We start from the raw sequence: 56,188 nt of genomic DNA, 5'->3' as shown, positions 1-56,188 counted from the left end.
CGGCAGCGCCGCCGCGCTGATCTTCCCGAAGGTGTTCTTCGACGAGTCCGACCCGGCCACCGCGACCCTGCTGTCGCTGGCGACCTTCGGAGTCGCCTACGCGGCCCGTCCCGTCGGCGCGCTCTTCCTCGGGCACTTCGGCGACCGCGTGGGCCGCAAGAAGATCATGGTGTTCACGCTGATCCTGATGGGTGTCTCGACGTTCCTCATCGGCTGTCTGCCCACCCGCGCCCAGGTCGGCGGCCTCGCGCCGGTCCTGCTGGTCGCCTGCCGCGTCCTGCAGGGCATCTCCGCCGCCGGTGAGCAGGCCAGCGCCAACTCCATGACCCTCGAACACGCGCCGCCGCACCGGCGCGGCTTCTTCACCAGCTTCACCCTGAGCGGCACACAGGGCGGGCAGCTCCTGGCCACCCTGGTCTTCATCCCGGTCGCCGCGCTGCCGGAGGACCAGTTGCTGTCGTGGGGCTGGCGGGTGCCGTTCTGGATGAGCATCGCGGTCGCCGTCGTCGGCTACGTCATCCGGCGCAAGCTCACCGAGACCCCGGCCTTCGCCGCCCAGCAGGCCACCGGCGAGGTCGTCCGGCTGCCGCTGGCGGTGCTGCTGCGCGAGCACTGGGCCGACGTGCTGCGGGTGATCGCGGCCGCGCTCGTCGCGTCGGTCAGCACCATCTTCACGGTGTGGGCGCTGGCGTACGCGACCAGCGACTCGGTGGGCATGAGCCGCTCCTCGATGCTGTGGGTGAGCGCGCTGGCCAACGCCGTCGCGCTGGCCGCCATCCCCCTGTGGGCGACGCTCTCCGACCGCGTCGGCCGCCGGCCGGTGTTCCTGATCGGCGCGGCCGGCAGCGCGGTGACGATGTTCCTGTACCTGTGGGCGATCTCCACCGGCTCCTACCCGCTGGTCCTCGTCCTGGGGATCGTCACCTTCGGTGTGGTCTACAGCGCCGCGAACGGCGTGTGGCCCTCCTTCTACGGCGAGATGTTCACCACCCGGGTCCGGCTGTCCGGCATGGCGATCGGCACCCAGATCGGCTTCGCCGTGGCCGGTTTCGCGGTCACCTTCGCCGCGCAGATCGCGGGTCCGGACGGCGACGACTGGTTCTCGGTGGCGCTGTTCACGGCGGCCCTGTGCGTCCCGCCGGTGATCGCGGCCTTCACGGCCCGGGAGACGGCGAAGGTCCCGACCGAGCGACTGGGCGAACGGGACGCGCCCGAGGCCCCGCAGCGCGAGACCGTCACGGCCTGACACCGTCCTCTCGAAGCCCTCTCGAAGTCCTCCGGAGCCCCCGGCGCCCATGCGGCGCCGTGGGCTGCGGCACGTCCCGCCCCGGGACTCACGTGTCGACGGTCCGCGGAATCCCGTATGCACGCTCCACCCTGAGCCGGGCGACCAGGCGGCGGTCGCGGACCATGACGGTGCGGAAGTCCTCCCAGTCGGGGTGTTCGCCCAGGACGTCGCGGTAGAGGCGGACGAGTTCCTCGACGGTCTCGTCGTAGGGGTCCGCGGCGACCGGGGTGAGGTCGGCGGTGGCCTCCACGACCGTGTAGGCACGGTGGTCCGGGGTGGTCACGTGGTACGACGCCCGGGGGTCGCGGCGGAGGTTGCGGGTCTTGGCGCGGTCGTCCGTGACGGAGATCCGGACGACGCCCTCGTCGGGGTAGTAGTGGTGGCTGACGTTCGACAGCTGGGGCCGCCCGTCGCGCTTGAGGGTGACCAGTACTCCGCTGCGGCCCTCGGAGAGGAGCGCGAGCAGTGCGTTCCGTGTCGTGTCCTGAGTCATGTCCGGAGCAACCCGCGGCCCACCCGGCGCCATTCCCGGCGCGCCGGGGTCGACCCGTCCGGCGGCGTTCTCCGTTCTCCGGCAGCCACCCGAACGAGTGAGTAGACACCGTCTGCCGCCGCCTGGTAGACAGTGTCTATGAGTGAACCCGAGAAGCCCGACCCCGGTCTGCGGACGCGTCTCGTCGATGTCGGCGTGGACCTCGTGGCCCTGGAGGGTGCGGGCGCGCTGACCCTGCGGGAGATCGCCCGCCGGGCCGGTGTCTCGCACGGGGCGCCCCGGCGCTACTTCCCCACGCACGTGGAGCTGCTGTCGGCCATCGCCCGCCGCGGCTTCACGGAGCTGGGGGTCCGGGTGACGTCGGCACTCGACGGCGGCCCCCGCGGCCCACGCGCCCAGCTCACCGAACTGGCGCGGTCCTACCTGGAGTTCGCCCTGGACAACCGCGGTATGTACGAGCTGATGTTCCGCCACGATCTGCTGGAGAGCGGCCACTTGCGGCTCCGGGACACCAGTCTGCCGTTGTTCCGCGTGCTGGTGGACCTGGTCGGCCGGGCCCGCCCCGGCGCCGACGCCCGCGCGGTCGCCGGCGCGCTGTGGGCGAACCTGCACGGCATCGCCCAGCTGTGGCGCTGGGGCAGCCTCCAACTCGCCACGGGCGCCGAGGACTTCGTACCCCTGCTGCGGACGGCCCTGGACGCGCACCTCGGGCCGGAGGAGAACGCCCGGTGAAGCGCCCCCTGACGCTGGCGAGCAGTGTGGCGGGGGCGGTGGTCGTCGCCCTGGACGGGACCGCGCTCACCGTCGCGCAGCCCACGCTCCGGCGTGATCTGCATGCCTCCCTCGCCGAGGTGCAGTGGGCTAGCACCGGCTATCTCGTCGCCGTGGCGGGCCTGTTGGTGTTCGCCGGGCGGCTCGGCGACCGGTTCGGACACCGGCGGACCTTCGCCGTCGGCATGCTCGGCTTCGGCGCCGCGTCGGCGGGCATCGCGGTGGCGCCCGGCGTCGGCTGGGTGATCGGGCTGCGGGTCGTGCAGGGGGCTTTCGGGGCGCTGTTGCAGCCGGCCACGCTGGGGATGCTGCGGACGTCCTTCCCGCCGGACCGGCTGCGCACGCCGATCGCCGTGCGGACGGCGGCCATCGGGGTGGCGGCGGCCACCGGTCCCCTGGTGGGCGGGGCACTGGCGACGGAGTTCGGCTGGCGGTCCGTGTTCCTCCTCAACATCGCCCCCACACTGGTGTTCGGCCTGCTCGCCCTCGCCTCCCCCGATCGGACGCCCGTCGGCACCCGCGCCGCCGCGCTCGGCGCCAAGCCCACCACCGCACCCGCCGACACGCGCGGCGCGCTGGACATCCCCGGCGCACTGCTGCTCGCGGCGGCGCTCGCCTGCCTGGTGCACGCCCTGGTCACCCTGCCGGAGGTGGGCTGGTCGGCCGTGGCGGCCCTGCTCGCCGGTGCCGTCTTCGTGCGGCACGAGCTCCGCGCGCCGGACCCGCTGCTGCCCCGGGAGGTGATCGGCTCCCCGTCCGTCGGCGCGGCGCTCGGCCTGCTGGTCACCGTGTCGGCGGCCCTCAACGGCGCGCTGTTCACCTGCGTGTATCTCCTCCAGGACGGCCTGGGACTCACCCCGCTGCACAGCGCGCTGCTCGCGCTGCCGCTCGCGGTGTGCCTGGTCGCCGCGGCGCCCGTGTCCGCGGTTCTGCTGCGCCGGGCGGGCGCCCGGGCCACGGTCGCGGGCGCGACGGCGGTCCTGGCCGCCGGGCTGCTCGTCCTCGCCGCCGCGTCCGGGGAGGCGGCCTTCGGCGCCGGGTTCGCGCTGGTCGGAGCCGGGTTCGGGACCGTCATGGTGGCGGCCACCCATGTCGTCGTACGGCAGGCTCCCGCCGAGTCGGCCGGGGTCGCCGGCGGTCTGCAGCAGACGGCGATGAACGTCGGCCCGGTGCTGGGCGTTGCCGCGGCGACCGTGCTGACCGTGCTGGGCCCGGCCCGCTCGCCGCTGGTCGTGCTGGGCCTGGCGGCCGTGGCCGCGCTGCCCGTCTGCCGGGCCCTGCCGGGGCGTTGGGGGCCCGTCCCGGCGGGTCGCGCCGTCACGGAAAGCGACACACCCCACACCGGTCACGGCGGCGAATGGGGCCCGTACGCCCGTTCCCTACGCGACCATGAACACTGAGGTCGTCCGGGAGGGGACGAACGGACCGTACCTCGGACGAGCGCACCGGAGGAGAGCCATGGCACTGCTGCGACAAGAGGTCGACCCGAGCGAGGTCGGACTGGACGCGAAGGCGCTGGACCGCATCGACCAGCATGTCGCCCACTACGTCGACGAGGGACGGCTGCCCGGTTTCCTCATGGCGGTCTCCCGCGGCGGCCGGGTCGCGCATCTCACCACGATGGGCCGTCGCGACGTCGCCGCCGGACTGCCCGTCGAGGCCGACACCCTGTACCGGATCTACTCGATGACCAAGCCGGTCACCTCGGTCGCCGCGCTGATACTGGTGGAGGAGGGCCGGCTGCGGCTCGACGACCCGGTCGCCGACCATCTCCCGGCCTTCGCCGACCAGCGGGTGTATACCGGCGGCTCCGGCGAAGGCATCAGGACCCGACCGGTCGAGCAGCCGCTCCTGGTGCGGCACCTGATGACCCACACCTCCGGTCTGACCTTCGCCTTCTACCACTGTCACCCGGTGGACGCGCTGTACCGGGAGGCCGGTCTGGAGTCGGCGGTGCTGCCGGGATCGGACCTGGCGCGGACCGTGGAGGCGTACGCGCGGCTGCCGCTGCAGTTCGAGCCGGGCACGCAGTGGAACTACTCGGTGTCCACCAATGTGCTCGGCCGGATCATCGAGGTCGTCTCCGGACAGCCCCTGGACGAGTTCGTCGCGGAGCGGATCTTCCGTCCGCTGGGTATGCCGGACGCCGGTTTCCAGGTCGACGGGGAGCAGACCGGCCGGCTGGCCGAACTGTACGGCGGCACGGACGCCGGCGGGATCGAGCCGATCCCCGGGCTGCCGCTGCACGGCCGCCCGCGTTTCCTGTCGGGCAGCGGCGGAATGGTGGCTACTGCATACGACATCCACCGCTTCTCCGAGCTGCTGCGCCGCCGCGGCGAGCTCGACGGGGTCCGGCTGCTCGCCCCCGAGACGGTGGACCTCATGACCCGTAACCACCTACCCGGCGGCGCCGACCTGCGCGCCTTCGGCGCCCGCCCCGCCCACGACGAGCCCGGCAACGACGGCGTCGGCTTCGGCCTGGGCGTCTCCGTGGTCATCGACCCGGAGCGCACCCAGGCCCCGTCCGGCCTCGGCACCTACGGCTGGAGCGGGGTCGCCACGACGACGTTCTGGGTCGACCCCAGCCGCGACCTGAGCGTCCAGTTCCTGACCCAGCTCAGGCCGCGGAAGTCGCTCAAGCTCTACCCCGACCTCAAGCGACTGGTGCACGAGGCGGTGCTCGACTGAGCCGTCGGCCCTCATCGGTCGACCCTCAGCCGTCGGCCCTCCGTTTCCTCAGCCGTCGACCTTCAGGGTGAACTCCAGCCCCTCGGCCGCGAGTTCACCCAGCCACCCGGCGGAGCGTGCGGCTGTCTCCGCCGCCCGGTTCAGGCCCGGCGGCAGATCGCCCGCCAGGACGTGCCGGACACCGAGGGCCAGGGTGCGGGAGACACAGCGGGCCATCGCGCTCTCCCGCTCGTCTCCCACCAGATCGAGCAGGTAACTCCCGGACCAGGCAGCGCTGTTGTCGCCTTCCCCATCGTCGACCGTCAACGACACGGCGAGGACGACGCGGTCACGGTCGGCGTCCGTCGTCGGGTAGGTGGCCGCCAACTCCCGCGCCAGCGCGGCGATCCGGGTGTCGTCGCCCGCCTTCAGCTCCTCGAACACCGGGGCCCAGGCCGTCAACCAGCCGTCCAGGCGCAGGGTGCCGCGCACGAAGGTCCGCGGCCGCCAGGCCGCCGGCAGCCCGTACTGCTCGACGAAGGGGACGCTGTCGCGGTTGGGGTAGACCTCGAAGGTCTCGCCGTCGACGACGTGTCCGCGGGTCGCCTCCCAGGGACGGTCGGCGACGGTCTCCGTGCCGTCCTCGATGTAACGGGCTGGCGAGCGCAGGGCGTTGAGTACTCCGAGGGGCGCCCAGCTGAACCGGTACCGGAAGTCGTTGGGGACGGCCGGGACACCTCCGCAGTAGGAGGTGAGGCGATAGGAGGCCGCCTTGTCGGCGCCGACCGCGTCGCGGGCGCGGGCGACGAGGTCGTGGGCGAAGAGGTGGTCGATGCCCGGGTCGAGCCCGGCCTCGGTGAGGACGACGACGCCCGCCTCCTCGGCGGCCGGCACCCGTTCCAGGACGGCGTCCGAGACATAGCTGGAGCAGGCGAAGTGGGCACGCCGGGCGACGCACGCGGCCAGCAGCGGGGCGTGCTCCGGGGCGGGCAGCATCGACACCACGACGTCACCGGGGGCGAGTTCGGCGGTGAGGGCGTCGAGGGTGTAGGTGCGTGGTTCGGCCCGCCCGGCCAGGCCCAGCCGGTCGAGCGCCTCGGCGGCGCGGTCCGCCGTGCGGTGCCAGACGCGGACCCGGGCGGCGCGCTCGCACAGGTCGGTCAGGCCGCTGCCGGTGGACAGGCCGGCGCCGATCCAGTGGACGGTGCCGGTCGCGGGAACGAGGTCAGCGCAGCTCACGGTCGAACCCGCCTTCCTTGATGCCGAGTTCGTCGCACATCTCACGGAACCGGCTCAGGCACCGCCACCAGGCCGCGTTCACCCCGTACTCCAGCAGCAGGGGCGTCAGCGCCGCCGAGAAGTCGGTGCTGGACTCGCGGGGCAGCAGCGAGGGCAGGTTGTCGATGGCGATCAGGTCGAGCGGGGGTTCCTTGCGCAGCCGCAGTACCGGATCGGCCCACTCGGTCGCGCGGTCGTACACCGGCAGGACGTTGAGGGGCGAGCCCACGTCGCAGGTGACGTCGGAGAGGGTGCGCAGCCGGCGGGCCGGGTCGTCGAGGTCCTCCTGGCGGACGAACGGCGGCACCGGGGTGGTGGCCAGGACGCAGTTGACCATCAGGTCGTGGTCCAGCAGGGCGCGCCGGTCCAGGTCCAGGGTCTCCGCCAGGTCCCAGCAGGTGGGTTCGGCACCGGCCGCGCCGAGCGCGGCCCGCGCACCCCGGCCGCTGCGGCCGAGTGCGCCCACCACCAGCGAGGTGAAGTCCTCGTCGCCGGGGCCCGGGCGCAGGGTCTCGTCCAGTTCGTCCTTGCCGGTGGGGACCAGGGGCGCGGTGAGCCGGCCCCGGTGGTGGAGGACGGCGAGGGCGGCGCCCAGGTAGCCCGCCCAGAAGCCGAACGCGGCGAGCCTGCGGCCCTGTTCATCGACGAGGTACTCCAGGTCGAGGAGCGCCCCTCCCCCGGCGGCGAACCGGCCGAGCAGGGCGGCGGCGCCGGGCTGCCCCTTGTAGGCGTGCCCGAAGAAGATATGACGATGGATCAGTTCGTCGGGCCGGTCCGGGAGTTCCTTCAGGCCGACGACGACCGTGCCGGGCGGCGCCGACGTCCAGGAGCCCGGCTCGGCGACTCGGGCGCCGACCGCCTCGTACGCCTCTACGGGGAAGATCCGCTGGGGGGAGTCCTCGACCGTCAGCTCCACCCCGGCCTCGACGAGCCGGCGGGCGTCGTCGGGCACGATCGGGGTGCGGCGTTCGGTGGAGCGGACCTCGTGGCGCAGCCACAGCGAGCGATCCGTCATACGCGGTTGACCTCCGGACGCGGGGCGTCGGCCGCGAACCGGCCGGCGCTCAGGGGGGTGACGTCCACGAAGGGTACGCGGCCGAGATACAGGTCACGGACGACTTCGCCGACGGCCGGACCCTGCAGGAAGCCATGCCCGGAGAAACCGGTCGCATACAGAAAACGGGATACCGAAGGCGCCTCGCCGATCAGGGCGTTGTGGTCCGGGGTGAGCTCGTACAGCCCCGCCCAGCCGCCGGTGCGGCGCAGGTCGAGCAGGGCGGGCGCGCGGCGTTCCATGACGGAGGCGAGACGGGGGATCCAGCGGTCGTGGGTGTCCGTGGCGAAGCCGGGACGCTCGTCCGGGTCGGACATCCCGACGAGGAGACCGGGGCCCTCGCCGTGGAAGTAGAAGGTGCTGGTGAAGTCGATCGTCATCGGCAGGTCCGGCGGGAGGCCGGGCATCGGCTCGGTGACGGCGATCTGCCGGCGCAGCGGCTGCACGGGCAGGTCCACACCCACCATCGCGCCGACCGCCCTGGACCAGGGTCCGGCCGCGCAGATCACCGTGTCGGTGATGACCCGGCCGAGGGTGGTGTCCACCGCGGTGATCGTGTCGCCGTAGGTCTCGATGCCGGTGACGGCGGTGTGGCGCAGGATGCGCGCACCGCACCGGCGGGCTGCGGCCGCGTACCCCTGGACGACGGCTTCCGGTGTGCAGTGGCCGTCGTCGGGCGAGAACGCGGCCGCGAGTAAGCCGTCCGTGGTGATCAGCGGGGAGAGTCGCTGTGCCTCGGCCGGGTCGATCAGCCGGCTGCGCACGCCGAGCGCGTTCTGCAGCCGGACGCCCGCCTCGAAGGAGGCGACCTCCTCCGGAGTGGAGAGCAGGAAGAGGTAGCCGACCCGGTGGAGACCGATGTCGTGGCCGGTCTCCTCCCCGAACCGCGCGAACGCCTCCAGGCTGCGCGCCCCGAGCTGGATGTTCAGTTCGTCGGAGAACTGGGCGCGCACTCCGCCCGCGGCCTTCGAGGTGGAGCCGGCGGCGAGTTCGTCCCGCTCGAGCAGCAGGACGTCCCGTACGCCCGCGGCGGCCAGATGGTAGGCGATGCTGGTGCCCATCACTCCGCCGCCGATGACGACGACCGAGGCATGCGTGTTCACGCGGGCGGCTCCTTTCGGCGGCGGCCCCGGCCCTGTCGCCGAGGCCGGGGCTGACGTACGCCGTGGGTGGCGATCACCCTCGGGACCAGTGCCCCTCGGGATCAGTGACCCCCGGGATCAGTGGCCCCTGGGCTGATGCCCCTCAGGACCAGTGTGCCACCGCGTCCAGGTGGGGCAGCCGGTGATCCATGCGCTCCCGCTTGGTACGCAGGTAGGTGATGTTGTTCTCGCAGGGCTCTATCAGCAGCGGCACCTCCTCGGCGACGTGGATGCCGTTGTCGACGAGCGCCTCCCGCTTGCGCGGGTTGTTCGACATCAGTCGGACGGACCGTACGCCCAGGTCGCGCAGGATGTCGGCGGCAACCTTGTAGTCGCGGGCGTCCACCGGGAAGCCGAGCGCGACGTTCGCCTCGACGGTGTCCAGGCCCTCCGCCTGCAGCGCCATCGCGCGCAGCTTGCCGAGCAGGCCGATGCCCCGGCCCTCGTGCCCGCGCAGGTAGACGACGATGCCGCTGCCCGCGGCGACGACGGCGCGCAGCGCGGACTCCAGCTGGTCGCCGCACTCGCAGTGCTGGGAACCGAACGCGTCGCCGGTGAGGCACTCCGAGTGCAGCCGGGTCAGTACGTCCTCGGTGCCGATCTCGCCGTAGACCAGGGCGACCTGCTCGTCACCGCGGTCGTGGTCGAGGTAACCGACCGCCTGGAATTTCCCGTACACCGTGGGCAGGGGCGCATTTACCACGCGTTCCACACCGGTGCGCTGCGGGGTCTTCTTGCCGAGTACGCCGACTTTATCTGTCATGATCTGGTTCCTAAGCAGAGACGAAAGGCCGTGGAAAGATGAGTGATTCGCGCATACCGCCGACGGCGTACGGTCCGGTGCCGGCGGACACCACCGAGGACGTGCGCGAGCGGGGGGCCGGCGTCGCGACGCAGGTGGCGGTCCTGCCGGTAGGGAGCTTCGAACAGCACGGCCCGTACCTGCCCTTGGCCACCGACACACTGGTCGCCTGTGCCATCGCCCGGGAGATCGCCGAGGCATACCCGGTGCACCTCCTTCCGCCCGTGACCATCGCCTGCTCGCACGAGCACGCGGCCTGGCCGGGAACCGTCAGCATCTCCTCCGTGACCCTTCACGCGGTGGTACGGGACATCGCGGCGTCGTTGCGCCGCTCGGGCGTCGAGGCCCTGGTGCTGGTCAACGGACACGGCGGGAACTACGTCCTGGGCAACGCGGTCCAGGAGTCCTCCGCCCGCGGTGAGGCGATGGCGCTGTTCCCGGCCCCGGAGGACTGGGAGACGGCCCGGGAGCGGTCCGGGGTGGTGACCTCGCTCCTCACCGACATGCACGCCGGGGAGATCGAGACCTCTATCCTGCTGCACGCCCATCCCGAACTCGTCCGGCCCGGTTACGAGTCCGCGGATTTCACCGCGGACGACCGACGCCATCTGCTCACTCTGGGAATGTCCGCCTATACCGATTCGGGCGTCATCGGCCGTCCTTCCCTGGGGTCCGCGGAAAAGGGGAAGGAACTCCTGGCGAGCCTCGCGGATTCCTTCGGCACGTATTTCACGCTGCTGACTTCGGGGAACGCGACCGGCTCCGTGTAGGGTTCTTCGGCCCCGGCGGCGCCGGACACCTGGGGTGCCCCGGCGCGTACGGCGCCGTACCAGCGCACCACCATGACGCCCGCCCCCGGCAGCGCGGCGACGAAGCTGAGCACCCCGTACACCACGGCGACCGACAGGCCGGTGCTCGCGCCGAGCCCGGCAGCGCCGAACGCCCACGCCATGACGCCCTCGCGGGGCCCGAAGCCGCCGACGTTCAGCGGCAGGCCCATGGCGATCAGCGCCAGGACGGCCAGCGGCAGCAGCGTCAGCACGGAGGCGGCGGAGCCGGCCACCCGGGCGGCCACCACGAACATCGCGACGTGCCCGGTCAGCACGACCACCGACGACAGCGCGACGCCGGGGGCGTTGCGCCGCGACAGCAGACCCTCGCGCGCCTCGGCCAGCGTGGCCCGCAGCCTGCCGCCCCGACGCGACGCCGAGGAGTTCATGCGCAGCGCGGCGACCACCGCGAGCGCGCCCGCCGCGGCCAGCAGCACCAGCGGGGTGAAGTGCCGTACGTCCGCCATGACCGGGGACGGCAGCACCAGCAGGATCGTCACACCGGCCACGGTGAGCGCCAGCTGGCCCGCCGTGCGCTCCAGGACCACGGCTCGCACACCGCGCCCGACGTCACCGGCGCTCTGCCCGTGCCGCACGGCGCGGTGCACGTCGCCGAGGATCCCGCCGGGCAGGGCCGCGTTGAGGAAGAGGGAGCGGTAGTAGTCGGCGACGGCCGCGCCGAGCGGCAGCCGGATCCGCAGCCCGCGCGCGACCAGCGCCCACCGCCAGGCGCTGAAGACGGTGGTGACCAGGCCGATCCCGAGCCCGGCGAGCAGGGTCGGGGTGTCGATGCGGCGCAGCCCGTCGAGGAGGACGCCGGTGCCCATCCGCCACAGCAGGACGCCGAGGATGACGACTCCGGCGACGGTCCCGAAGTGCGTGCGCAGCGCCTTCGAGGTGAGCAGCCTGCGCAGCGCCGAGGGCTCGGCGGCATGCGGCTCGGTCACGATGACACCGATCCGGGCCTTCGACACGGCCGGTCCGCTACGGGCCACCGACGGGGGGCGCGGGGGACGTCGTACGGAGAGCGCGCCGTCACCCCACACCACCGGCGCGACCGACTCGGCCCTCGCCCCGACCGTCTCCGCGCTCATCACGCGCCGCCCGTCGGCCGGGCCAGCGCCAGCAGGTCGCTGTGGTGGACGGTGACCCGCAGCTCACCGGCCTCGCAGGCGGCGAGCCGGGCCTCGAGGTACGACGCGGCGCGCCCGGCGAGTTCGGGGCGCTGCTCGACGGCCGCACCGACCCAGCCGCGCAGCCACTGGGCGGTGAGGGCGGCGTGTTCGGGGCCGAGCCGCCAGGGGCTCGGATGGACCTTCACGGTGGCGCCGTGGTCGGCGAACGCCTCGCAGGCGGCGTTCACCGCGTCGGGGCCGAGGAGGCCGCCGCGCCGCTGGTGGTCGTTGAAGGCGGCGGCGATCTCCTCGTCCAGCGGGTCCGGGGTGGAGAGTTCGACGCGGCCGGCCACGGAGAGCGTCAGCAGCGCCGGGCAGCCGGCGCCGGCGCAGGCCGCGGCGAGGGTCTCGACCTCCTCGCGGGTGAGGACGTCGAGCAGCGCGGAGGCGGTGACCAGCGAGGCGCCGAGCAGGGCGTCCGGGGTGAGCCGGGCGACGTCGCCGCGCCGGGTCTCGACGGTGACCCGGCTGCCGTCGGCGGCGGCGCGCGGGGAGGCGACGGCCGCGAAGTGCAGCAGGTAGGGGTCGCGGTCGTGCAGGATCCAGTGCTGGGCGCCGTCCAGGCGGGGGGCGAGCCATCGGCCCATGGAACCGGTTCCGCAGCCCAGGTCGTGCACGTTGAGACCGCTGCCGCGGCCGCCCGGCAGGTTGGCGAGCCGGATCCGCAGCGGGTCCAGCAGGTCCACGGCCCGCGCGGACGCGTCGGCGGGCTCCCGCAGTTGCAGCCACTCGGGGGCGTAGCGCGGCTGGTCCTCGGGCCCGGCGTCCCGCAGTCGTACGGTGGGACGCTCGCCGGGGCGGGGCACCGGGCCCGCGCCCGCTATCACGGCGTCGGGACCGGTCTCGCGCGGGGTGCCGGCGTCGCCCAGGGCGTCGGGACCGCCATGGCCCGGGGTGCCGGGCACGGCCTCGGCCAGGCTGCTGTCGTTCATGGCCTCACTCACGGCTTCGTTCACGGCGTGGTTCACAGCCTCACCAACGGCTCCGGTCCCGCCGCGGTTCACCGTCGCGGTCACGGAGTCGGTCACGGTCTCGTTCTCCTTGGGGCCCGGCTGGGTCGGGATGGCGCCCACACGCCGCGCCACGTCCGCCGGGGTCACCGTCGACTTCTTCATGCCGCCCTCCGGGGCTCGCCGGGCAACCGGCCGAGGACGCCGGCCAGGCTCTGGGCGGTGGACGCCCAGCCGTTCAGGGCCGCGCGGCGGCCACGGGCGGCGGCCTTGAGCCGGCGCCGGACGTCCGCCTCGCCGAACCAGCCGCGCAGCTCGGCGGCGAGCGCGGCCGGGTTCTCCGGCGGGACGAGGATGCCGGGGACACCGCCGTCGGGGGCGCGGCCGACCGCCTCGGGCAGCCCGCCGACGTCGGTGGCGAGGACCGGGATACCGCGGGCGAGCGCCTCGGTGACCGCCATGCCGTAGGTCTCGGCGTAGGAGGTGAGAACCATCAGGTCGGCGGAGGCGTAGGCGGCGTCGAGTTCGGCGCCCGCCTTCGGCCCGGCGAGTTCGAGACGGTCCTGGAGGCCGTACCGGCGGATGAGGCCGCGCAGATGGGCGACGTACTCGGGGTCCTGGCCGAGGCCGCCCACACAGACGCAGCTCCACGGCAGGTCGGTCACCGCCGCGAGCGCTTCGACCAGCCGGTGCTGGCCCTTGCGCGGGGTGACCGCGGCGACGCACAGCAGCCGGGAGACCCCGTCGGTGCCGGAGGCGAGCGGCGCGATGTCGGCGCCGGGGGCGGCGCAGTGCACCTTCTCCGGGGCGAGCCCGTGGTGCGACACCAGCCGGCGCACCGCCCAGTCGCTGGTGGCGATCACCGAGGGGACGGCCCGCAGCACGTCCCGTTCCTTCGCGTCGAGTTCGGCCGCGAGCCGGGGGTCGAGGCCGGTCTCGTCGCCGAGCGGCAGGTGTACGAGCACCGCGAGCCGCAGCCGCTCCGCCTCCGGGACGACGATCTCCGGGACGCCGCAGGCCACGAGCCCGTCGAGCAGCACGACCGTGCCGTCGGGGAACTCGGCGAGCGTGCGGGCCAGTTCCGTGCGGGCGGACTGCTCCGGGCGGGGCCAGGCGCCGTCGACCAGGTGCTTGTGCACCTGCCAGCCGAAGCCGGGCAGGTCCAGGCAGAGCCGCCGGTCGTAGGCGTTGCCGCCGCTGGGGTTGGCCGTGTCGTAGACACCGCCCGGCATGACGAAGTGCACGGAGCGCAGGGACATGGGGATGATGTGTCCCGTCCTGGGAACGGCCGACTGCGCCGGCACATACGTGAGCGGGGTCTTCTCCAGGGTCACGTCGGTCACAGCGCACGCTCGAAACTCGCCCAGGCGATGTGCGACTCGTGCAGGGAGACGGCGATCGAGGCGATGCCCCGGGCGCCCTCGCCGAGCGCGCCCTTGTGGATCCGCTCGGCCAGCCGGTCGGCGACGACCTTGGCCAGGAACTCCGTCGAGGTGTTGATCCCGGCGAACTCGGGCTCGTTGTCGAGATTGCGGTAATTCAGTTCGCTCACGACGGCACCGAGCTCCTGGGTGGCCAGTCCGATGTCGACGACGATGTTGTCGTCGTCCAGCTGCTCGCGGCGGAAAGTCGCGTCCACCAGGAACGTGGCTCCGTGCAGGCGCTGCGCGGGTCCGAAGACCTCACCGCGGAAGCTGTGGGCGATCATGATGTGATCGCGGACGGTGACACTGAACAACGGACGACCCTCCAGGTGCGGCGCCTCTGGTCCCCCGGCCGATGACCGCCGGGGGATGCCGTGTAGTACGGCTCCTCGGTTCCCCATGTTCAGCCCGATCTCACTCTTTTCTCAGGTCAGGCGCTCTTGCTGCTCACCGACGGGTACCCGTCACGAACCTGACGGGTACCTGACGCGGTGACAGAGCGCGGGAAGCTCGCCCGAGGCGAGCCTCGGCATCACCTCCGGCAACTCCTCGAACGCGCTTTCCCCGGTGACGAGGGCGTCCAGCGCCGGGTCGGCGAGCAGGTCGAGGGCGAGGGCCAGCCGGTCGGCGTACGTCCGTCCGGGCCGGGCCGGGGAGACGGTGCCGACCTGACTGCTGCGGATGACCAGGCGGCGGGAGTGGAAGTCCTCGCCGAGCGGCAGCGAGACCTTCCGGTCGCCGTACCAGCTCAGTTCGAGAACGGTTCCCTCGGCGGCCAGCAGTTCCAGGGAGCGGGTGAGTCCCTGTTCGGTGGCGCTGGCGTGCACGACGAGGTCGCAGCCGCCGAGGGCGTCCCGCGGCAGCGCGAAGCCGACACCGAGCGCCTCGGCGGTCTTCGCCCGCGCCGGGTCGGCGTCCACCAGCTGGACGCGGACACCCGGGAAACGCGCCAGCAGCGCGGCGACCGAGCAGCCGACCATGCCGCCGCCGACCACCGCGATCCGGTCGCCGACCAGCGGCTTCGCGTCCCACAGCGCGTTGACGGCGGTTTCGACGGTGCCGGCGAGGACGGCCCGTTCGGCGGGCACGGAATCGGGGACGGGGGTGACGGCCGACGCCGGGACGACGTAGCGCGTCTGGTGCGGGAAGAGTGAAAAAACGGTTCGCCCGAGGAGTTCCGCGGGACCCTCCTCCACCAGACCCACGTTGAGGTAGCCGTACTTCACGGGCGCCGGGAAGTCGCCCTCCTGGAACGGCGCCCGCATCACCGCGTGCTGACTCTCCGGCACCCCGCCGCGGAACACGAGCGTCTCCGTGCCACGGCTGACACCGGAGAAGAGCGAGCGGACGAGTACCTCCCCCTCGGCGGGGGCGGGCAGGACGAGATCCCGGATCTCGCCCACGCCCGGGGAACCGAGCCAAAAGGCACGGGCGGTGCGGGTCATCGGCGGCCTCCGGGATTCGGTCGGCGGTATTCGGGATGCAGTCGACGGTGTCCGGGATACGGTCGGCCGTCCTCGGGATTCGGTCGACGGTCTCCAGGATTCAGTCGGCCGCCCTCGGGATTCGGTCGACGGTCTCCAGGATTCAGTCGGCCGCCCTCGGGATTCGGTCGGCGGTCTCCGGGTTGCGATCGGCAGCCTCCGGGATTCACGGAATTCATCGGTCCTTCCGGGTTCATCGGCGTCCTCCTGAAAGTCGGGCTGAACGATCGGGAAGCTGTTCACGTACCGAGGTGTGCACAGTCCGCGCACAGTACGCGGCACTGATCATCTCTGTCATCCGGCCGGAGGAACGTGCGGTGGCCCTGAACAACACTTACGACGCGAGGCTGGTCCAGCAGGAAACCGCTGTGGGAGCGGGCGTGCAGGTCCTGTTGCTGGCTCTGCTCGGATCGGCGATCGGCATGGGGCCGGCGGGCTGGGTCACCGGCCTCGTCTTCGCCATCGCCACTTGGGCGGTCCTCTCCCGCGCCCTGCATCGCTCCCGGCTGCGCTCCTTCGGCCCGGCCAACCGCGTCACGCTCGGCCGCGCCACGCTGGTCGGCGGCGTGACCGCCCTCGTCGCCGATTCCTTCGAGAGCGCCCCGCCGGTGACCCTCCTGGTCGGACTGACGGCCGTGGCCCTGATCCTCGACGGCGTGGACGGCAAGGTCGCCCGCCGCACCGGCACCTCGACGGCCCTGGGCGCGCGGTTCGACATGGAGGTCGACGCGTTCCTCATCCTGGTCCTCAGCGTGTACGTCTCGACGCAGCTCGGCCCGTGGGTGCTGCTGATCGGCGGCATGCGCTACGCGTTCGTCGCCGCGGCCCGCTTCGCCCCCTGGCTCAACGCCCCGCTCCCGCCGAGCATGGCCCGCAAGACCGTCGCCGCGCTCCAGGGCGTCTGCCTCCTCGTCGCCGGCGCCGACCTGCTGCCGTACGCGGGCAACTTCGCCGTCGCCCTGCTGGCCCTGGGCTCCCTGGTCTGGTCGTTCGGCCGGGACGTGCTGTGGCTGTACCGGACCTCGCGGGTGGTCGAGGAGGCTCCGGCCGAGCAGCGAGTGCTGGAGCTGGTGTAACACCCTGAGATTCCTCGGACCCTGAGGTTCCCCGAGCTCCCCCCACGGGAAAGGGCCCGCACCGTCGGTGGACGGTACGGGCCCTTCCGTATGCGGTACGCGGTGCGGGACATCCGGCATACGGTATGCGATGTTTCGCATGCCGGATACCGCATACCGTCTCTACGATCCCGTAGACCGCGTTCGTACGACGGCGAAGGCGCCCGCCGCGAGCCCCAGCACGCCCACGACGAGCCCGGCGATGCCGAGACCGCGGGCGGTGGAGTCACTGGAGTCGGCCGTCTGCGCGGTGCTCTCGGCGCCCTTGTCGGCGGTGCTCTTCGTGGACGCCGCCGAAGTTTTCGCGGTGTCGTCGCCCGCCGCCGTCAGTTTCAGCATCGGTGCCGGGTTCTCCGGCTCGTCCGCGCCCGCCTCGGGCTCCTCGATCCAGCGGACGGTCTTGCCGTCGGAGTAGGTCTGCAGGGTCTTGAAGGCGAGTTGGCCGGCGTCCTCGGGGAGTTGCCCGAAGGCGACGTCGAAGTCCTCGAACTGGCCGGCGCCGATCTTCCCGCCGGTCCAGGTGATCTCGGAGGCGGCCTCGGTGATGGTGCCGTCGTCGGTCTTGACCGGGGTCTTCAGCTTGGTGGTGGTCACCTTCGCGGTCCAGCCGTCGTGCGGGGTGACCAGGACGCCGAGGACCGGGTGGTCGGTGGGCAGGAACACCTGGACCTTGGTGGTGGCGGCGGTGTCCTCCTCATTGGGCACACGGAAGGTGAGCAGGCCGTCGGTGGCGCCCTTGGCGTAGCTCTCGGGGTGGACGGTGACGTGCGCGGAGGCGGCACCGGCGGCGGTGAGGACGGCTGCGGCGGCGAGCGCGGTGCCGAGTCCGGCGCGGCGCAGGGTGAGACGTGCGGTGGACATGGGTGGCTGATCTCCGTACAGGAAGGTTTCGTCGGAAAGCTTCGGGAGGGCTTCGGAAAGGCTGCGGAAGGGTTCGAGAACGCTGCGGAGCCTTCGGAAACGCTGGGGAAGCGGTGTCAGATCGCGTACGGGACCGGGGCGGGCGGGCCACGCCGGCTCACGGCGTGCCTCAGCAGCGGTTGCCGGGACGGGGCCGGGGCCGGGGCGGCGGGGTGGAGCGAGGGGACCGGGAGCGGCGCGGGAGTGCCCCGCCACCAGGCGGCGAGGCCGGGCAGAAACGCGATGGCCCGGCGGAGCAAGGACCACAGGGCGGCCTCACCCCGCCGAAGCCACCAGGAGGCGGCGAGGGCGGCGAGGAGGTGCGCGGCCGTGGCGTGGGAGGCCATGGCGGCGGTGAGGCCATGGGCCTGCACGTGGTAGTTCGCATGCTGGTGAACGTGCTGGTTCAGATGAGCGTGCGGGTGGGTGGCCATACGCATGCCGGGCATGGCCATGGACCGTGCGGCCCCACCGGGGCGCGCCGCGCCGAAGGCGGTGTGCAGGCAGGCCTGTGCGGCCAGCATGGCCGCGCCGATGCCGGGCATGGTGCGTTCCCTGGCGCCGAGCAGCCAGCCCGCGGCGAAGACGGCCAGGAAGCCGAGGCCGTCCGCCCGGAGCGGCGGCGCCTCACCCGTGGCGAGACCGTGCGCGGCGGCGGCCAGCGTCACGCACATCGCGGCGAACACCGCGGCACGCAGGCTCCGGACCGCCGGGGACGCACTCATGGTGACGGATCCTCCCACGGACGACTGATACGTGCGGTACCACGCCCCCGGTTCACGCCCCCCAGCCGCTCTTTCCCTACTCTCACCTACCGCCTTTCACCTACCGCGCGGCAGCACGGCGATCGCGGCGGCGGGTACGGCGGCCAGCACCAGCCACGGCACGGCCGCGGGCAGCCCGGTGTCGAGGAGGGTGCCGGCGGCGGCGCTGCCGATCAGCACGATCAGCCCGGAGACCGAGGACAGCGCCCCGGTGTACAGGCCGAGCCGCCCCTCTTCGGCAAGGTCGGGCACCCAGGCGCGGGCGGCCGGCGCGACGAGCATCTGGCCGAGGGTCAGCAGCACGACGAACCCGGCGGCGGGCAGCAGCCCCGCCGTCCCGGTCCGTCCGGCGGGCAGCGCGGCGGCGACGACCAGGAAACCGGCCGCGATCATGCCCAGCCCGGCCGCCGTCGAACGGCGCGGGCTGAGCCGCTCCCCCACCCACCGGGTGACGGGCAGCTGCGCTGTCACCACCAGCAGCGAGGACAGCGCGAACAGCCAGGCCAGCGGGGCCTGCGAACCGGCCGCGCGCTCCACCTCGGCGGGCAGGGCGAGGTAGAGCTGGTTGTAGGCGAGGAGGTAGGCGCCGTACCCGCAGCACAGTGCGAGGAAGCGGCGGTTGCGGAGCAACGGCCTTATCCCGCCCCGCACTTGGATGCGTTCACGGCCCGGGATGTGCTGGGGCAGCAGCCGGGCGTTCCCGGCGAGGACGAGGACGAAGACCCCGGCGCCGGCGAGGCACACGGCCCGGAAGTCGACCGACAGCAGCAGCGCGCCGAGCAGCGGTCCGACGAACGCCCCGGCCTGCCCGGCGACCGTGAACAGCGCCAGCACCCGGGTCCGCGAGCCGGCGCCCGCCTCCTCGCGCACGACGGCCTGCCGGGCCACCTCGGACTCGACGGCCGGCGAGAACAGCGCGGCGGCGAACCCGATGAGCAGTACGGCCCCGATCACCGCCCAGGCCTCGTCGGCGTACCCGAGCCAGCCGAACCCGGCGATCCGCAGCGCACACCCGGTCAGGACGACGGGCCGCACGCCGTACCGGTCGGCCAGCGCCCCGCCGACCACGAACAGCCCCTGCTGGCTGAAGGTCCGCAGCCCCAGCACGAACCCGACGAGCCACCCCGCCATGCCGACCGCACTGCCCAGATGCTCGGCGAGGAACGGCAGTACGGCGAAGAAGCCGACGTTGAAGGCGAGCTGAGTGAGGATCAGCAGTCGGAGAAGCGGGGAGAGGGGCACTTCGCTCCGCGAACTCCGGTACAGGGAGAGGGAGGTCACCGGGCGCCCGCCAACTCCACTGTGAGTGCACCCTGTTGGGACGAAGTGCTGCGGGACCGCCTGAGCAGGCCGGCCCCGGCCGCGGTGACCGCGAGGGCGCCCAGCAGGGCGAGGACGGCGGCGGGGGCGAGTACGGCCCAGGGGGCGCGCTCGGCGTAGGGCTGGTTCTCGGCGAGCAGCAGGCCCCACTCGGGCGACGGCGGCTGCGCGCCCAGGCCCAGGAAGCCGAGGGAGGCGAGTGCGAGGGCGACGCCGGGGAGGCGGAGGAGGGCGTGGCGGGCGACGGGCGGCAGCACGGCGGGCAGGAGTTCGTTCCTCAGCAGGTACCAGCGGCCGGCGCCGAGGGCACGGGTGGCGGCCAGGTGCAGGGTGGCCCGCTCCTCGCGCAGCAGCGCGGAGGTGTGCGCGGCGAGCGGCGCCCAGGCCACGGCGGACACCGCGAGGACGGGCGTCGCGGTCCCGCTGCCCCACAGCGCGGTGACGAGCAGGGCGGCGAGGACGGGCGGTACGGCGTTGACGGTGTCGACGAGCGGCCCCGACAGCCGGGGCAGCAGCCCGAGCAGGACGCCGGCCGTCAGCGTGATCGCGGTGATGGCGAGGGCCAGGAGGAGGGTGTCGATCGCGCCGTGGGCGACGCGGGCGAGCACGTCGCGGCCGAGGGCGTCGGTGCCGAAGGGGTGGGCGGCGGAGGGGGGTTGGAGTCGGGCGGTGGTGTCGAGGGCGAGGGGGTCGCGGGGGAGGCCGAGGGAGATGACGGCGGAGAGCAGAAGGCCGTATGCAATGGCCGGGATCCTGCGGACGGTCGACGGCGGACCGTGGAGTGTATGCGATGGGCCGTGGAGTGTATGCAGTGCACCGTCGCGCAGCGCGGGCCCGACCAGGCGGCGGGCCACGAGGCCGGCAGCGGCCGTGGCGACGGCGGCGAGGGCCACGAGGACGAGCGTGCCGGCCTGGAGGACGGGCAGGTCCTGGGCGATGGCGGCCTGGAGGGTGGTCCGGCCGAGGCCCGGGATGTCGAAGATCTGCTCCACGGCGACGGACCCTCCGGTCAGCCCGACGGCGAAGAGTCCGAGGTTGGGCAGTAGCCCGGGCACGCAGCGGCGCAGCGCCTGACGGGCGAGGCTGCGGCCGGGTATGCCGCGCGCGGCGGCGGCCGTCGCCCAGGGTTCGGCGAAGGCGGCGGGCAGTTGGTCGTCGAGGAGGCGTCCGAGCACCGCGCCGGCCGGCAGGCCGAGGGCGAGAGCGGGCAGCGGGGTGTACTGCGGCCCGTACCAGCCGAGGGCGGGCAGCCAGCCCAGCTGCACCCCGACGACGGTGGCGAGGACCGACGCGAGGAGGAACTCGGGCAGCGCGGCGAGCATGGCGGAGCCCGAGCCGCCGGGCGGCCGTCCGGCGAGGCGGCGGTGTGCGCCGAGGTACAGAGTGCGGGCGCACACGGCGGCGGCCGTGCAGAGTGCGACGCCGAGAGCGACCGCCATCAGCAGCAGCGACACCCCGAGGGCCTGCAGCACTCCCGGGGTGACCTCGGCGCCGGAGGTCCACGACCGTCCGGCGTCCCCCCGCGGCAGCCCGCCCAGCCACTCCCCGAGGAGTCGCAACGGACCACGCTCCAGGCCGAGTTGGGCACGGATTTCGGCAAGCACCGCGGGGGTGGCGTCCCGTTCGGCTGACCGTGCCTTGAGGACGGTGAGTGCCGGGTCGGTGTGCGAGAGCCAGGGCAGCAGCCCTATCCCGCACACCAGCAACGCGGCCAGTCCGGCACGCCACAGCGGCGCGCCCACCCTGCTCCCCATGGTTCAGCGCCGGGTCCCGGTGCCGGCCAGGGTGCGCTCGTAGGGGTCGAGGAGCACACCGCTGACCTTGGCGCCGACGCCGGTGATGACCCGCTGGTGGACCAGCGGTACGACGGCGTCGGTCCCGAGGACCGCGGCCTCGGCGGCCATGGCCGCATCCTGCCGCTCGTCGGTGTCGGCGACGGCCTGTGCCTTCGCGACGGCCCGGTCGACTCCCTTGTCGCACAGCAGGGCGAGGTTGTAGCCGCCGTCGCAGGTGAAGTCGCCGGCCAGGAGCGAGACGGGGTCTCCGGTGTCCAGGAGGCTGTTTCGGGCGCCGACGAACGCGTCGAACTTCCCGGCCAGCGCGTCGCTCTCCAACCGCGAGTACTCGCGCACCTCCAGCTTCACCGCAAAGCCGGCGTTCTCCAGTTGCTGCTTCAACACCTGGGCGGCTTCCGGGAGTTCGGGCCGGTTGTCGTAGGTGGCGAGGGTGACGGAGGCGCCGTCGGGGTCACCGGCGTCGGCCTGCCCGGTGGGCTTGACGCGCTTGCCCTCGGCCCAGGTGACGGCGGGGCCGTAGATACCGGCGCCGGCATCGGCGTGCCCCTCGTAGACGCCCTTGGCGAGTGCGGAGGTGTCTACGGCGGCGCGGGCGGCGGCCCGCAGCGAGGCGTCCTTGAAAACCCCCGACTTCGTGTTGAGGAGGAGGCTCGTGGTGCGGGTGGTGGCGGTCTCCCGGCGGGTGTCCTTGTCGAGGGAAGCGGCCTGGGCGACGGGTATCGCCTCCGCGATGTCGACCTGCCCGGTGCGCAGGGCGTTGGCGCGGGCGGTGCCGTCGGCGATGAAGCGGACATCGAGGCCGGATGCCTGGGCCCGGCCGCCCCAGTAGTCGTCGTAGCGGTCGAGGTCGGCGGCGGCGGTGCCGGTCACCTTGGTGAGTTCGAAAGGACCGGTGGCGGTGCCGACCGGGTCGACGGTGTCCTGCTTTTCGTATGCGTTCGGGGAGAGGACCGCGAGGCCGGGGCTGGACAGCCGCAGTGGCAGCACGGGGTCGGTCTCGCCGGTGGTGATCCGTACGGCACCCTCGCCCTCCGCCTTCGCGGCGAGGGTGACGCCGGAGAGGGCGGCGGGGGCGGGCTCGGCCCGCGTGGCGCGGGTGAGGGAGGCGGCGACGGCGGCCGGTGTGACGGCGGTGCCGTCCTGGAAGGTGGCGTCGCGCAGGGTGAACAGCCAGGTCCGGTCGTTCTCGCGCCGCCAGGACGCGGCGAGCGCGGGCGCGGCGGCGCCGTTGGCGTCGAGGGCGGTCAGCCCCTCGGTGACCCCGAGGCGGCTGAGGATCGTGGCGTCGGCGCCGTACGGGGAGAGGTTCTCGGCGGGCGGGAAGGCGAGCGCGATCCGCAGCCGGGATCCGTCCTTGCCGTCGGACGCCTCGCCCGCGCCCCCGCCGGAGGCGAAGCAGCCGGTGAGCAGCGGGGCGAGGAGGAGCACGGAGAGGAGCCGGGGGTGGCGGGAGTACCGGGGGAAGGGCATGAGTGGTGACCGAACCTAAGAGGTGGGGGGCGGGGCCGTGGCGGCGAAGGTGTGGAAGGGGACCTCGAAGTGGACGGTCCCCTGACCGCCGTCGGGGTCCTCACGCTCGTCGCGCACCACCTGGCCGAGGGAGCGCCAGAAGCCCTCGGCGCCTTCCACGGCCGGGTCGGTGTGCAGATAGACGGAGCGGTAGCCGCCGTCCGCGACCGCGAAGGCGAGCAGTCCGGTGACGAGGCGCCGGGCGAGCCCGCGCCTGCGGTGCCCGGGGCTGACGTAGACCCGGCGCAGTTGCGCGGTGGCCCCGGAAGGGAAGCGCTCGGCGACCTCGCGCGGGTTCGGCGGGTGTGCGGGTCCGCGGGAGTCGAGAGCGGCCGTGGCGACGACCTTGCCGTCGGCACCGTCCAGGGCGACCAGCAGGGTGTGCCGGGCCGGGGTGAGATACGCGGCGGCCGGGTCGATGATGTCGGCGTGCCAGCGCGGCACGTATCCGGTGCCGAAGTCCCGGTAGACGGTGTCGAGCATGACGGCGCGGGCACCGTCGAGATCCTCTGGGCCAGCGGGCCTTATGCAGTATTCACGCACCTGCACATCATATGCATTAGCGCTCGACCATTCGATCATCACCCACCTCACCCGACCCACCCCGGCCCCCGTTCGACTTGACAGCGATCATGACCTCGCCCTAAACCTTGCCACATGACATTCATTTTCAACAAGGTGGGTCGATAGGTGCGGGTCGCGTTCGTCGGCAAGGGCGGCAGTGGCAAGACCACCCTGTCCGCGCTGTTCTCCCGCTCGCTGGCACGCTCCGGCGCACCCGTGCTCGCCGTGGACGGCGACATCAACCAGCACCTGGCCGAGGCCCTGGACCCCGAGGCCGGCCCGTTCACGGCCCCGCCCCTGGCCGCCCACCTGGGTGAGATCAAGGACCTCCTGCGCGGCACCAACCCCCGGATCACCTCCCGCGAGGCCATGGTCAAGACGACCCCGCCCGGCCGCGGCTCGCAACTGCTGCGCGTCCTCGGCGACGACGAACTGCACGCCCGCCACGTCCAACGCGTGGGCGGTGTACCGCTGATGGTCACCGGCGAGTTCGACGAGAGCGACCTGGGGGTGGCCTGCTACCACTCCAAGCTGGGCGCCGTCGAGCTGTACCTGGGGCACCTCGCCGACGGTCCCGGCGAGTACGTCGTCGTCGACATGACCGCCGGCGCCGACGCGTTCGCCTCCGGGCTGTTCACCCGCTTCGACATGACGTTCCTGGTGGCCGAACCCACCCGCAAGGGCGTCTCCGTCTACCGCCAGTACCGCGACCACGCCCGCGAGTTCGGCATCCCGCTCGCCGTGGTCGGCAACAAGGTGACCGGCGAGGACGATCTGCTGTTCCTCAAGGAGCAGGTGGGTGACGACCTCCTCACCCACCTGGTCCACTCCCCCTGGGTACGCGCGGCCGAACAGGGCCGTTCCCAGGGGGAGTTGGAGTCAGCCAACCGCCATGCCCTGACGGTCCTGCGCGAGACGGTCGACTCCCGTACGAAGGACTGGCCGACCCTGCACCGCCATGCCGTCGAGTTCCACCTGCGCAACGCCCGCTCCTGGGCGAACGCGGCGACCGGCCAGGACCTGGCCGAACAGGTGGACCCGGACTTCGTGCCGGGACCCGGCGCTCTCGCCTGACTGAAACCTCGTCAACTCTTCTCACAGAACAGGACATCCATGTCTCTCGACGTCTCCCCGAAGCTCCTCGCCGAGGCCGAAGCCGGTGACATCCGCGAGGCGGACTTCGTGGACACCGTCCGCACATCCCTCCCGTACGCCTACGACCTCGTCGAGTCCCTCGCGAGCCGACTCCACGCCGGTATCGCCGAGTTCGCCGACAACCTGACGCCTCCCCCGTCCGAGCAGGAACGCGGCCAGCTCTTGCGCGCCCTCGCCAGCGACGCGATCCGCGGCAGCCTGGAACGCCACTTCGGCGTGGCCCTGGCCTTCCAGAACTGCCACCGGGTGGCGGCGTTCCGGCCGACGTCACGGGAAGGGGAGACGTATGCGCGGTTCACCTCGGTGCGGGCACAGGTGCTGAACCAGTCGGCGGAGCTGAGGGACTGCTGACGCAAGACGCGGTGGGGGTGACGTGAAACCGCTGTCGTCCAGGCGAATCACAGACACCCCGCTCCATTCGCACCGCCAACCGCATGGGCTGGCGGTGCGAACGGAGCGACCAGGAACTACGGCGTCGCCACCGCCGCCGGCGCGTACCCCGTCGGCCGGGCCGTGAACGTGCCGCGGCCCTGGGTGCGGCTGCGCAGACGGGTCGCGTAGCCGAACAGCTCAGCCAGCGGCACGGTGGCGGTGACCACCGCCGAACCGCCGTGCGCGGCAGAGTCGGTGCCGCCGCCGCGCACGGCCGAGTCGGTGACCCTGCCGCGGCGTGCCGCGAGGTCGCCGAGGACTCCGCCGACCGCGTCCTCGGGCACGGCGACGGTTACCTCGACCACCGGCTCGAGGAGCACCATCGCGCAGGCGCGCAGTGCCTCCCGGAGCGCGTACCGGCCCGCCGTGCGGAAGGCCATCTCGGAGGAGTCCTTCACATGGGTCGCCCCATCGGTGAGGGTGACCCGCAGCCCCGTCACCGGGTGCCCGCCCAGGGGGCCTTCGGCAAGGGCGTCCCGGCAGCCGGCCTCGACGGCACGGACGTACTCCTGCGGTACGCGCCCGCCGACCACGGTGGACCGGAAGCCGAACCCCTCCTCCAGCGGCTCCACATCGAGCACGACATGGGCGAACTGCCCTGCCCCGCCGTCCTGTTTGACGTGCCGGAAGACCACACCGGACACGCCACGGGCGACCGTTTCGCGGTAAGTCACCCTCGGACGACCGACGTTGACGTCCAGGCCGAGGGTGCGGCGGATCTTCTCCACCGCCACCTCCAGGTGCAGCTCACCCATGCCGGACAGCACCGTCTGACCGGTCTCGGGATCGGTCCGCACAACCAGCGAAGGGTCTTCCTCCGCCAGCCGCCCGAGCGTCGAGGCCAATCGGTCGGTGTCAGCACTGCGGCCCGCCTCGACCGCCACCGAGACGACCGGCTCGGCGACACCGGGCGGTTCGAGGACCAGCGGGGCGTCCGGCGCGCACAGGGTCGAACCCGCGCGCGCCGACTTCAGCCCGATCACCGCCACGATGTCCCCGGCGACCGCCCGGTCCAGCTGGGCATGCCGATCGGCCTGGACGCGCAGGATCCGCCCGATCCGCTCGGTGCGCCGCGTACCGGACTCCCACACCGCGTCTCCCTTCTCGATCGTTCCGGAGTACACCCGCAGGTACGTGAGCCGGCCCGTGGGGGTGGCGGCGACCTTGAAGGCGAGGGCGGCGAACGGGGCGGCCGGGTCGGCGGGACGTCGCTCGTCCCGACCACCGTCGACACCATCCCGACGACCGGCCACACCATCCCGACCACCGCCGGCACCATCCCGACCACCGTCGACACCATCCCGACGACCGCCGGCACCATCTCGACCACCGTCGACACCATCCCGACGAGCGCCGGCACCATCCCGACGACCGTCGACCGCATCTCGCATACCGTCGGCACCATCTCGCATACCGCGTACCGCCGGCACGTCCAGCGGCGACGGCAGATAGTCGACGACCGCGTCGAGCAGCGGTTCGATGCCCCGGTTGCGGTACGCCGACCCGCACAGCACGACCACACCGTCACCGGTGCGGGTCAGGTCGCGCAGCGCGACGGTCAGCGTTGCCGCGGAGAGCGTCTCCCGGTCGCAGAACTCCTCCAGCGCGGCAGGATGCCGTTCCGCCACCGCCTCCTCCAGGAGTCTGCGCCGACGCAGCGCTTCCTCCCGCAGTGCCTCCGGTACGTCCCCTTCGACGGCTGTGTCGCTGTCGCTGCTGCCGTCGGCCCAGGTCAGGGCACGCATGCGGAGCAGGTCGACGACGCCGGTGAAGCGGTCCTCCGTGCCGATGGGGAGCTGGACGACCAGCGGCACCGGATGGAGGCGTTCGCGGATCGACGCCACGGCCGTGTCGAGGTCGGCGCCCGCCCGGTCCAGCTTGTTGACGAAGGCGATCCTCGGCACGCCGTGCCGGTCGGCCTGGCGCCACACCGACTCGCTCTGCGGCTCGACGCCCGCGACCGCGTCGAACACCGCCACCGCCCCGTCGAGCACCCGCAGCGCACGCTCCACCTCGTCGGCGAAGTCGACATGCCCCGGTGTGTCGATCAGGTTGACGCGGTGACCGTGCCAGTCGCAGCTGACGGCCGCAGCGAAGATGGTGATTCCACGGTCGCGCTCCTGGGGGTCGAAGTCGGTGACGGTCGTGCCGTCGTGGACCTCACCGCGCTTGTGCGTGGTCCCGGTGGCATACAGGATCCGCTCGGTGACGGTGGTCTTGCCGGCGTCGACATGGGCGAGGATGCCCAGGTTGCGCACGGCGGCGAGGTGACGGTCGAGGTTGTTGCGCACGGCCCTTGGCCTTTCGGGGTGTTCTCGAAGAACGGGCAGCGCGATGGAAGGCGGACTGAGCACAAGTGACGTGCCAGCAGGCATCACACATCACTCACACATCAGGCACCGATCTGAGATGCCTGGTCGAAGTGAACGGGTGCTCAGCCCATCCGGTGCCGGCCGCGCAGCTGACACCGGACGGTCCGAGACACGAGGATCACCTCGTAGCGGGCGCGGGGAGCCGCGACAGCGGTGTGTGCACGCATGGCCGGGCTCCCCTCGTTCGTCACGGTGGCTGCGCACCCTGTCGTGGGCGGCACCCGATCGTTCGTGAGTGTAGGAGGAACGCGCGGGCGCGGCACCCGATTTATCGCACCCGCTCGGCGAACTGCTCCCCGGCCTCGAAGAAGTGGCGTCGCACCCGCCGCAGCCACGCCTCGGCGGCCCTCTCGTCCGGCTGATCGGGCAGTGCGCTGCGCGTGTCCTCGAACTTCTCCTCGAACGCGCGCAGGAGCGGCAGCGCGGCCTCGGGGTCGGCGGCGACCTCCTCGCCGAACCGGTGGTAGCTCTCCGGGTCCTCCACTCGGATCGTCAACTGCCCGGTGGCGTACAGCTCGTAGCCCTGGGTGCACAGCCGCTTGAGGTGCCGGGCGTGCTTGGCGGTCCGCCTGCCGCTGTCCGTCTCGCTGCGGTTGCGCAGCTTGCGGAACTGCTGGGTGGCGTACCCGAGATAGGCGTCCCGGACTCGGCGGGCGCTCGGCAACGTCGAACGGATGCCGATGAGTTCGTCGCCGAGTGGGGTGCGGACCTCGTACAATTCCTCGGGCAGCCAGACGAGTTCCATCACGGTCGGGTTGCCGCCGAGGGCGAGCCGGCACCACTTGGCGGCCTCGTGCAGGGTGCGGTCGGGTGCCGTGCTGACGTACGACTCCTTGGGCGGGTGCAGGCCGTGCAGTGCCTCGGTGGGCGCCGCGAACATGCCGAGGCGGTCCACGTCGGATCCTTCGCGTGCGAGGCCGTACGCGGTCGAGCCGACGACGCCCGAGAGCAGGATGTTGGCGACGGTCACTGGTCCCCCCGATGGTGTGCGCCCGGTGAGGGAACCCGGGCGACGGGACCGCCATGATGCCCCGCCGACCACCCCTCTCACCTCACCTTTTCCCTACCTGGACCGCTCTCCCGCGTTCACCCGTACGGATCAGTGCGCTGGTCGGGCGCCCGGACCGGTGGTGCCGTGGAGGGCAGAAGCGCCCCGGTCCCGTCCCCTGCTCCCGCCCGTCCCGTCCCCAGGAGGCACCCGTGCCCACCCCTCGCCCGCCCCGACCGTCCCGACCGGCCGGCCCGGCCCGTCCCTCCGGCCCCGGCCGTCCGGTGCGCCCGGCCCGGGTGCTGGCCGCCGCGCTCGCGCTGGGGACGCTGATCGCCACGGCGGCCTGCTCCGACGGCGACGACAGCGCGTCGTCCGACTCGGGCGTCGCGGCCTCTCCCGTCGCCGAGCGGACCGTCGCAGCGGCGGCCACGCCGTCGGCCCCCGCGTCCCTCACGCCGGCCTCGGCCAAGACCGCGCTGGTCACCGAGGGCGATCTCGAGGACGACTGGAACCAGGTGGACAACGCGTCGACCTGGCACGACTCGCTGCTCGTCGGCAAGGTCGACACGGCTGACTTCCTCTCGGCGAAGACACAGGCCGCCGACTGCCAGCGGCTCCTGGACTCGCTCTACGACGACACCCTGCTGGGCAAGCCGTCCGGCGCGTCGGCGCTCACCGGCTTCGAGGAGGGCGACTCCCGACTGCTGTACCAGGTCGCCGCCTACCAGAAGGACAGCCTGGACAAGTCGTTCGACTGGCTGGGTTCGCTGACCGACGAGTGCGACCAGTTCTCGGCGACCGCCTCCGACGGTTCCCAGCGCACCGTCCAGGTCGTCGAGGCGTCCCTGCCCAAGTCGGGCGACGCGCGGGAGGGCCTGACCGTGACGGTGCAGGGCACCGCGGACGGCAACCCGGTCACGCTCACCCTGGACGTCGCCGCCGTGCGTGTGGGCACCGACGCGATCACCGTCACCAACGGCGGGCCGGACGGCGTCGACCACGACAGCACCAAGACCGCGGTGCAACTCGGCACCCAGCGGCTGCAGGACGTCCAGGCGGGACGTACGCCGGCACCGGAGCCGGAGGACGGCCAGCAGGACTGAGGTGCCGGCTCCGGCCGCCTCCCTCCGTACAGAACCATGTGACATATTACTGTGGTGACCAACCAGCCGAGCGGTGACGTGGTGGTCGTCGGCGCCGGCATGGTGGGCGCGGCCGTCGAATTCGAGCCCAAGGGCGGGCTGGTCGTCGCGTCCACGCCCGAGTCCCTCACCGCCCTGACACACCTGGCCGCCGGACAGCGGGCCGCCGGGGTGACGACGGTGGCCGTCGACGCCGGCCGACTCCACGACCTGGAGCCGTACTTGGCGCCCGGACTCGCGGGCGGCGTGCTCTACCCGCAGGACGCCCAGGCCATGCCCACCCTGGCCGCCGCCCATCTGCTACGAGCGTCAGGAGCGCGCCTGGAGACGGGCCGGACGGTGACGGGGGTGCTGCGTGGTACCGACGGCGCCGTACGCGGAGTGCGCACCGACCGCGGCGACGTCCTCGCGCCCGCCGTGGTGAACGCGGCCGGCACCTGGGGCGGGGAGGTCGCCGCGCTGGCCGGAGCCGGATTGCCCGTGCTCCCCCGGCGTGGCTTCGTCCTGGTCACGGAGCCACTGCCGCGCCGGGTGCGGCACAAGGTGTACGCCGCAGACTACGTGTCCGACGTGGCCGGCGACTCTGCCGTGCTGCAGACCTCACCGGTCGTCGAGGGAACCGCCGCCGGACCGGTCCTGACCGGGGCGAGCCGCGAACGGGTCGGCTTCGACCGCTCCTTCTCCCTGCCGGTCGTCCGGGCACTCGCGGCCGGGGCGACCCGGCTCTTCCCGTTCCTGGCCGGCGTACGGGTGATGCGCACGTACCTCGGTTTCCGCCCCTACCTGCCCGACCATCTGCCGGCCGTCGGGCCCGAACCGAGGGTGCCCGGCCTGTTGCACGCCTGCGGGCACGAGGGCGCTGGCATCGGGCTGGCGACCGGCTCCGGGCTGCTGATCGCGCAGGCACTGACCGGCAAGAGCCCGGAACTGGACATGACGCCGTTCCGCCCCGACCGCTTCGACAACACCGATGAGGGGGCGCCGAGTTGACCCCACCCTCCGCCTCCCGAGGAGTCGGCCCATGGATCCTCTGAAACTGGTGCGGGCCCGTCCCGGCACCCCCTTCACCGTCACGTTCGACGGCCGGGAGCTCGAGGCGTTGCCCGGGCAGACGGTCGCGGCCGTGCTGTGGTCGGCGGTGTCACGGCCTGGCGCACCACCCGGGGGGCGGGCCGGCCGCGCGGGGTGTTCTGCGGGATCGGCGTGTGCTTCGACTGTCTGGTCACCGTGGACGGCCGCCCCAACCGGCGGGCGTGCCTGGTGCCGGCCGAACCGGGCGCGGACATCCGCAGCCAGGAGGGAACGGGCCACGATGGCTGAGCGGCGCCCTGTGCTCGCGGTCGTCGGCGCCGGACCGGCCGGTCTCGCCGCCGCTCTTGCCGCCGCCGCGCGCGGGGTGCGCGTGGTCCTGGTCGACTCCGCGGCCGAGCCGGGCGGGCAGTTCTACCGGCAGCCCGCGCGCGGTCTCGGCGCCCGGCGGCCACAGGCGCTGCACCACCGGTGGCGCACCTGGGAACGCCTGCGCACCGGCCTCGACGCCCACATGACGGCAGGACGGGCAACGCTGCTGATTGACCGTCATGTGTGGTGTGTGGAAGGGGAGTCGAGCGGCTTCACCGTGCACACGCTCCTCGGACCGGAGCAGGAGGAGTCCACGGAGATCCGCGCCGACGGGGTACTGCTGGCGACCGGAGGCTATGAGAAGGTGCTGCCGTTCCCCGGCTGGACCCTGCCCGGTGTGATCACCGCGGGCGGCGCCCAGGCCCTTCTCAAGGGCGGGTTCGTGCTGCCTGGCCGCACGGCGGTCGTGGCCGGCACGGGCCCTCTCCTGCTGCCGGTCGCCACGGGCCTCGCGGCGGCGGGCGCCCGAGTGTCCGCGCTCGTCGAGTCGGCCGACCCGAGAGACTTCGTACGCCGTTCCCGCACACTGGCCGGACACCCCGCCGGACTCGCCGAAGGCGCCGCATACGCAGTCCAACTGCTGTGCCACAAAGTCAACGTGATGTTCCGTCATACGATCCGGCATGCGATGGCCATCCATCCCGGCTGGTTCGACCGCTCCCCCTGCGGTACGGGGACCAGCGCGCGCATGGCGCAGTTGCACGCGCGGGGCGAACTCCCGCTGCACACCGAGTTCGTGAACGAGTCGTTCATCGGCACCCGGTTCACGGGCCGACTGCTCGGCACGACGGAGGTGGCGGGCCGTCCCGCGGTGCTGCCCAGCTTCACCGGCCGCGCCTGGATCACCGGCACGGCCCAGTACCTGCTGGACCCGACGGACCCGACGGACCCGTTCCCGGCCGGGTTCGTACTGTGACGTGCTGTGACGGGCGGCTTCGGGACCGTGGATACTTGGCATCACGTGACCTGTAGTACATGACATTGCACAGTGCATCTCAAGGAGATCCACCATGGCCGCCCCGCACGACAGCAGCCCGGCAGCCTCAGCCGCCGTACCCGCCCTCCGGTCGCTCGGCGGCCGGCGGCCGGCGCAGCAGCTTCCGCGAGCGGGTCACCGATGCCCTGCGGGCGGCGCTGATCGCGGGTGAACTGCGGCCGGGCGAGGTGTGTTCGGCGCCCGCTCTGGCCGCACGGTTCGGCGTCTCCGCGACCCCGGTACGTGAGGTGATGCTGGACCTCCAAGGAGGGCCTGGTGGACGCCGTGCCCAACAAGGGGTTCCGCGTCACCGAGGTCTCCGACAAGCAGCTCGACGAGTACACGCACATCCGCGCGCTCATCGAGATCCCCACCGTGACGGCGCTGGCGACGACCGCCGACCCGGTGTCACTGGAGGCGCTGCGCCCGGCGGCCCGGGAGATCGTCACCGCCGCGGTCGCTGGTGACCTCATCGCCTACGTCGAGGCCGACACCCGTTTCCACCTGGGCCTGCTCGCGCTCGCCGGCAACGCGCACCTCGTCGAGGTGGTCCGCTGTCTGCGCGGTCGCGCCCGCCTCTACGGTCTGACCGCCCTCTCCGCGTCCGGCAGCCTGCCGGCCTCCGCCGAGGAGCACCTGGAACTCCTGGACGCCCTGCTGTCCCACAACGAACGGGCCGTACGCGAGGTCATGACGCGGCATCTCGGGCATGTGCGGGGATTGTGGGCGTCCGCCCGAGAATGACCGCCCTCCTACCACCGACCGTGTCCCCGTGCTCGTCCGTTCCTCCCCTGATACCCAACCTGTCGCCGTAGGCCGCTGTGATCCTTGTCGCGGACGGGCCAAGCGTGGGAGATGCGCCGCATGGGCAGTCATTCGCCGGTGCGCGAGGGGATGGTGTCTCACTTTTTGGGGGAATCCGTGCGGCTGTGTGTGATCGGTGCGGGTCTGTCGGGGCTGGCGACAGCACACGCCCTGAAGACCGCCGGTGTCGACTTCGTCTGCCTGGAGCAGGCCGGCGACGTCGGCGGAATCTGGCGCAGGCCGCAGGCGGGCGAACGCGGCCCCGGCTATCTGTCGCTGCACCTCAACACCTCGAAAAAGCTCACGGGTTACTCGGACCACCCGATGCCCGCCTCCTACCCGCTCTACCCCCGGCACAGTCAAATAGCCGCCTATCTGCGCTCGTTCGCCGAGTGGGCCGGCGTACTGGACTGCATCGAGCTGGGGACGACGGTGGAGTCCGTACGGCAGGAGGCCGACGGTGGCTGGAGGGTCGTCAGCCGGGATGCCGACGGCACGATCTCGTCCCGCGGCTTCACGCATGTGATCGTCGCCTCCGGGCACAACTCCGAGCCGTCGATGCCCGCGCTGCCGAGGGGCGCCGAGACGTTCACGGGAACGATTCGCCATTCCCTCGACTACCTCGACGGCGGCGAGTACGCCGGACAGCGCGTCGTCGTCGTGGGGCTGGGCAGCTCGGCGGTGGACATCGCCGCGGACCTCTCCCGGCACGCCGAGCTGACCGTCCTCTCGGTGCGGCGGGGACTGCACATCGTGCCCAAGCAGTTGTTCGGCATGGCTCTCGACGAGATCGCCGACGCGCCGTGGTGGGTCAGCATGTCCCTGGCGGAGCAGCGCCGTTTCATCGAACAGGCTCTGCTGGTCGCCCGCGGCAAGCTCCGCGACCACGGGCTGCCCGAACCGGACCACCCGCTCTTCGCCTCGACCGTCACCATCTCCGACGAGATCCTCAGCCGTATCCGCCATGGCGCGGTCACGCCGAAGCCCGCGATCGACGCCGTCGACGGCGACCGCGTCTCCTTCACCGACGGCACCTCGCTGCAGGCCGACGCGATCGTGTACTGCACGGGCTACCAGATGGCCTTCCCGTTCCTTCAGGCCGGCTGCCCGGTCGGCGCCCAGGGCTCGGTCGAGCTGTACAAGCGGGTCGTCGCCCCGGAGCGTCCCGGTCTGTTCTTCGTCGGTCTGATCCGCCCCGTCGGTTCGATCACGCGGCTGGTGGAGGCACAGGCGCGGTGGATCGGGCGGCTCGTCACCGGCGACGCGGTGCTGCCGGAGGTGGAGGTCATGCGCAAGGAGATCGTCACGTACCTGAGCGGTGTCGCGGGTCAGTACGGGCAGCGGGAGAGCGCGTCGACCCAGGTCAACATGGCACCGTATCTGGAGGAGTTGCGCGAGGAGTGAGGCCGGGGACGCCGGTCCCCCAGGTGCGGTCGGCGTTTCCCGGGCAAGAAGATACCCGCCCCGGAGGGCGGGTATACGACACGTCCCCCATACCCATGAGCATCACGGATACCGCATCGCTTACTACCACCGCCGTTGTGACGTAGGGCAGTTGGCGGGAAGGCTGTGCATGTCGCGCATCACTTGCTGCGCATACCGTGAATCACTTGATCAGCCGGTTCGTGAATCATTTGGTCAGCCAGTTCAGGAACTTGCTCCACACACCTGCCTGTTCGTTGCGGGCCGCTCCGGCGTTCTCGCGCGCCGGTGCCGGAACCGTGGTCTGCCGGCCCGGCCGAACCACAGGCTTGACCGGGGTGAACCGCGCGGGGAGCATGACGGGCCCACGGCTGAAGGCTCCCGGACGCCACGTCAGGCTCTCCTCGGGGATGCTGAGTTCGACGTCGGGCAGCCGGTTGAGGAGGTTCTCGATGGCCGACACGACGATCTGCCGTGCGGGTTCCTTCGAGGGGCAGGCGTGCGGGCCGGCGCTCCAGGCGAGGTGCGCACGGTTGCTGCCGGCCTTGCGAGACGCCGACAGCGTGGGGCCGGTGTTGGCGGCGGCGATGCTGACCAGCATCAGATCGCCGGCGGTGAGCTTCGTGCCGGCGAACTCCATGTCGGACACCGGGTAGTGAGCGGCGAAGTTCGCCATGGGCGGGTTCTCCCACAGCGTGTCGTCCATCGCCTCCTCGATCAGCCCGCCCTCGTGGGCGTACCGGTCGTCGGTGAGCAGCCGGTGCAGGGTGTTGCCGATGAGGTTGACCAGGGGCTCCGCTCCCGCGCCCAGCAGCAGCGAGACCTGGTGCAGCATCTCCTCGTCGGACAGACCGGTGTGATGCTTCAGCAGCCAGGAGGTGACGTCCTCGCCGGGCTTGCGCCGCTTGAGGGCGATCAGCTCGCCGACGGCCTGGTACAACACCCCGGCGGCCTTCTCGGCGTTGACTCCGTCGAACATGCCGGAGATGCCGAAGAAGACGCGGTCGCCGATGTCGGCGGTGCAGCCGAAGAGCTCGTTGAACACGAACAGCGGGAGCTGCTTGGCGTAGGAGTTGACGAGATCGGCCGAACCGCGGTCGCTGAACTGGGAGATGAGGAAGTCGGAGATCCGCTCGACGCTCTGACTCAGCCGCATCGGGTCGATACGCGCCATGCTGTCCGTGATGGACTGACGCAGCCTCAGGTGCTCGGCACCGTCGGAGGACATGCAGTTGGGCCGGTAGGCAAGCACGGGAAGGACCGGACTGTCGAGGGCGATCCGGCCCTCGTTGAAGTCCCGCCAGCGGCGCGCGTCCTTGCGGAAGGAGCCGGAGTCCTGCAGGAGTTGGAGGGCGACAGCGTAGTCGGTGACAAGGGTGGCCTCGACTCCGGGGGCCAACTCGACGGGCGCGGTGGGCCCGAAGTGCCGCAGGTACGTGTAGTAGGCCTGCGGGTCCGACGCGAACTCCGGCTTGTAGAGCGGCACTCTGGCACCGGGCTGGTGCGCCGGGCAACCCGGAGGGGGCACGGGGGCGGTGGGTTGGGCGTTCATGTCTGCTCCTAGTGGGCACGGTCCTGCAGGTGACGGACGAGGGTGATCAGCGCTTCGGCCGAGGACCTCTCGTCGCGTGCGTCGCAGGTGACGACGGGGGTGTCGTCGAGCAGGTCCAGTGCATCGCGCAGGGCCTTCTCGTCGCGCAGAGGCGAGCCGTCGAAGTGGTTGACGGCGATCGCGTAGTCGAGTCCGTACTGCTCGATGAGGTCGATCACGGCGAAGGAGTCCGCGAGTCGCTCGGGGTCGACCAGCACCAGCGCGCCGAGCGCGCCGCGTGCCATGTCCTCCCACATCTGCACGAAGCGCTGCTGGCCCGGCGTTCCGAACAGGTACAGCACGATCCGGTCGCTGATGGTCAGGCGGCCGAAGTCCATGGCGACCGTGGTGGTGGTCTTGCCCTGGACCCCCTTGAGGTCGTCGATGGACTCGGCGGCCCGGGTCATCGTCTCCTCGGTGGTCAGCGGCTCGATCTCGGAGATCGCCCCGATGAACGTGGTCTTGCCGACCGCGAAGTGACCGACGACGAGGATCTTCACCGCCGTCTGAGTCGCGCCCTCCCGGACGTACGCCTGCTCATCCAAACTTGGCCCTGAGACCATTCAGCACCTCCTCCAGGATCTCCCGGTCGGCAAGCGGGGCCCGCCGCACGGGCGGGCGGGTGACGAGGTAGCCGCCCTCGGTGAGGGCGGCGAGGAGGATCTTGACCACGCCGAGGGGCAGTTGGGTGTGCCCCGCGATCTCGGCGACGGAGAGGTATCCGGCCGAGCACAGTTCGAGCAGGCTCTGTTCCTCCGGCGACAGCCTGGTGGGCCGCTGCTGGGTGTCGGCGGCGGCCGTGACCAGCGTGATGAGGGAGAGCTGCTCTTCGTCGGGCAGTCCGCGTCCTTTGGTGATGACGTACGGACGCACTAACTCCGGCGTCTGGGACTCCAGTTCGTCGAACCCGCTCATGACCGCACGCCGAGGTTCTCGCGCGGCGGTGTCGTCAGGGCCTTGCCGAGCTGGCCGACGAGCTGCTGCATACGGAAGGTGATGTCCTGCATGTCGACCTCCGGCGAGGCGGACACCCCGAGGTAGGCGCCCTCCCCGGCGGAGATCAGGAAGACATAGCCGCCGTCGAACTCGACCAGCGTCTGCCGCCACCGCTGGTGCGCGTCCTCGCAGAAGAAGGCGAGCGCGCGGCTGAGCGACTGCACCCCGCTCATGGCGGCGGCGACCCGGTCCGCGTCGTCCTTCTCGAAGTCCTGCGTCCGTGCCATCAGCAGGCCGTCGGCGGAGATCAGGACGGCGTGCAGAGCCCCGGGAATCTCCAGGGCACTGTCAAGCATCCATGACAGATCGTCGTTCACGAGAACTCATGCCCTTCGCTGCTTGCACCACGGGTGCTGCTCGACTGTTCCGCGGGATCCGTCTGGGTGGCCCGGCCCGACTTGGTGCCTCGCTGGAAGGCCCCCATGATGGCCGCCGTCTCCGCACCCGAGCGGGCGGGGCCGGAGCCGTTCGAAGCGCTGCCGGGCACGATCGCCATGGGCCGCTTGCGGCGGCGCTTCGGCAGACCGTCGTCGGTGGTCGTCAAAGGCAACGCGCCCTCGGGGCCACCGCGGCCCTGGGGAGCCGCGGCGGGGACCACCGGGGCCGGCTCCTTCTGCTCGGGTGCGTTGGTGAGCAGGTCGTGCGGCAGGAGAAGGACCGAGCGGACACCTCCATAGGGCGAGCTCGAGTCCACGGACACCTCGAAGCCGAAGCGTTCGCTGAGCACGCCGATCACCGCGAACCCGAACTGCGGCGGGTTGCCGAGTGCGGAGACGCCGGAGACGCGCTCGCTGGACAGGAGTTTGTCGGCGCGGGCCCGCTCCTCGTCGTTCATACCGACACCGGCGTCGTCCACGACGATGCAAATGCCCTTGGGCACGGTGCGGATGTTGATTTCGACGACGGTGTCCGGGCTGGAATAGCTGGTGGCGTTGTCGAGCAGTTCCGCGAGGGCGAGTGCCACGGGTTCGACGGCCCGGCTGGTGATGCCGAAGTCGACCTGCGAGAGAATTTCCACCCGCCGGTAGTGGCGGACCCTGCCCTGGGCGCTGCGGACGACGTCGTAGACCGAGGCCACATCACGCTGACGTCCCAGCCAGCCGTCGCAGAGCACCGCGATGGACTGGGCGCGACGACCGAACTGCGAGTTGGTGTGGTCGATCTCCAAGAGGTCCTGGAGAATCACCGACTCGCCATATTTGTTCTGCAGCCGGGAAACAATCAACTGCTGTTCCGCGGCAAGGCCCTGAAGGGTCCGCATGGCGGACTTCAGGACTGTTTTGGTAGCCTCTTCGGCTCTTTCCTGAGCTGCCTCGACGGATTTCGCGTACCCGTTCTCCAGCTCAGTGTGAAGAGCCTGGAGATCTGCGAACTCCCGCCTTAACGTCCTGGCCGCCCTCCGCTGCCGAACAATGAGGGCGACTGCGACGAGTACGGCGACGAGGAGAGCCCAGAGTACCGGGTTCTGTATGTAATCAGTCATAAGACTCTCTTCAGGCGACTGACGGCCAGTTGCTGAATTCCCGTCAATTGCGGGTGGACCGGCGGAGAGCCCGCACCGGGATTGCCGCCCGGACCGTCCCCGTAGTCGGAGATGTCGTCTTGCACCCATCCGCCCGCTCTACAAGCGAGCGTGATCGTATCACCACAAGAACGGGCTACAGACCGTCAAGATGGGGACTATGAAGAACATTGACGATGCGTCAGTCGCGCCGGGAACGCTCACGGAGCCGCCACGTCGGGCCAGGCCGCAAGACAACCGATAAACGAGGTTCCGCGACATTCGGGCAACATGCCAGTAATCGACACACATCGGAAGCGCGTAAGAAACGCGTTAGAAACTCGTCCTGGACAAAAAACCCGCACCCGGCGTGACGCCGAATGCGGGTACGGTGAATCACCGAACGGAATCCGCTCGGCACGGAGAGTGAGAGTGTCCGAGGGGGGACTTGAACCCCCACGCCCGATAAAGGGCACTAGCACCTCAAGCTAGCGCGTCTGCCATTCCGCCACCCGGACAAGGTGTCTGTCGCTGCGCGAGGTGTCCCCGCGGCGACATGCACAACAATACCAAGCTTTCGGAGTGCGTCTCACCTGCATATCCGCCCCCGGCAGGCGACCGGGCGGGCCCTCCGAGCAGGCCGCGGACTGGCCCCCGGGCGAGCCCGCCACTGCGGGTGACCGCCCGCTCACTTCTGCGCGGTTTCCTCCGCGACGAGAGTGCGCAGGGCCCGCAGCAGCGCCGCCGCCGTCTGCTCGTCCAGCGGCGCGAGAAAACGGCTCTCCGCGATCCGGCGCGCCCGCTCGGCCTGCTCCAGACAGTCCCGGCCGGCGGGCGTGAGCTCGACGAGGTTGCGTCTGCGATCCCGCGGACTGCGCCGCCGCACCACCAGACCGTGGTCCTCGAGGCCGTCGACGAGCGCGACCATCGTGGTGCGGTCGACACCCAGCCGTCCGGCGACCTCGATCTGGGACAACGTTTCGTCACCGGCGAGCACCGCCAGGATCGCGAGCTCGTGCCCGTCCACCCCATACGGGGCGAGCGCCTCCGCGGACACCCTGGCGAACCTGGTCTGGGCACGCTTGAGGAGGTAGCCGAGCCGATGCTCCTGCGGCCCGGATCCCTCTCCGCGATCACTCACCATGCCCCGAGAATATCGGCCGATGATCTCGGCTGATCGCCATCCGCACTGATGATGCGCAACCCTGACGGATACGGCTCCGTCTGGCCGGAAGCCGACGGCGCGCCCGCCGACGTTGGCCACGGCGACCACGTCCGCACCGGCCGCGAGCCTGCGCCGGGTGTGTTTCACGTCCTCGCCGCCAGTCATGCCCTGGACGAGGGCCTCGCTCTCCTTGGCGAGGTGAATGGGCGTGACGTCCGGTCCCCTCAGGCTGCGATGGCGAGTTCGGCGGCCCGGCGGGCGGCGCCGTCCATGGTGGTGGCCTGTTCGACCAGGGGATGCCGGTGCGCGTCGAGTACGGCACGCCCCCGGGCCACATTGTTCACGTCGAGCCGGACGACGAGCGGCCAGGTCAGCCGTACGGCGTCCAGGGCGCGCACGATGCCCTCGGGGACCGTGTCGCACGCGGCGATCCCGCCGAAGACGTCGACCAGGACGGACTCCACGGCCGGGTCGGACAGCACGAGCGGCAACCCGTCAGCCATGATCTGCGCGGAGGCACCGCCGCCGATGTCGCGGAAGTCGGCGCGCCGCGCGCCACAGCCGGCGACCACGTCGAGGGTGGACATCACCAGGCCGGCGCCGTTGCCGATGACGCCGCCCTCGCCGTCGAGCCACACGTAGTGGAGGCCCTTGGCCGCGGCGGCCGCCTCCAGCGGGTCGGTGCTCCCGGGTGCCTCCGCGCCCCAACGGGCCTGCCGGAAGGCGGCGTTGTCTCCAGGGTGACCTTGCCGTCGAGGGCGAGGATCCGCCCCTGGCGGGTGCGGACGAGCGGGTTGACCTCGACGAGCAGGGCGTCCTCGCGGACCTGGGGCCTGCCACACTCACACGAGGACGTCGACCGTCTGCGGCGGCAGTCCGGCCGCGGCGGCGGTCTCGGCCGCCTTCACGGGTGTGACGCCCCGCGCGGGGTCGACAGCGACACGGGCGACCGCCTCGGGCCGGGTGGCTGCGACCTCCTCGACGTCCATGCCGCCCTCGGCGGAGGCGATCGCGGGGAAGCGGCCGGCCGCGCTGTCCAGTGCGTAGGAGACCTAGAACTCGCTGTCGATGTCGACGGGTTGGGCCACCATCACTGTGCCGACTGCGTGCCCCTTGATGTCCATGCCCAGTACCTGACGGGCCGTTAGCTCGGTGGTGGCGGCCGGGTCGGTGGCGAGCTCGACGCCGCCCGCCTTGCCGCGTCAGCCCGTCTCGACCTGGGCCTTCACCATGACCCGGCCGCCGAGCCGACGGGCGATCTCCCGCGCCCCCTTGGACGAGTCGGCCACCTCGCCCCTGGCACCACGATGCCCTGCTCCTCGAAGAGTTCCCTTGCCCGGAGTGCCGCACGCCCCCTGGACACCATTCGCCGGATGCGGGAGAAGAAAGTCCATACAGCATTCGTCGACTGTATGGAATATACCGAAGACGGCATCCCGCCCCCTGCGAGGCCGACCAGGACATCCCTCGCCGCCGAACTCCTCACCCCGTAGCAAGGTCGGCGGGAAGCCGGCTGTCGAGTTGCGCCGGGGCAACGCCCCGAGCGGGCTCAGGACCTGGCGCGGGCGTGGTACGAGCGCCGGGTGTGCTCCGTGTGCTCGCGCATGAGACGGGTCGCGAGTTGCTCGTCGCGGTTGAGGATCGCGGTGATCAGGTCGCGGTGCTCGATCCAGGACTGCTCGCCGCGCTGCCGGGCCACCGGTGTGTAGTACCAGCGCACCCGGCGGTCGACCTGCGCCGCCAGTTCGGCGAGGACCGCGTTCCCCGCCAGTTCCATGATCTTGGCGTGGAAGCGGGCGTTCAGGGCGACCGCGGCGTCCACGTCGTCGTCGGCGACGGCCTGCAGGCCCAGGGCCAGAATCCCGTCCAGGTCGTGGATGTCGGTCTCGTCCGCGTGCGCGGCGGCGAGCCGGGCCGCCTCGGCCTCCAACAGCGTGCGTACGGTGAGGAGTTGGTCGGCCTCCTCCTCCGTCGGCTCGTGCACGAACGCGCCCTGGGCGGGCCTGAGGTCCACCCAGCCCTCGGTGTTGAGCCGCTGCAGCGCTTCACGCACCGGCTGGCGCGAGACACCGAGGTGGCTTGCGAGTTCGCTCTCCACAAGGTGCTGGCCGGGCTGGAGGGCGCGGGTGGTGATGAGTTCGAGCAGCGCCTCGTAGACGCGGTCGCGCAGCGGGCCGGGCCGTTCGAGCTTGGGCACCGCACCCTGCGGCAGTCCTGTCGACAACATCGGTCGGTTCCCCTCCTGGGCAGCGCCGGGCAACTGCGGCCGGAAGCCGCGTATGCAAAAGCCGGATCACGGTCGACTGTCCACCGCGGACCGCGGACTGCATACCGTCTACACCCGAGTAGCGATTGTCTTTCGTCTACAGTCTACGGCGCACAGTAGCCAGCCCCCCGCACAGTCGGACGCCTCACACCACCCGGAGCACGCCGCTCACGGGCAGCGTACGACCTGCCCGGCGTACGACAGATTGCCGCCGAAGCCGAAGAGCAGCACTGGATCCCCCGCGGAGATCGCGCCCTGCTCGACGAGCTTGGAGAAAGCGAGCGGAATACTGGCCGCGGAGGTGTTACCCGATGCGGTGACATCGCGGGCGACCACCGCGTTGACGGCGCCGATCTTCTCTGCGAGGGGCTCGATGATCCGCAGGTTCGCCTGGTGCAGGACGACGGCGGCCAGGTCCTCGGGGCGCAGTCCGGCCCGCTCGCACGCCTGCCGGGCGAGCGGCGGCAGCTTGGTGGTGGCCCAGCGGTAGACGCTCTGCCCCTCCTGGGCGAACCGTGCCGGCTGGCCCTCGATGCGCACCGCGTGCCCCATCTCGGGCACGGACCCCCACAGCACGGGCGAGATACCGGGTTCGGCCGACGCCTCCACGACCGCGGCGCCCGCTCCGTCGCCGACGAGTACGCACGTCGTGCGGTCGGACCAGTCCGTCACCTCGGACATCTTGTCCGCACCGATGACCAGGGCGCGGGTCGCGGCGCCCGCCCGAACGGTGTGGTCGGCGGTGGCCAGGGCGTGGGTGAAGCCGGCGCACACGACGTTGATGTCCAGCGCGGCCGGTCCCGGGATGCCCAGGCGGGCGGCGACCCGGGCGGCCATGTTCGGTGAACGGTCGACCGCCGTCGAGGTGGCGACCAGCACCAGGTCGATGTCGCCGGGCCCCAGGCCGGCCGCCGCGAGGGCCTTGGCGGCCGCGTGCGCGGCCAGCTCGTCCACGGGCTCGTCCGGTCCGGCGATGTGGCGGGTGTGGATCCCCACCCGGCTCCTGATCCACTCGTCACTCGTGTCGACCAGGCCCGCCAGGTCCTCGTTGGTGAGTACCTTGGCGGGCTGGTAGTGGCCGACTGCGGCGATGCGCGAGCCGTTCATGTGGGGTCCCCCTCGTTGCCTTGGGTAGCGGGATCCACCAGTCTGATCAGTGACTCGCGGGTACGGGGACAACTTTTGTGACAGGAATCGGGCGCCAAGGTTGTCGGCTTCCCGCTACCCCTCGGACGGCCGAGCACCCGCACACCCGCCCGTGCCACCGCCTGTGAACAGCGCGGACGGCTACCCGGTGAACAGCTTCGTCGCCTTTTGTACGAGCTCGTAGAGGCCGTAGGCGAGGGGCGCCCCCACCCACAGCCAGGCGCAGGCGATCAGCGGACGCCGGTCGGGCGCGCTAGGCGGACTCGGACTGCTGCCGGGCTGGGACATCCGCGGCCTCCTTCGCTACGGGGACGTGGTGGCGGGCGTCGACGGGACGGACGAGCTCGTTGGCGACGAAGCCGACGGCGAGCAGCCCGATCATGATGAAGAGGGACATGGCGTAGAGGTCCGCGCCGTGCTTGCCTGCCTCCTCCTGCCGGTCGGCGATCCAGTTGACGATCAGCGGGCCGAGAACGCCGGCCGTCGACCAGGCGGTGAGCAGCCGGCCGTGGATCGCGCCGACCTGGTAGGTCCCGAAGAGGTCCTTCAGGTAGGCGGGGATCGTGGCGAAGCCTCCGCCGTAGAAGGAGAGGATCACCAGGGTGCAGAGGATGAACGCCGGTTTCGACGAGTCGCCGATCAGCGCGATGAGCCCGTACATCAGCGCCCCGACGCCCAGGTAGAGCCGGTAGATGTTCTTGCGGCCGATCAGGTCGGAGGTGGAGGACCAGCCGATACGGCCCGCCATGTTGGCCGCCGACAGCAGGGCGACGAAGCCCGCGGCTGCCGTCACGGACACGGGTGTCGAGGTGTCTGCGAAGAAGTCCGTGATCATGGGTGCGGCCTTCTCCAGGATGCCGATGCCGGCGGTCACGTTCATACAGAGGACCACCCACAGGCACCAGAACTGCGGGGTGCGCACCGCGGAACGGGCCGAGACCTGCACACCCGTGAGGCTCGCCGGTCCGCCCTCGGCCGCCTGTGCCGTACGCGGCACCCGCACCAGCAGCACGCCCAGCGTCATGAAGACCGCATACGACATCCCGTGGACGAGGAACGCGAGCGCGATCCCGGAGCTGTCGGATCCGAAGGACTCCAGCATCTGCGCCGACCAGGGCGAGGCGATGAGCGCGCCGCCGCCGAAGCCCATGATGGCGATGCCGGTGGCCATGCCCGGCCGGTCCGGGAACCACTTGATGAGCGTGGACACGGGCGAGATGTAGCCGATGCCGAGGCCGATGCCGCCGACGAAGCCGTAGCCGAGGACGATCAGCCAGTACTGCTCGGTGGCGGCGCCGAGCGCGGAGATCAGGAATCCCGAGGAGAAGCAGATCAGGGCGACCGTCATCGCCCAGCGCGGCCCGTTGCGCTCCACGAGCGTGCCGCCGAACGCCGCGGACAGACCGAGCATGACGATGGCGAGCTGGAAGGGCAGCGCGCTCTGGGTGCCGCTGAGTCCGAGCGCGGACTCCAGCGGCGGCTTGAACACGGACCAGGCGTAGGCCTGGCCGATGGAGAGGTGGACCGAGAGGGCGGCGGGAGGTACGAGCCAGCGGCTCCACCCGGGCGGCGCGACAGGGGGACTCATGAAGCCGAACGGTAGGAACCCGCCTGGGGTGTTGAGAAGGCGGCGCGTCGACAGTATTCGATGAACGGTATTCAGGATGCGACGAACGGTCGACGCGCGCCCTTGCCCACCCCACCCCACCTCCACACTGCAGACAATATTTCGTCGACAGAGTTCGGTAGTTCGGCGCCGGTACGATCGGCGCCTACGTCCGTGCAGCGTTCCATCGCGCGGGCGCCGACGTGCACCTCGTCGCCCGTGGACCGCATCTCGCGGCCATGAGGCGGCACGGGGTGCGGGTGCACAGTCCGCGCGGTGACTTCACCGCCCTCGCCCACGCCACGGACGACCCTGCCGAGGTCGGCCCGGTCCACTTCGTCTTCCTGGGTCTGAAGGCCAACTCGTACGCGGCGTGCGGGCCGCTGATCGAGCCTCTGCGCACGACTGCACGGCGGTGGTGGCCGCCCAGAACGGCATCACCTGGTGGTACTTCCACCGGCACGGCGGCCCCTACGACAGCCATCCGGACGTCGTACGGCACTTGGTAGGCACCCGGTTCTCCGTCGGCGAGCCCGACCGAAGTGTCTCGGCGCGCCGAGCCGGGCATGGTGGTGCGGACGGACACCGAGCGGGCCCGGCACAGCCGCAGGATCGACCGCTTCGGCGCGGACGCGGCCCGTCTCAACGAGGAACCGAAGATCGACAACGACCTCTGCGTCTGTGACTACGACAAAGGCATCCTCTGCTGCAAGTGCGTCGACGCCTGTGGCGACCAGTGGCAGAACAGCTTCGCGATCTCCGTCGCCGGACGCGGTTTCGACGCCCGGATCGCCGTGGAGCACGACGGCCCGCTGACCGAGTCGGCGTGCGTGTACTGCGGGAACTGCATTGAGGTGTGCCCGACGGGGGCGCTGTGGTTCAAGTCGGAGTACGACCGGCGGACGGCGGGCACCTGGGAGGAGTCGGCGCAGACGCGGACGACGACTGTATGCGCGTACTGCGGAGTGGGCTGCACTCTGACCCTGCACGTGCAGGACAATGAGATCGTGAAGGTCACCTCGCCGCACGACAACCCGGTGACCCACGGGAACCTCCGCATCAAGGGCCGCTTCGGCTACCAGCACGTACAGAACCGGGGCTGATCACGACATGGGACGAGTCACAGAGCGACGCAAGGTGCTCCGCATCCGCGACGGAGCGGTCTCCACCCGCCCGGACACCCTGGTGGCCGAGGAGCCGCTGGAGATCCGGCTGAACGGCAAACCACTCGCGATCACCATGCGCACGCCCGGTGACGACTTCGCGCTGGCCGCGGGTTTCCTGGTCAGCGAGGGTGTACTGGCGGCTGCATACGATCTGCAGAACATCGTCTACTGCGCGGGGGCGACCGTAGACGGCTCGAACACGTACAACGTGGTGGATGTGCGGACGGCGCCCGGCGTCACCATCCCCGACATCACGCTCGAGCGGAACGTCTACACCACCTCGTCCTGCGGACTGTGCGGCAAGGCGAGCCTGGACTCGGTCCGTACGACGGCCCGCTGGACGATCTCCGACACTCCCCCGGTCCGGGTCTCGCCCGAGCTGCTCGCGAGCCTCCCCGACCGGCTTCGGGCGGCCCAGCGGGTCTTCGACCGGACCGGGGGTCTGCACGCCGCCGCCCTGTTCTCCGAGGACGGCGAGCTGTTGGACGTGCGGGAGGACGTGGGCCGGCACAACGCGGTCGACAAGCTGGTCGGCCGCGCCCTGCAGAACGGGGACCTGCCCCTGTCCCGGGCCATCCTGCTGGTGTCGGGCAGGGCCTCGTTCGAGCTGGCGCAGAAGGCCGTGATGGCGGGCATCCCGATGCTCGCAGCGGTCTCGGCGCCGTCCTCGCTGGCGGTGGACCTGGCCGCGGAGTCGGGGCTGACGCTGGTGGGCTTCCTGCGGGGCAGTTCCATGAACGTGTACGCGGGTGAGGACCGTATCGCCCTGCGGACCGCGGCCGCCCGCGGGTGACCCGGTTTCCCCGCGGCACGGCGGCGGGGGCACGACCGACGGGGAGCGCCCCCTGCGCCGCAGGGGCCCCGTCTCAGCCCGCCGTCAGGCGCACCTGCGCAGCCCGCACCACGGTGCCCAGTCGCGGGAAGTCCAGCTGCACCGACGCCTCGTGCTCGGCGCCGGTCAGCGCGGCCATCGCGTCCTCGACGAAGACGAGGTCGTAGCCGAGGTCGCCGGCGGCGCGGGCGGTGGACTCGACGCCGAGGTTGGTGGCGATACCGCCGAACACGAGTGTGGTGACGGCCCGTTCACGCAGGCGCTCGTCCAGGCCGGTGCCCTGGAAGGCGCCGATGGTCCGCTTGACGATCTCCAGGTCGCCCTCCTGGAGCAGCCCTTCGCACAGGCCGCTGCCGGGCGGCTGTTCGGCGACGCCGCGGCGTTCGACGCGGACGAGGACGACGAGCGCCCCGGCGGCGCGGAACGTTCTCGCCAACTCCTCGGCGACGGAGAGCACTTCGGTGCCCTTGCGGGGCTCCAGGGGCAGAGCGGCGATCCGGTCCATCAGGTCGACGAGGACCAGGGCGGTGCGCGCGGGGTCGAGCGGGAGAGGTACGGTCATGACGGAACGTTATCCGTCATCAGCCCTGCGTACCGGAAATCCGGATCAACAGGCCCGTGAACACATCGCGTTCGGCGACTGGGAGCGGGTCAGGCCGGTTTCCACCGGGGTTCACACCCCTGCCGACGCGCGCTCGGCGGTAGTCGTCCCGGGCGACGGGAACGGGTCGTGGGCCCGTCGTTTGGCGATGACCGCGCACACCATGAGCTGCATCTGGTGGAAGAGCATCAGGGGCAGGACGGCCAGAGAGGCGTGGGCGCCGAACAGGACGCTCGCCATGGGCAGTCCGGAGGCGAGGGACTTCTTGGAGCCGGCGAACTGGATGGCGATGCGGTCCTCGCGGTCGAAACGCAACGCCTTGCCGCCGTACCAGGTCAGGGTGAGCATCACGGTCAGCAACACCGCCTCGACGACGAGCAGTCCGCCGAGCCGAACGGGGCTGACCTGGTGCCAGATGCCCTGGACCATGCCCTCGCTGAACGCCGTGTAGACCACGAGCAGGATCGACCCGCGGTCGACGAGCCCGAGCACCTTCTTTTGCCGGGTGACGAAGCCGCCGATCCAGCGCCGCGCCAGCTGCCCGGCGACGAACGGCACCAGCAACTGCAGCACGATCTTCACCACGGAGTCCGCGGAGAACCCGCCCCCGCCACTGCCGAGCAGGGCCGCCGCCAGCAAAGGGGTGACGACGATGCCGACCAGAGAGGAGAAGGAGCCGGCGCAGATCGCGGCGGGCACGTTGCCACGGGCGATCGAGGTGAACGCGATCGACGACTGGATGGTCGACGGGACGAGCGTGAGGAAGAGCAGCCCCTGGTAGAGGGGGTGGGTGAGGACGACCGGGACGAGTCCGCGGGCGGCCAGGCCGAGCAGCGGGAAGACGACGAAGGTGCAGGCGAGCACGGTGATGTGAAGCCGCCAGTGCCGCAGCCCGTCCAGCGCCTCACGGGTGGACAGACGGGCGCCGTACAGGAAGAAGAGGAAGGCGATGGCGGCCGTGGAGGCGCCGGACGCCACATCGGCGGCGGTGTCCCGGGCCGGGAGGAGCGCCGCGATCCCGACCGTCCCGAGCAACAGCAGGATGTAGGGGTCGACCGGCATCCGACTCGGCCACTGCAGGCGTTTCACGGTGCTCCACGTGCGGTTTCGAAGGGGTGCGCGGGGGCCGGACAGCCCCACTCCATCGTCCTCCTCGGGTCCGTGATCGGGAATCCGTCATACCGCTCTTACTGTCATCACGAATCGCGATGACCGAGTAGCCTGTCGACTGTGTACGAGCCCTCCCATCTGCGTACCTTCCTCGCGGTCGCGCAGACGCTGAGTTTCACGCAGGCCGCGCGACGGCTCGGGCTGCGTCAGTCCACCGTCAGCCAGCACGTACGGCGACTGGAGGACGCCGCCGGGCGGACGCTGTTCACCCGGGACACCCACTCGGTGGAGCTGACCGAGGACGGCGAGGCGATGCTCGGCTTCGCGCGCCGCATCCTGGAGGTGCACGAGCAGGCGTCGGCGTTCTTCACGGGCACCCGGCTGCGTGGCCGCCTGCGCTTCGGCGCCTCCGAGGACTTCGTACTGACCCGGCTGCCGGAGATCCTGGAGGGCTTCCGGTACGACCATCCCGAGGTCGACCTCGAGCTGACGGTGGAACTGTCCGGCACGCTCCACGAGCAACTGGCCGCCGGGAAACTGGATCTGGTGCTGGCCAAGCGGCGCCCCGAGGATCCGCGCGGTGAACCGGTCTGGCAGGACAAGCTGGTGTGGATCGGCGCGGAACGGCTACGGCTCGACCCCGAACGCCCGGTGCCGCTCATCGTCTTCCCGCCTCCGGGCATCACCCGTGCCCTGGCCCTGGAGGCGCTGGAGCGGCAGGGACGGGAGTGGCGGATCGCCTGTACGAGCGGCAGTCTCAACGGGCTCATCGCGGCGGCCCGGGCCGGCCTGGGCGTGATGGCCCACTCACGCGGCCTGATCCCACCGGGCCTGGTACGCCTCCCCGAACGCGCGGGACTGCCCGAACTCGGCCGGGTGGACTTCGTCCTCGTCCACGGCCGCCGACGGACCCCGGCCCAGGGGGCGGCGGACGCTCTGGCGGCGGCCATCCTGGCGGGCGGCGACCGACTGCACCGCCGGGCGACGGCGGGGCCCGGTCGGCGGAGCGGATCGCAGGGGGTGGGCGACGGCGGGTGATCGCCGGTCCACCGCATACCGCATACCGTTCAGCGTCCACCGCCCGTCACACACGGTCCACCACATACTGCATACCGCCCACCGCCCACTGCCCGCGGTAGACGGCAGACGGCAGACGGCAGACGGCAGACGGCAGACGGCAGACGGCAGACGGCAGACGGCAGACGGCACATTGCATACCGCATCCCGCCGCCCACCAGCCCCTCCCACCCCCGCTCCCCCTCACCTCACCCCCGCCCCGGATACCGATAGGTCAACTGCTTCACCCGCCGCAGAAACGGCGTCGTCTCCACATGCTGAACCCCCTCCAGCCGCCCCAACGGCCCGCTGAGGTACGCATAGAGGCCCGCCGTGTCGCGGACGACCGCGGTGACCACGATGTGCGAGGGACCGGCGGTGGCCGCGGCGTAGGCGATCTCGTGGTGGGTGGCGAGGGCCTCGCCGACCGAGTGCAGCGCGGAGGGTGCCGTGGTGATCCACAGGACGGCGGAGAGAGGGTAGCCGAACGCCTCCGACCGGTACTCGACGTCGATGTAGACCGCGCCCGAGGCGAGCAGCGCGGCGAGGCGGCGTCGGACGGCGGACTCGGAGCGGCCGGTGGCGCGCTGGAGTTCGGGGTGGCTCGCGCGGCCGTCGCGTTCGAGGACGGCGAGGAGGGGTTCGTCCTCGGGTTCGATCCGGGCCGGTCCCGACGCCTCCTCCGGGCGGGGAGCGAGGGCGGCGAGCTGGTCGTCGTCGAGCGCCCGGAATTTGCGCATCCAGCCGTCGGGGCCGCCGAAGAAACGATGCAGCAGTTGCTGGGCGCGGATCTCCACCACGCTGGGGGTGCGCGGGAGCTTGCCGAGGAGCAGGTCGTCGTGGTCGCCGGGGTGGCGCGGGCGGGTCATGCAGACGATCTCGGTGCCGCCCGAGCCGAGGCCGATCCACTGGGTGTCGTCGCGTTTGGCGAGGGCGTCCGCGATGACTGTGGCGCTGTCGGGCACGCAGCGCAGCCGCAGCATCCACTGGTCCTGCCCGAGGCGCTCGGCGTCCCGGACGGCGACGACCCTGAGGCCCGCGTCGGAGGTCAGCCGGCGGAAGCGGCGGGCGACGGTCTGGTCGGAGACGCCGAGGACCGCGCCGATTCTGCTGAAGGAGGCCCGGGCGTCGACCTCCAGGGCGGAGAGCAGCTTCAGGTCCAGCTCGTCGAAGGCATGCGGTGCGTCGAAGGTATGCGCCTTGTCGAAGGTATGCGATGTGCGGGATTCCGTCTCCATGGGCCTCTCCCCCGTCGGATTCCGTCGACCGGACACCGTATACCGCCGCGATCGACCACGCCCTGCCCATCGTACGGAGCAGCACACGCAAGGCGCACAAGCGCACAACGCGCACGACAAGAGCAAGAGGAGACGACATGCGCACATGGGGGCCGCTGACCGCGGTGTGCCTGGGCACGTTCATGTTGTTGCTGGACGTGACGATCGTGGTGGTGGCGCTGCCCGACATGGCGGGAGCGCTGCACGCGTCGCTGAGTGATCTGCAGTGGGTGGTCGACGGGTACGCGCTCACGCTGGCCGCCCTGTTGCTGGGGGCGGGGGCGGGGGCCGACATCCTGGGGCGGCGGCGGACGCATGTGGCGGGAGTGGTGCTGTTCGCGGCGGCATCGCTGCTGTGCGGGCTGGCGCCGGGGCCGGGGACGCTGGTCGCGGCGCGGGCCGTGCAGGGGGTGGGTGCGGCGGCGATGCTGGCGACGACTCTGCCGTTGCTCGGCTCGGTGTACCAGGGGCGGCAGCGGTCGGTGGCGCTGGGAGTGTGGGGCGCGGTCAGCGGCGGCGCCGCGGCGGTCGGGCCGGTGCTGGGCGGGCTGCTGGCCGAGGGTCCGGGCTGGCGGTGGATCTTCTTCGTGAACCTGCCGGTGAGCGTGGCGGCGGTGTGGCTGACGCTGAGGGTGGTGCCGGAGTCGAGGGGGCCGGGCGGCGTGGGGGTCTCCCCGCGCGAGCGAGGCCGAGCGTGGAGGAGCGTCGACTGGGCGGGTACGGCTGCGTTCGCCGGTTTCGCGGGCGGGACGACGTATGCCGTGGTACGGGCCGGGGAGGACGGCTGGACGGCGAGGGCGACGCTGACGTCGTTCGGGCTCGCGGCGTTCGCGCTGGTCTGTTTCGTGCTGGTGGAGCGGCGGGCGGCGCATCCGCTGCTCGATCTGTCGCTGCTGCGCAGGCCGGCCTTCGTGGGGGTGATGGCGGGTGCGCTGGCCTTCAACGGCGTGGCGTTCGGGGTGACGCCGTATCTGTCGATCTGGCTGCAGACGCTGCTCGGGATGAGTCCGGTGCGGGGCGGGCTCACGCTGCTGCCGATGACGGTGGCGGCCATGGTCACCGCGGTCGTGGTGGGCAAGCGGTTCCACGGGGTTCCGGCGCGTCTGACGATCGGTGGCGGGCTGCTGCTGATCGGCGCCGGCTGCCTGGCGCAGACCGTGCTGGGGGCGGGCTCGGACTGGACGGCGCTGATGCCGGGGTTCGTGCTGGTGGGGATCGGCACCGGGTTCGTCGCGCCGACGGTGGCGGGGGCGGCGCTGGCCGCGGTGGAGCCCGCGCGGGCGGGGATGGCGGCCGGCGCGGTGAATACCGTACGGCAGCTCGGGTATGCGCTCGGGGTCGCGGTCTTCGGGACCGTACTGACGTCCCGGATGGCTGACGGCCTTCCGCGCGGGGACGCGCATGTGCTGGCGGGCGGTGGGGCCGCGGCCCTGCGGGGGTCGGTCCCCGAGCACACGTTGCGGGCGGTGTTCACCACCGGGCTGGACTCGGCGCTGCTGACGGCGGGCGGTACGGGGCTGGTGGCCGGCGTGCTCGTGCTCGTACTGATGCGGCCTCCGCGCGGAGCCGGGGTCGCGGAGAAGGGTGCCGCGGTGCGGGCCGGAGAGCGGGCCGCTCCGCGCGCCTGACCTCCGGGAAGGGGTCGGACGGCGTAAGCGGGGCGGGCGGATTCGGTGGAGATTACGGCACCGAAACTTACTCAAACGTCAGCTTCCTGTCCGACCCTTCCCCATGTGGGCCCATTTTCCGGCACTGACCAGCCCAGACGCGAGCATCGCTCGCTTTCCGGCCCCCTCCCGCCCTGTCGTGAGGTGGGGTAGCTTTCACGGCGCTGTGCGGCCATGAGAAGCGGGGTGCCGGGTTTGCGCGAGTTCACCAACCCTCCGTTGGCGTTGGCACCGCCCGTCGGCGGTCTGGCCGACGTCGTCTTCCGGTACGCCCAGGAGGACCCGCAGTACGTGGCGCTGGGCCGCAAGGACGAGCGGGGCGAGTGGCGGGACGTCACCTCCGCGGAGTTCCGCGACGAGGTCCTCGCTCTCGCGAAGGGCCTGCTCGCGCGGGGGATCCGGTTCGGCGACCGGGTCGCGATCATGTCCCGGACCCGCTACGAGTGGACGCTGTTCGACTTCGCCCTGTGGACGATCGGCGCGCAGGTGGTGCCGATCTACTCGACGTCGTCGGCCGAGCAGTGTTTCTGGATGCTGTACGACTCCGAGTGCACCGCGGCGGTCCTGGAGCACGAGGACCACGCGATGACGATCGCCACCGTCATCGACCGCCTCCCGAGGCTGCGGCAGCTGTGGCAGCTGGACGAGGGGTGTGTGCAGGAGCTGTACGACTCCGGCGCCGCCGTCGAGGACGACGTGGTGCACCGGCACCGGGAGGCGGTCACCCCCGACTCGGTCGCCACGCTGATCTACACCTCGGGCACAACGGGCCGTCCCAAAGGGTGTGTCATCTCGCACGGCAACTTCATGTTCGAGGCGGACACGGTCATCGAGCGCTGGGAGCCGGTGTTCCGTTCCAGGAGGGGCGAGGAGACGGCGACACTGCTGTTCCTGCCGCTCGCGCACGTCTTCGGCCGGATGGTGCAGGTCGCCGCGATCCGCGGCAGGGTCCGTTTCGGGCACCAGCCCCAGCTGAACGCCGCCGCTCTGCTGCCGGACCTGGTCGCGTTCCGGCCGACGTTCTTCCTGGCCGTGCCGTACATCTTCGAGAAGGTGTTCAACGCGGCGCGCCGCAAGGCCGAACGGGAGGGGAAGTCGGGGCCGTTCGAGAAGGCCATCGAGGTCGCGGTGAACTACGCGGACGCGGTGGAGGCGAAGGCCTGGGGCATCGGTCCCGGCCCGTCGGCGGCCCTGCGGGTGCAGCACCAGTTCTTCGAGAAGGTCGTCTACTCCAAGGTGCGCGCGGCGATGGGCGGTCGGGTGCGGCACGCCATGTCGGGCGGCTCGGCCATGGACCGCAGGCTGGGGCTGTTCTTCGCGGGCGCGGGTGTGCAGATCTACGAGGGGTACGGCCTCACCGAGACGACGGCGGCGGCGACCGCCAACCCGCCCGGCCGCACCCGTTACGGCACCGTCGGCCGGCCCATCCCGGGCATGACCGTCCACATCGCGGACGACGGTGAGATCTGGCTGCGCGGGGACAACGTGTTCCAGGGGTACCTCAACAACCCCAAGGCGACCGACGAGACCCTGCACGACGGCTGGCTGGCCACCGGTGACCTGGGCGCCCTCGACGAGGACGGCTACCTCACCATCACCGGCCGCAAGAAGGAGATCCTGGTCACGTCGGGCGGCAAGAGTGTCTCGCCGGGGCTGCTGGAGGAGCGGGTGCGCGACCATCCGCTGGTCAGCCAGTGCATCGTGGTCGGCAACGACCGGCCGTTCGTCGCCGCCCTGGTGACCCTCGACCAGGAGGCCGTCGAGCACTGGCTGGAGATGCGTGACAAGCCGCGGATGAGCCCCGTCCAGCTGGTGCGCGACCCGGATCTGGAGGCGGAGGTGCGCCGGGCCGTGGTGGCCGCGAACACCCAGGTCTCGCAGGCCGAGTCGATCCGTACGTTCCGTATCCTGGCCCAGCCGTTCACGGAGGAGCACGGGCTGCTGACGCCGTCGCTGAAGCTCAAGCGCAAGGCGATCGAGAACGCCTACGCGGACGAAGTGGACGCCTTGTACCGGACGTAGGGCTTTGGGGTACGGATTCCGGGGGCAGGAATGCATCGCGCCGTTTGATCGTTGACGATGGGAATACCACTTTGACGGACAACCGAAGGATCAAGAGCTCGTGAGCAGCAAGGTCCCCCCGATCATCCTCAACAACGGCGTGGAGATGCCCCAGCTGGGCTTCGGTGTCTGGCAGGTGCCGGACGACGAGGCGGAGCGGGCGGTCGCCACAGCGCTGGAGTCCGGGTACCGCAGCATCGACACCGCGGCTCTCTACGCCAACGAGGAGGGCACCGGCAAGGCCATCAACGGCTCCGGCGTGCCCCGCAAGGACGTCTTCGTCACCACCAAGCTCGGGAACGGCGACCAGGGGTACGACGCGACGCTGCGCGCGTTCGACACCTCGCTGGGGAAGCTGGGCCTGGACTACGTGGACCTGTATCTCATCCACTGGCCGCTGCCGGCCAAGGACAAGTACGTCGACACGTACAAGGCGTTCGAGAAGCTCCTCTCGGACGGCCTGGTGCGCAGCATCGGCGTGTCCAACTTCCTGCCGGAGCACCTGGAGCGGCTGGCCGACGCGACGTCGGTCATCCCGGCGGTCAACCAGATCGAGCTGCACCCGCATCTGCAGCAGCACGCCGCGCGGGAGTTCCACGCGGAGCAGGGCATCGCGACCGAGGCCTGGTCGCCGCTCGGCCAGGGCAAGGGCCTCCTGGAGGTCCCGGCGATCGTGGCCATCGCCCAGAAGCACAACCGCACCCCGGCCCAGGTCGTGCTGCGCTGGCACCTCCAGCTCGGCAACGTGGTGATCCCGAAGTCCGTGACGCCGTCCCGGATCAAGGAGAACATCGAGGTGTTCGACTTCGTTCTGGACACCGAGGACCTGGCCGCGATCAGCGCGCTGAACGAGGACCGGCGTATCGGGCCGGACCCGGCGACGTTCGGGGGCTGAGCCCCCACGGCGGCTGGGTGGAGGGGCGTGACCGACGGTCACGCCCCTCCACCGCTTCCGGGGGGAAACGGCCCCGCGTCGTCTACACGGGCTTCACCGCCGTATGCACCGTGTGTGCCGCCAGGACGAACACGTCCGGCCGGTGGTACACGCCCGCCGGGTCGTCGGGGTCGACCAGCCGGTCCAGTACGGCGCGGTCCTCGGGGTCCATGACGTCGCCGAAGCCGTCCCCCAGCCGGGACAGGAGGACGCCGATGTAGTCGCGGGCGCGGTCGGAGGCGGGGGCGGGCAGGTCGAGCAGGAAGGTGCGGCTGCGGGCGTGCTCGAGGCCGGCCGCGCCGAGCAGCGCGGGCCAGTCCTCGACGACGCCGACGGAGCCGGGCAGTTCGGCCCGCATCCTGGCGAACCACTCCTCCTGCAGCGCGTCGAACCGTGCTTCGAGGCCCGGGCGGCCGAGGCCGAGGTCGCGGGGTAGGAAGCGGCTCGGCAGACCGCCCTCCATGATCGCCAGGGTTCCGCCGGGCGCCAGCCGGTCGGCGAAGGCGGCCAGGGCGGCCCGCTGGTCGCCCAGGTGGTGCAGGCTGCGGCCGGCCCACAGCAGGTCGGCCGGGTACTCCGACTCGTCGAGTACACCGGGGAGATCGCCGGCCAGGGTGTCGAAGCGGTCGGTGTACCCGAGCCGGGCGGCCCGCGCCCGGGCGCGCTCCAGCAGCGGCTCGGAGCCGTCGACCGCGAGGACCCGCGCGCCGGGGAAGACCTCGGCGAACAGGCAGGAGACCACGCCGGGGCCGCTGCCCGCGTCGACGATCAACCCGGGCTCGGTGATCTCCTTGCCGAGCCAGGCCAGGGCCCGCTCGTACAGGGGTGCGAAGAGCTCCGCCTGGGCTTCGAGGTGCGAGGCCATCTCGGCCCAGTCGATGTCGGTGTGGTGGCCCGAGTGGGCGTGCGTGTGCGTGTGCGCGCTCTCGTGCTTGTGCTGGTGCTGGTGCGCGTGGGCGGGTTCCTGCGGGTGGTGCGCCATGGGGCCAGCCTCTCGTCCGGTGTGCCGTCAGAGTGCGCCGACGCACCGCGCGCGGGCCAGTTCTGTTGCGGGTACGGCAAAATCTGTGACCGCCACGGCAAAAACGGGACGGGGGGCACGGGGCGGTTCGCGTGCGATGGCGCGATGGCGCGATGGCGCGATGGACGACAGGCTGGTCGACCGTTTCCTGACGGACGGGTTCGTGAGGAT

The 56,188-nt window shown here is 71.6% G+C and carries 48 protein-coding genes, 1 tRNA gene and 6 pseudogenes (1 of these 55 cut by a window edge); 21 read left to right on the top strand and 34 right to left on the bottom strand.

What is annotated here, in order from left to right; all coding sequences use genetic code 11:
- A protein-coding gene (locus ACFPIH_RS33385) for an MFS transporter (RefSeq protein ID WP_381180681.1) crosses the window boundary here: on the top strand, window positions 1-1,246 show its 3' portion. Its footprint begins 101 nt before the window's first position; the window shows 1,246 of its 1,347 coding nt (coding positions 102-1,347); the start codon falls outside the window, past its left edge; it ends in the stop codon at window positions 1,244-1,246.
- 88 nt (window positions 1,247-1,334) lie between these two features.
- Here the strand turns inward: ACFPIH_RS33385 and ACFPIH_RS33380 are convergent, their stop codons facing one another.
- Complete coding sequence (locus tag ACFPIH_RS33380) at window positions 1,335-1,781, bottom strand: PPOX class F420-dependent oxidoreductase (RefSeq protein WP_381180683.1); 447 nt, start codon at window positions 1,779-1,781, stop codon at window positions 1,335-1,337.
- Window positions 1,782-1,919: 138 nt separating this feature from the next.
- Between ACFPIH_RS33380 and ACFPIH_RS33375 the strand changes: the two genes are divergently transcribed.
- From ACFPIH_RS33375 to ACFPIH_RS33365, 3 genes are read left to right on the top strand one after another with little or no spacing between them, the layout of a single operon-like run.
- Window positions 1,920-2,513 (top strand): TetR/AcrR family transcriptional regulator, encoded by a 594-nt coding sequence (locus ACFPIH_RS33375; RefSeq protein ID WP_381180685.1) that lies wholly within the window; start codon window positions 1,920-1,922, stop codon window positions 2,511-2,513.
- On the top strand, window positions 2,510-3,952 hold the full coding sequence (locus ACFPIH_RS33370; RefSeq protein ID WP_381180686.1) for an MFS transporter: 1,443 nt from the start codon (window positions 2,510-2,512) through the stop codon (window positions 3,950-3,952). The genes ACFPIH_RS33375 and ACFPIH_RS33370 overlap by 4 nt, the downstream gene beginning before the upstream one ends.
- A 58-nt stretch (window positions 3,953-4,010) precedes the next feature.
- A complete protein-coding gene (locus ACFPIH_RS33365; protein ID WP_381180688.1) occupies window positions 4,011-5,240 on the top strand; it encodes a serine hydrolase domain-containing protein in 1,230 nt (409 codons plus the stop codon).
- A 48-nt stretch (window positions 5,241-5,288) separates the two neighbouring features.
- Here ACFPIH_RS33365 and ACFPIH_RS33360 read toward each other — a convergent pair whose 3' ends face one another.
- The 4 genes from ACFPIH_RS33360 to ribA form a co-directional block, all read right to left on the bottom strand.
- Entirely contained in the window at window positions 5,289-6,458 is a 1,170-nt protein-coding gene (locus ACFPIH_RS33360) for a saccharopine dehydrogenase family protein (RefSeq protein WP_381180690.1), read from the bottom strand.
- Window positions 6,445-7,512, bottom strand: coding sequence for a saccharopine dehydrogenase (locus tag ACFPIH_RS33355; protein ID WP_381180691.1), 1,068 nt, complete (start codon window positions 7,510-7,512; stop codon window positions 6,445-6,447). Before ACFPIH_RS33355 ends, ACFPIH_RS33360 begins: the two co-directional genes overlap by 14 nt.
- Entirely contained in the window at window positions 7,509-8,654 is a 1,146-nt protein-coding gene (locus ACFPIH_RS33350) for an NAD(P)/FAD-dependent oxidoreductase (protein ID WP_381180693.1), read from the bottom strand. The genes ACFPIH_RS33355 and ACFPIH_RS33350 overlap by 4 nt, the downstream gene beginning before the upstream one ends.
- Before the next feature lie 142 nt (window positions 8,655-8,796).
- Window positions 8,797-9,456, bottom strand: a complete 660-nt coding sequence (gene ribA, locus ACFPIH_RS33345) for a GTP cyclohydrolase II (protein WP_381180695.1) — start codon at window positions 9,454-9,456, stop codon at window positions 8,797-8,799.
- Between the two features lie 38 nt (window positions 9,457-9,494).
- Here ribA and ACFPIH_RS33340 point away from each other — a divergent pair.
- A pseudogene (locus tag ACFPIH_RS33340) lies at window positions 9,495-10,241 on the top strand (creatininase family protein); the annotation flags it as partial.
- Here the strand turns inward: ACFPIH_RS33340 and ACFPIH_RS33335 are convergent.
- The 5 genes from ACFPIH_RS33335 to ACFPIH_RS33315 form a co-directional block, all read right to left on the bottom strand.
- A complete protein-coding gene (locus ACFPIH_RS33335; RefSeq protein ID WP_381180697.1) occupies window positions 10,127-11,419 on the bottom strand; it encodes a lysylphosphatidylglycerol synthase transmembrane domain-containing protein in 1,293 nt (430 codons plus the stop codon). The pseudogene ACFPIH_RS33340 and the gene ACFPIH_RS33335 overlap by 115 nt on opposite strands.
- Window positions 11,419-12,432 carry a trans-aconitate methyltransferase gene (locus tag ACFPIH_RS33330; RefSeq protein ID WP_381180915.1) on the bottom strand — a complete coding sequence of 338 codons (1,014 nt, stop codon included), beginning with the start codon at window positions 12,430-12,432 and terminating at the stop codon, window positions 11,419-11,421. The genes ACFPIH_RS33335 and ACFPIH_RS33330 overlap by 1 nt, the downstream gene beginning before the upstream one ends.
- A gap of 179 nt (window positions 12,433-12,611) precedes the next feature.
- Window positions 12,612-13,793: a glycosyltransferase family 4 protein gene (locus ACFPIH_RS33325; RefSeq protein WP_381180699.1), complete on the bottom strand. Its 1,182-nt coding sequence runs from the start codon at window positions 13,791-13,793 to the stop codon at window positions 12,612-12,614.
- Window positions 13,790-14,188, bottom strand: a complete 399-nt coding sequence (locus tag ACFPIH_RS33320; protein ID WP_381180700.1) for a 6-pyruvoyl trahydropterin synthase family protein — start codon at window positions 14,186-14,188, stop codon at window positions 13,790-13,792. The genes ACFPIH_RS33325 and ACFPIH_RS33320 overlap by 4 nt, the downstream gene beginning before the upstream one ends.
- Before the next feature lie 150 nt (window positions 14,189-14,338).
- Window positions 14,339-15,319, bottom strand: coding sequence for a zinc-dependent alcohol dehydrogenase (locus tag ACFPIH_RS33315; RefSeq protein WP_381180702.1), 981 nt, complete (start codon window positions 15,317-15,319; stop codon window positions 14,339-14,341).
- A 356-nt stretch (window positions 15,320-15,675) separates the two neighbouring features.
- Here ACFPIH_RS33315 and ACFPIH_RS33310 point away from each other — a divergent pair, with 356 nt between their 5' ends.
- A complete protein-coding gene (locus tag ACFPIH_RS33310; RefSeq protein WP_381180704.1) occupies window positions 15,676-16,434 on the top strand; it encodes a CDP-alcohol phosphatidyltransferase family protein in 759 nt (252 codons plus the stop codon).
- Between the two features lie 162 nt (window positions 16,435-16,596).
- Here ACFPIH_RS33310 and ACFPIH_RS33305 read toward each other — a convergent pair whose 3' ends face one another.
- The 6 genes from ACFPIH_RS33305 to ACFPIH_RS33280 form a co-directional block, all read right to left on the bottom strand.
- Window positions 16,597-17,334 carry a YcnI family protein gene (locus ACFPIH_RS33305; RefSeq protein ID WP_381180706.1) on the bottom strand — a complete coding sequence of 246 codons (738 nt, stop codon included), beginning with the start codon at window positions 17,332-17,334 and terminating at the stop codon, window positions 16,597-16,599.
- 116 nt (window positions 17,335-17,450) lie between these two features.
- Window positions 17,451-18,098 (bottom strand): hypothetical protein, encoded by a 648-nt coding sequence (locus ACFPIH_RS33300; RefSeq protein WP_381180708.1) that lies wholly within the window; start codon window positions 18,096-18,098, stop codon window positions 17,451-17,453.
- A gap of 96 nt (window positions 18,099-18,194) precedes the next feature.
- A complete protein-coding gene (locus ACFPIH_RS33295; RefSeq protein WP_381180710.1) occupies window positions 18,195-19,418 on the bottom strand; it encodes an MDR family MFS transporter in 1,224 nt (407 codons plus the stop codon).
- Complete coding sequence (locus ACFPIH_RS33290) at window positions 19,415-21,211, bottom strand: ABC transporter permease subunit (RefSeq protein ID WP_381180712.1); 1,797 nt, start codon at window positions 21,209-21,211, stop codon at window positions 19,415-19,417. The genes ACFPIH_RS33295 and ACFPIH_RS33290 overlap by 4 nt, the downstream gene beginning before the upstream one ends.
- Before the next feature lie 3 nt (window positions 21,212-21,214).
- On the bottom strand, window positions 21,215-22,723 hold the full coding sequence (locus ACFPIH_RS33285; RefSeq protein ID WP_381180714.1) for an ABC transporter substrate-binding protein: 1,509 nt from the start codon (window positions 22,721-22,723) through the stop codon (window positions 21,215-21,217).
- 15 nt (window positions 22,724-22,738) lie between these two features.
- Window positions 22,739-23,344, bottom strand: a complete 606-nt coding sequence (locus tag ACFPIH_RS33280) for a GNAT family N-acetyltransferase (protein ID WP_381180715.1) — start codon at window positions 23,342-23,344, stop codon at window positions 22,739-22,741.
- A 108-nt stretch (window positions 23,345-23,452) separates the two neighbouring features.
- On the opposite strand from ACFPIH_RS33280, the gene ACFPIH_RS33275 reads away from it, so the two are divergent.
- Complete coding sequence (locus ACFPIH_RS33275) at window positions 23,453-24,400, top strand: ATP-binding protein (RefSeq protein WP_381180717.1); 948 nt, start codon at window positions 23,453-23,455, stop codon at window positions 24,398-24,400.
- Window positions 24,401-24,439: 39 nt separating this feature from the next.
- Window positions 24,440-24,832 carry an SCO5389 family protein gene (locus tag ACFPIH_RS33270; protein WP_381180719.1) on the top strand — a complete coding sequence of 131 codons (393 nt, stop codon included), beginning with the start codon at window positions 24,440-24,442 and terminating at the stop codon, window positions 24,830-24,832.
- A 116-nt stretch (window positions 24,833-24,948) separates the two neighbouring features.
- Here the strand turns inward: ACFPIH_RS33270 and ACFPIH_RS33265 are convergent, their stop codons facing one another.
- Window positions 24,949-27,204 (bottom strand): elongation factor G, encoded by a 2,256-nt coding sequence (locus ACFPIH_RS33265; RefSeq protein WP_381180721.1) that lies wholly within the window; start codon window positions 27,202-27,204, stop codon window positions 24,949-24,951.
- 349 nt (window positions 27,205-27,553) lie between these two features.
- The gene (locus tag ACFPIH_RS33260) at window positions 27,554-28,255 is read right to left on the bottom strand and encodes a nucleotidyltransferase domain-containing protein (protein ID WP_381180723.1); all 702 of its coding nucleotides are present in this window, start codon (window positions 28,253-28,255) and stop codon (window positions 27,554-27,556) included.
- Between the two features lie 302 nt (window positions 28,256-28,557).
- Between ACFPIH_RS33260 and ACFPIH_RS33255 the strand changes: the two genes are divergently transcribed.
- The 6 genes and pseudogenes from ACFPIH_RS33255 to ACFPIH_RS33230 all read left to right on the top strand — a co-directional run bounded on the left by ACFPIH_RS33255 (window position 28,558) and on the right by ACFPIH_RS33230 (window position 34,003).
- Window positions 28,558-29,379: a hypothetical protein gene (locus ACFPIH_RS33255; protein WP_417801380.1), complete on the top strand. Its 822-nt coding sequence runs from the start codon at window positions 28,558-28,560 to the stop codon at window positions 29,377-29,379.
- Window positions 29,380-29,478: 99 nt separating this feature from the next.
- Complete coding sequence (locus ACFPIH_RS33250; RefSeq protein WP_381180918.1) at window positions 29,479-30,408, top strand: NAD(P)/FAD-dependent oxidoreductase; 930 nt, start codon at window positions 29,479-29,481, stop codon at window positions 30,406-30,408.
- A gap of 31 nt (window positions 30,409-30,439) precedes the next feature.
- Window positions 30,440-30,738: pseudogene (locus tag ACFPIH_RS33245) on the top strand ((2Fe-2S)-binding protein).
- Window positions 30,731-31,735 (top strand): proline racemase family protein, encoded by a 1,005-nt coding sequence (locus ACFPIH_RS33240; RefSeq protein WP_381180725.1) that lies wholly within the window; start codon window positions 30,731-30,733, stop codon window positions 31,733-31,735. Before ACFPIH_RS33245 ends, ACFPIH_RS33240 begins: the two are co-directional and overlap by 8 nt.
- Window positions 31,736-31,794: 59 nt before the next feature.
- A pseudogene (locus tag ACFPIH_RS33235) lies at window positions 31,795-32,539 on the top strand (GntR family transcriptional regulator).
- A gap of 177 nt (window positions 32,540-32,716) precedes the next feature.
- Complete coding sequence (locus tag ACFPIH_RS33230; protein ID WP_381180920.1) at window positions 32,717-34,003, top strand: flavin-containing monooxygenase; 1,287 nt, start codon at window positions 32,717-32,719, stop codon at window positions 34,001-34,003.
- A gap of 226 nt (window positions 34,004-34,229) precedes the next feature.
- On the opposite strand, the gene ACFPIH_RS33225 is transcribed toward ACFPIH_RS33230, so the two are convergent.
- The 12 genes and pseudogenes from ACFPIH_RS33225 to ACFPIH_RS33170 all read right to left on the bottom strand — a co-directional run bounded on the left by ACFPIH_RS33225 (window position 34,230) and on the right by ACFPIH_RS33170 (window position 44,274).
- Window positions 34,230-35,573 (bottom strand): cytochrome P450, encoded by a 1,344-nt coding sequence (locus ACFPIH_RS33225; protein WP_381180727.1) that lies wholly within the window; start codon window positions 35,571-35,573, stop codon window positions 34,230-34,232.
- A gap of 8 nt (window positions 35,574-35,581) precedes the next feature.
- A complete protein-coding gene (locus ACFPIH_RS33220) occupies window positions 35,582-36,175 on the bottom strand; it encodes a GTP-binding protein (RefSeq protein ID WP_381180729.1) in 594 nt (197 codons plus the stop codon).
- Entirely contained in the window at window positions 36,150-36,527 is a 378-nt protein-coding gene (locus tag ACFPIH_RS33215; RefSeq protein WP_381180731.1) for a DUF742 domain-containing protein, read from the bottom strand. The genes ACFPIH_RS33220 and ACFPIH_RS33215 overlap by 26 nt, the downstream gene beginning before the upstream one ends.
- Entirely contained in the window at window positions 36,524-36,925 is a 402-nt protein-coding gene (locus ACFPIH_RS33210; RefSeq protein WP_381180733.1) for a roadblock/LC7 domain-containing protein, read from the bottom strand. The genes ACFPIH_RS33215 and ACFPIH_RS33210 overlap by 4 nt, the downstream gene beginning before the upstream one ends.
- Window positions 36,922-38,091: an ATP-binding protein gene (locus ACFPIH_RS33205; RefSeq protein ID WP_381180735.1), complete on the bottom strand. Its 1,170-nt coding sequence runs from the start codon at window positions 38,089-38,091 to the stop codon at window positions 36,922-36,924. The genes ACFPIH_RS33210 and ACFPIH_RS33205 overlap by 4 nt, the downstream gene beginning before the upstream one ends.
- A 451-nt stretch (window positions 38,092-38,542) precedes the next feature.
- Window positions 38,543-38,627 (bottom strand) — tRNA-Leu (locus ACFPIH_RS33200).
- A 170-nt stretch (window positions 38,628-38,797) separates the two neighbouring features.
- Complete coding sequence (locus tag ACFPIH_RS33195) at window positions 38,798-39,253, bottom strand: MarR family winged helix-turn-helix transcriptional regulator (RefSeq protein WP_381180737.1); 456 nt, start codon at window positions 39,251-39,253, stop codon at window positions 38,798-38,800.
- 245 nt (window positions 39,254-39,498) lie between these two features.
- A pseudogene (sucC, locus tag ACFPIH_RS33190) lies at window positions 39,499-40,640 on the bottom strand (ADP-forming succinate--CoA ligase subunit beta).
- A gap of 183 nt (window positions 40,641-40,823) precedes the next feature.
- The gene (locus tag ACFPIH_RS33185) at window positions 40,824-41,501 is read right to left on the bottom strand and encodes a GntR family transcriptional regulator (protein ID WP_381180739.1); all 678 of its coding nucleotides are present in this window, start codon (window positions 41,499-41,501) and stop codon (window positions 40,824-40,826) included.
- Window positions 41,502-41,708: 207 nt separating this feature from the next.
- Window positions 41,709-42,647, bottom strand: coding sequence for a beta-ketoacyl-ACP synthase III (locus ACFPIH_RS33180; protein ID WP_381180741.1), 939 nt, complete (start codon window positions 42,645-42,647; stop codon window positions 41,709-41,711).
- 180 nt (window positions 42,648-42,827) lie between these two features.
- Complete coding sequence (locus ACFPIH_RS33175) at window positions 42,828-42,974, bottom strand: MFS transporter small subunit (RefSeq protein ID WP_381180743.1); 147 nt, start codon at window positions 42,972-42,974, stop codon at window positions 42,828-42,830.
- The gene (locus tag ACFPIH_RS33170; RefSeq protein ID WP_381180744.1) at window positions 42,940-44,274 is read right to left on the bottom strand and encodes an OFA family MFS transporter; all 1,335 of its coding nucleotides are present in this window, start codon (window positions 44,272-44,274) and stop codon (window positions 42,940-42,942) included. The genes ACFPIH_RS33175 and ACFPIH_RS33170 overlap by 35 nt, the downstream gene beginning before the upstream one ends.
- 176 nt (window positions 44,275-44,450) lie before the next feature.
- Between ACFPIH_RS33170 and ACFPIH_RS33165 the strand changes: the two are divergent.
- From ACFPIH_RS33165 to fdhD, 3 genes and pseudogenes are all read left to right on the top strand, one after another.
- Window positions 44,451-44,848 (top strand): annotated as a pseudogene (locus ACFPIH_RS33165) (ketopantoate reductase family protein); the annotation flags it as partial.
- Window positions 44,838-45,395 (top strand): annotated as a pseudogene (locus tag ACFPIH_RS33160) (4Fe-4S binding protein); the annotation flags it as partial. The pseudogenes ACFPIH_RS33165 and ACFPIH_RS33160, both read left to right, overlap by 11 nt.
- Before the next feature lie 7 nt (window positions 45,396-45,402).
- Window positions 45,403-46,251: a formate dehydrogenase accessory sulfurtransferase FdhD gene (fdhD, locus tag ACFPIH_RS33155; protein ID WP_381180745.1), complete on the top strand. Its 849-nt coding sequence runs from the start codon at window positions 45,403-45,405 to the stop codon at window positions 46,249-46,251.
- Window positions 46,252-46,324: 73 nt separating this feature from the next.
- On the opposite strand, the gene ACFPIH_RS33150 is transcribed toward fdhD, so the two are convergent.
- Together ACFPIH_RS33150 and ACFPIH_RS33145 are read right to left on the bottom strand one after the other, a co-directional pair.
- Entirely contained in the window at window positions 46,325-46,852 is a 528-nt protein-coding gene (locus ACFPIH_RS33150) for an isochorismatase family protein (RefSeq protein ID WP_381180747.1), read from the bottom strand.
- Between the two features lie 111 nt (window positions 46,853-46,963).
- Window positions 46,964-47,953 (bottom strand): bile acid:sodium symporter family protein, encoded by a 990-nt coding sequence (locus ACFPIH_RS33145; RefSeq protein WP_381180921.1) that lies wholly within the window; start codon window positions 47,951-47,953, stop codon window positions 46,964-46,966.
- Window positions 47,954-48,121: 168 nt separating this feature from the next.
- On the opposite strand from ACFPIH_RS33145, the gene ACFPIH_RS33140 reads away from it, so the two are divergent.
- A complete protein-coding gene (locus ACFPIH_RS33140; RefSeq protein WP_381180748.1) occupies window positions 48,122-49,039 on the top strand; it encodes a LysR substrate-binding domain-containing protein in 918 nt (305 codons plus the stop codon).
- 227 nt (window positions 49,040-49,266) lie between these two features.
- On the opposite strand, the gene ACFPIH_RS33135 is transcribed toward ACFPIH_RS33140, so the two are convergent.
- On the bottom strand, window positions 49,267-50,295 hold the full coding sequence (locus ACFPIH_RS33135) for an Lrp/AsnC family transcriptional regulator (protein ID WP_381180750.1): 1,029 nt from the start codon (window positions 50,293-50,295) through the stop codon (window positions 49,267-49,269).
- 137 nt (window positions 50,296-50,432) lie between these two features.
- Here ACFPIH_RS33135 and ACFPIH_RS33130 point away from each other — a divergent pair, with 137 nt between their 5' ends.
- The 3 genes from ACFPIH_RS33130 (at window position 50,433) to ACFPIH_RS33120 (ending at window position 54,957) form a co-directional block, all read left to right on the top strand.
- The gene (locus tag ACFPIH_RS33130) at window positions 50,433-51,962 is read left to right on the top strand and encodes an MFS transporter (protein WP_381180752.1); all 1,530 of its coding nucleotides are present in this window, start codon (window positions 50,433-50,435) and stop codon (window positions 51,960-51,962) included.
- Window positions 51,963-52,196: 234 nt separating this feature from the next.
- Window positions 52,197-54,023 carry an AMP-dependent synthetase/ligase gene (locus ACFPIH_RS33125; protein WP_381180754.1) on the top strand — a complete coding sequence of 609 codons (1,827 nt, stop codon included), beginning with the start codon at window positions 52,197-52,199 and terminating at the stop codon, window positions 54,021-54,023.
- 100 nt (window positions 54,024-54,123) lie between these two features.
- Complete coding sequence (locus ACFPIH_RS33120; protein ID WP_381180756.1) at window positions 54,124-54,957, top strand: aldo/keto reductase; 834 nt, start codon at window positions 54,124-54,126, stop codon at window positions 54,955-54,957.
- An 82-nt stretch (window positions 54,958-55,039) separates the two neighbouring features.
- Here ACFPIH_RS33120 and ACFPIH_RS33115 read toward each other — a convergent pair whose 3' ends face one another.
- Window positions 55,040-55,978, bottom strand: coding sequence for a class I SAM-dependent methyltransferase (locus ACFPIH_RS33115; protein WP_381180758.1), 939 nt, complete (start codon window positions 55,976-55,978; stop codon window positions 55,040-55,042).
- Window positions 55,979-56,188: the final 210 nt, after the last annotated feature.

The sequence above is a fragment of the Streptomyces vulcanius genome, assembly GCF_042653945.1.
In the GTDB taxonomy this organism is placed as follows: Bacteria; Actinomycetota; Actinomycetes; order Streptomycetales; family Streptomycetaceae; genus Streptomyces; species Streptomyces mangrovi.
The sequence above is the reverse complement of the archived record's forward strand: the minus strand, read 5'-3'. Positions and strand labels throughout refer to the sequence as shown.

Bases quoted from the DNA above. Each gene is read 5' to 3' on its own strand.
- ACFPIH_RS33335 (WP_381180697.1), bottom strand. From the start codon at position 11,419: ATGAGCGCGGAGACGGTCGGGGCGAGGGCCGAGTCGGTCGCGCCGGTG.
- ACFPIH_RS33150 (WP_381180747.1), bottom strand. From the start codon at position 46,852: ATGACCGTACCTCTCCCGCTCGACCCCGCGCGCACCGCCCTGGTCCTC.
- ACFPIH_RS33285 (WP_381180714.1), bottom strand. From the start codon at position 22,723: ATGCCCTTCCCCCGGTACTCCCGCCACCCCCGGCTCCTCTCCGTGCTC.
- ribA (WP_381180695.1), bottom strand. From the start codon at position 9,456: ATGACAGATAAAGTCGGCGTACTCGGCAAGAAGACCCCGCAGCGCACC.
- ACFPIH_RS33195 (WP_381180737.1), bottom strand. From the start codon at position 39,253: ATGGTGAGTGATCGCGGAGAGGGATCCGGGCCGCAGGAGCATCGGCTC.
- ACFPIH_RS33250 (WP_381180918.1), top strand. From the start codon at position 29,479: ATGGTGGGCGCGGCCGTCGAATTCGAGCCCAAGGGCGGGCTGGTCGTC.
- ACFPIH_RS33130 (WP_381180752.1), top strand. From the start codon at position 50,433: ATGCGCACATGGGGGCCGCTGACCGCGGTGTGCCTGGGCACGTTCATG.
- ACFPIH_RS33185 (WP_381180739.1), bottom strand. From the start codon at position 41,501: ATGTTGTCGACAGGACTGCCGCAGGGTGCGGTGCCCAAGCTCGAACGG.
- fdhD (WP_381180745.1), top strand. From the start codon at position 45,403: ATGGGACGAGTCACAGAGCGACGCAAGGTGCTCCGCATCCGCGACGGA.
- ACFPIH_RS33205 (WP_381180735.1), bottom strand. From the start codon at position 38,091: ATGACTGATTACATACAGAACCCGGTACTCTGGGCTCTCCTCGTCGCC.
- ACFPIH_RS33270 (WP_381180719.1), top strand. From the start codon at position 24,440: ATGTCTCTCGACGTCTCCCCGAAGCTCCTCGCCGAGGCCGAAGCCGGT.
- ACFPIH_RS33290 (WP_381180712.1), bottom strand. From the start codon at position 21,211: ATGGGGAGCAGGGTGGGCGCGCCGCTGTGGCGTGCCGGACTGGCCGCG.
- ACFPIH_RS33280 (WP_381180715.1), bottom strand. From the start codon at position 23,344: ATGATCGAATGGTCGAGCGCTAATGCATATGATGTGCAGGTGCGTGAA.
- ACFPIH_RS33225 (WP_381180727.1), bottom strand. From the start codon at position 35,573: ATGAACGCCCAACCCACCGCCCCCGTGCCCCCTCCGGGTTGCCCGGCG.
- ACFPIH_RS33375 (WP_381180685.1), top strand. From the start codon at position 1,920: ATGAGTGAACCCGAGAAGCCCGACCCCGGTCTGCGGACGCGTCTCGTC.
- ACFPIH_RS33365 (WP_381180688.1), top strand. From the start codon at position 4,011: ATGGCACTGCTGCGACAAGAGGTCGACCCGAGCGAGGTCGGACTGGAC.
- ACFPIH_RS33220 (WP_381180729.1), bottom strand. From the start codon at position 36,175: ATGGTCTCAGGGCCAAGTTTGGATGAGCAGGCGTACGTCCGGGAGGGC.
- ACFPIH_RS33175 (WP_381180743.1), bottom strand. From the start codon at position 42,974: ATGTCCCAGCCCGGCAGCAGTCCGAGTCCGCCTAGCGCGCCCGACCGG.
- ACFPIH_RS33355 (WP_381180691.1), bottom strand. From the start codon at position 7,512: ATGACGGATCGCTCGCTGTGGCTGCGCCACGAGGTCCGCTCCACCGAA.
- ACFPIH_RS33300 (WP_381180708.1), bottom strand. From the start codon at position 18,098: ATGAGTGCGTCCCCGGCGGTCCGGAGCCTGCGTGCCGCGGTGTTCGCC.
- ACFPIH_RS33330 (WP_381180915.1), bottom strand. From the start codon at position 12,432: ATGAACGACAGCAGCCTGGCCGAGGCCGTGCCCGGCACCCCGGGCCAT.
- ACFPIH_RS33315 (WP_381180702.1), bottom strand. From the start codon at position 15,319: ATGACCCGCACCGCCCGTGCCTTTTGGCTCGGTTCCCCGGGCGTGGGC.
- ACFPIH_RS33145 (WP_381180921.1), bottom strand. From the start codon at position 47,953: ATGCCGGTCGACCCCTACATCCTGCTGTTGCTCGGGACGGTCGGGATC.
- ACFPIH_RS33170 (WP_381180744.1), bottom strand. From the start codon at position 44,274: ATGAGTCCCCCTGTCGCGCCGCCCGGGTGGAGCCGCTGGCTCGTACCT.
- ACFPIH_RS33180 (WP_381180741.1), bottom strand. From the start codon at position 42,647: ATGAACGGCTCGCGCATCGCCGCAGTCGGCCACTACCAGCCCGCCAAG.
- ACFPIH_RS33240 (WP_381180725.1), top strand. From the start codon at position 30,731: ATGGCTGAGCGGCGCCCTGTGCTCGCGGTCGTCGGCGCCGGACCGGCC.
- ACFPIH_RS33115 (WP_381180758.1), bottom strand. From the start codon at position 55,978: ATGGCGCACCACCCGCAGGAACCCGCCCACGCGCACCAGCACCAGCAC.
- ACFPIH_RS33135 (WP_381180750.1), bottom strand. From the start codon at position 50,295: ATGGAGACGGAATCCCGCACATCGCATACCTTCGACAAGGCGCATACC.
- ACFPIH_RS33215 (WP_381180731.1), bottom strand. From the start codon at position 36,527: ATGAGCGGGTTCGACGAACTGGAGTCCCAGACGCCGGAGTTAGTGCGT.
- ACFPIH_RS33380 (WP_381180683.1), bottom strand. From the start codon at position 1,781: ATGACTCAGGACACGACACGGAACGCACTGCTCGCGCTCCTCTCCGAG.
- ACFPIH_RS33305 (WP_381180706.1), bottom strand. From the start codon at position 17,334: ATGTCCACCGCACGTCTCACCCTGCGCCGCGCCGGACTCGGCACCGCG.